The organism is Mycobacterium sp. 852014-52144_SCH5372336, from assembly GCF_001665615.1.
Classification (GTDB): Bacteria; Actinomycetota; Actinomycetes; order Mycobacteriales; family Mycobacteriaceae; genus Mycobacterium; species Mycobacterium neumannii_A.
In genome coordinates this window covers 57,672-115,342 of record NZ_LZSW01000019.1, presented here as the reverse complement: position 1 = coordinate 115,342, position 57,671 = coordinate 57,672, and the positions used below count along the sequence as shown (strand labels likewise).

Below are 57,671 nucleotides of genomic sequence, written 5' to 3'. Positions count from 1 at the left end.
AGTCTAGGCACGGGCCCTCGCCGAGGATGAACTGCAATTCGTCGTATCTGCGCGCAGAGGCGCCGCTTGACCCCAGCGTCGCGCTGCTGACGCCGTCGAAGACCAGGGAGATGGCCACCGCGTCGACGCCTAACAGCATTACGCACGCCTCGCAGAGCCGGTCGGCGGCATCTACTCCGCGTCGACCGGTGACGGCGGCGAGCAACTGGTCGTGCATCCATCCATCACCCCGGTCGGTTACGGATCCGGCAGACGGTCATACCGGCACCCGTTCGGGGGTCAGGAGACTTCGGGCAAGCCGCATGTAGGCACCTGCTACGGCCTGCCATGCCATGTCCGGAGCCATGCGCCGCGCCTCGGCGGCCATCGCGCCCGAGAGCCGGGGCTGGGTGACGATCTGGCGCAACGCCGCCGCAAGTCCGGCGGAGTCGTCGTGGTCGACGACCGCGCCGGCCCCGCCTGTGAGTAGTTCAGAGGCGTGCGGAAAGGCGGTGGCCACCACCGGTCTACCGTGCGCGATCGCCTCGACCAGCACGCTGGAGGCTACTTGCTCCGTGGAGTCGTAGGGCAGTACGACAACCGAGGACTGCTGGAACAGCGTGGCCAGCATGGTTCCGTCGTAGTGGCCGGGGTCGAACGACACCGAACCAGCGACGCCGCATTCATGCACCTGTTCGATCCTGGCTTCCCGGTAAGCCTCGCCCTCGACGGCCAGGACCTGCGGATGCGTCGGGCCGGCGACGAGATACCGCGGCCGACCGGGAACGTCGTTCAGCGAGGCCATCACGTCGATGACGCGCTCGACACCGTCTCCGGGCGCCAACCAACCCCAGGTCAGGATGGTGGGCCTGCTGGGACGCTTCAGGCGGACGGCAGAGGGAACCGTCACGCCGTGCGGGATCATCCTGACTTTAAGACGGTCGACGTCATAGTCGCGGCACAGCCGCTGCCGTGCCGCTTCGGACATCACGACTACGTGGCCCGCGGACGCAGCGATCGCCTCTAGCACCGAATGCTGCTGTTCTGTCGGTCTTTTCGGGATGTGCCCGAGGATGACGATCGCTGGGATCGACAACCCGTCGACGATCTCGAGTACATCGTCGGCGCCGCCGCAGAAGTCGTGCTGGACGATCGCGACGTCGGCCTGATCGAGCGCGTGATCGCTCGAATGCGGGCTCGCGGAATCCCCCACGACGCTGACCTCGACCCCCTGGCCGCTCAGCGCACGCGACAGACCCGCGGTGAACCGGGCCAGCGCGCAGGATTCCGGCGCGGGTGTGCCAAGGATGCTGATGCGTGTGCGGTGTGGATTACGTTGGTGCTGAGTGGAATTCGATCCGAAGAAGACAGATGTGGGCGATGCGTTCAAGGCCGTCCCAACTGAAGGATTGGTACCGGCGTGTCCGGCATGAGCGGTTGCTCGGCGCGATCAGCGGAAGTCGGCTGACACGTTCCGGAATGGCTGGGTTCCCAACTCCTTGAGGCTACACCCGCATAAACGCTCGACTCCTGCGGGTACAGCTACGCGGTCGACACCTGGAGTAGTGTCGTGGCATCGGGACCATCCAGGCCCCCGCGATCAAGGGGCCAGCAATGTCTGACAAGTCTCCTCGGCAGTCGATGTCCAAGAAGTCCGGTAAGTCTCTGAAGGAGAAACGGGCCGACAAGCACGCCAAGTCCGCCGCTAAATCCGCTTCCGCCGATGTGGTCGGCGATCTCAAGAAGCGCTGAAGGCTACTCGGTGTAGCCGCCTAACCCCAGAACCGCCGCTTCTTCCAGCGGCTTTCGTCGCCTTCGACGTCGGTCCACTCCCCCACCGCGTATCTGTGGGACTGCGTGGCGCCACCGCGGACGACGTCGAGCGTGCCGTCGCCGTGCTTGATGTAAGCGTCGCCGAACCGCATGTATTTGTCTGTTTTTCCGTTGGGGCGCGTGACGGTGACGGTCATATTCGCTTGGTCCTTTTCAACCGGACATCTCGGCTTGCGGAGCAAGCGGCCCGATGATCACCACAGTACGCCGGTCACGCATACTTTCGCTCCGAAGCGGTCTCGGGGGCGTCGTCGCTCGTCGCCGTGAGAAAGCGGTCCGGCAGCGCCAGCTTGTGGATCGTTCGCAACGTCAGAAAGTATTGGCGCACAAGCGAACCACTTGTGTAGGGCAGGTCGTACTTGTCGCAGACGGCACGCACCCGCACGGAGATCTCACCAAGGCGGTTGCTCGGTAGGTCGGGAAACAGGTGGTGTTCGATCTGGTAGCACAGGTTGCCGGTCGAGAACGCCAGCAACGGGCCGGCGTCGATGTTGGCGGCGCCCAGCATCTGCCGCAGATACCAGTCGGCGCGGCTCTCCTCGTTGATGGCGTCGGCGGTGAATTTCTCGGCACCGTCGGGGAAATGGCCACAGAAGATCACCACATATGTCCAGAGGTTGCGTATGAGGTTCGCCAACGCGTTCGCGGACAGCGCGCGACGCCACCGCCGTCCACTCAGCGCCGGGAAGACCACGTAGTCCTTGACACCCTGTCGGGCGATCTTGCGGAGAAGCTTCCTTCTCTCCCGCGTGACCCGCACGGTGTCACCCTCGGCGCGGTCGCGTTCGGAATGGACGCCGTGCAGCGCGATACCCCACTCGAAGATGGCCGCCAGCAGCAGGTTTCGCAGAGGCTGCAACAGATGCACTGGTTGCCAGGGCTCGTCGCGCGTGATCCGCATGATGCCGAACCCGAGGTCGTCGTCCACACCGACCACGTTGCTGAACACGTGGTGGCGGTAGTTGTGCGAGTACCTCCATTGCGCCGAGACAGCGACCATGTCCCATTCCCAGGTGGTGGAATGGATTTCCGGATCGTTCATCCAATCCCATTGCCCATGGGACACGTTGTGGCCGATCTCCATGTTCTCGACGCACTTGGCGAACGCCAACGACGCCGTACCGAAGAGCCAGCCGGTGCGCGACCGGCTGACGCCGATGAGCAACCGCCCCGCCACTTCCAGCGCCCGTTGGAACAAGATCGTGCGCCGGATGTAGGCAGCGTCGCGTTCGCCGAGCGACTCCTCGATATCGCTGCGTATAGCGTCCAACTCGACACCGAGGGCCTCAATGTCTGCTTCGGTCAGGTGGGTGTACGCACCGATGTCGGTGATTGCCAAGATTCGTCCTGTGTTCGTACGGGCGGTGGAGCGGGCTCGTGTTCGAGCCATTGGTGACAGCGGACCACCGGCCGGAATCGAACGACGAAAGACAACGGCAGCACGTCGGCTGCGACCAGTCTAGAGAAAAATCCTGGGGGCCGACGGCGGTGGTGTCAGCCGATCGATACCAGTTGGTCGACCGAGTCGGTGGGCAGCTCGCCGTCGACGACCGCCGTCACCAGCAACTTGTCCAGCGTGATAGCGCCGTTGTGGTTGGTCAGGAAGGCGATGTCGGCGGCATCGCGTCCGGCGGCGATACGCACCAACGACTGGCGCGGTGCCAGCAGCGTCGCGTCGACCACGCGCCAGGCGTCGTCGACGAGCGCCTCGGCGACCGCATGAAAGTCCATCGGGTACAGCCCGGGGGCATACACCGATACCACCCGGGCCGGCACGTTCACCGCCCGCAGCAGAGCCACGACAAGGTGCGCGAAATCGCGACACACTCCCTCGCCGGCCAGCAGTGTGTCGGCCGCACCGTCGATCGGGTCGCTTGAGCCGGGGACATACTTCAGGCGGGTGCCGACCCAGGAGGACACGTTCTCGAGCAGGGTCGTCGAGTTGAGGTAACTACCGAACTCGGTCGCGGCGAAACCGTAGAACTTGTCGGCCTCCGCGTAGCGACTGGGACGCAGGTACATCAACCGGTCGTAGGGGGTGACGGGCGCGGGATCCGTCCGGCCGACGATCGTCGCGGCGTACTCCACCGTCAGCGTGCCTGTGGGCACGGACAGGGTGTGCATGCGGTTTCCATGTGCGCCGCTGATCTCGGTCGGTTCGACGGGTTTGCCGTCGAGAAGAATTGAAAGCTGCTCGTGTACTTCGGCATCCGGATGCGGCGCGACGGCAATCTGGAACTCCAACTCGGTCGGATCGGTGATCTCGACCTGGAGTTCGACTCCTACCTGCCGCCTCATGAAGGCATCGATTCTGCCTGTCGAGACCGGTGCGACTTCAGCTCGGTCACCACAGACCTCCCCTCACCGCGCGGTGAGTCTTCGGCGGCGGCAAGTAGCACGCCGATCGCCTCGGCGACACCGCTGGCGATGTCATCGACGCGCGGCACATTGTCGGGACACGCGGAAACGCACAGGCTCATCGCCTCACCATGTGTGATGACGCAGATGTTCAGTCCACAGCCCTCGGTAAGCGGCTCAGATGAATACATGGCGACCACCCTGGCGCCAGCGCAGTATGCGCGGCCGGGATCCTCCGATGAGAATGAAACCGTTGCTTGTGAGCTTGACGCGCGTCGCCTGAGTCCGACACCGCTGAACATCTGTAGGCCTGCACGAGCCAGCCAGGGTGGGAGCAACGATGCCACAGTCGCGAGATCGACTGGGGAATCTATCGATTCGTCGCCATAGAGGTGCGCGATGTTCAACCGCTCGGTCGAGGTATGGAGGTCGGTCAGTACTTGCACCGGGTCATCGACTTGAACCGGGAGCCGCACGTGTCCGACACCCAGCGGATGCGCGTCCTCCGCGGCGTCGCCCGCCGGTCTCGATAGCGGGACGGTCACCAGTAGCGGGTCGTCGGGTACCGCTTCGTGTCGCTGTAGCCATGACCTCAGCGACATCGCACAGGCGGCGAGCAGGACATTCGCGGTGGACCCGCCGAAAGCGTCGCTGATCGTTCGCACGTCGGCCAACGGAATCGATGTCAGTCCCATCGACCGCCGCTTCGTCAGCGCCGCATTAAACACCGTGTCCGGCACGGCGGCGTGCATCGGTGAGACGGTCTCGGATTCCATCCGCGAGTCGACGACATCACGCAGCCGACGACGCACCGCCAGCAGTCCGCTGGTCGCGGCCTCGGCGACCATCCAGACTCCGGTCACCTGAGCCTCGATGACCTCGGCCAGCCAGTCTGCCAGCAATTCTCCTGTTGACGGTGCGGGGCCTGGACCAGCCTCGGCCGGCAAACGGTTGTCACCGTTCGGCTCGGCGGTCGTCAGGCGCCGCCAGATCGATTCGAGCCCGTGGCCCCCATCGGCGAGCACCGGCGATATCTTCACCGCCAATGCCCAACGGCCAGAGGCTAATCCGTCGATTGTCCAAGCCTCCCAGAGCGGTCCTCGAGAGGTTTGCCGCTTGGCGCTCAGCTCCGCCACGAGATCGGCCAGCTCGCGGCGGCCGCCGGGTGCTGGAACTGTTGCGGTGTCAATCTGAGGTGTCGGGTCGTAGTCGGCGATCTCGGCCCATACGGGCTGCCCGATCCGCATCGGCTTACTCACCAGCTCGCTTCGGAAGCGCGCCACCTGTGGCAGGGCCGCCGAAACCAGCTTGTTGAGGCGCTCGTGGCTCAGTCGATCCGACGCCTCGATGACGAGCAGCGCAACGGTGTGCGCGGGTGTCGTCGAGGTTTGCGTATGCAACGCGAAGGCGTCGTTGACAGACAGGCGGGAGGTGCCCATCAGCGCTGTTCCGATCCCCGTCGAGGCTTCAGCGACGTCACGTGCCGGACGTGAGTAGAGACCTCACCGTCGACTCGTTGCCGGTCGTGGCGGCGGCCATCGCGATGGTGTGTGCGAAATCGGCTTCGGTGGCGGCGGGAACCACCATCAGGGTAATGCGGCTACCGTTGCCGTCCAGCACCGCGATCGTATTGGCCGGTTGGCGGTTGTATCCGTCAAGGCGGACGACTCGTCCGTCCACGACCGTCTTCCGCGGCGCCTCCGCCCACTCGGCGATGTTGTACATCACCCGCGACACGGGTCCGAGACGGACCGACAGAACGCTCAGCAGATCGGGAAGTTCCTGCTCAAGATCCTCGCTGTGCGGCCACCAGGCGCCGTCTACGTAGCCACTCGTCGGCCCCTTACGCTTCAAACGCAATCGCGGGGTGTTCTCGGGTCCGTCGTGTCGTCGACCGGAAACTGATGGGGCTTCTTGTACCGCCATGGGATAGTCCCGTCTGAGCCGTCGAACGGCTCAATCACTCAGATCGGTGACGACACGATCTCAAATGGTCGCGTGCGAGATATCGCCGATAGACCTTCAGCGTACGCCACTCGGCCCGAGATCACCGTCCTGAACTCAAACCCTTTGGGCAGCAGTGTATTTCACTATTTCCGCTTCGGACCCACATACGAAAAGTGGGCTGGTGGGAATTCCCACCAGCCCACAGTCGTCGTGCAAGCTAGACGGCGGTTACGCCGATTGCCTGAGGCCCTTTGGCGCCCTGCTCGATGTCGAACTGAACGCGTTGGTTCTCCTCCAGCGACCGGAATCCATTTCCCTGGATCTCCGAATAATGAACGAAGACATCCTTCGCGCCGCCGTCGGGAGCGATGAAGCCGAAGCCCTTATCGCCGTCGAACCATTTCACAGTTCCCTGTGTCATACTTTTCAACTTCTCTCATTCTGAACGGATGTAGATAAACATCCACGTGAGACGCTATCACGCCCACCCCTCACCTCGTTCCGCGAGCGTGCGGGTCTGCACCCGACACGCCGCGGAATTTCGACAGTCTGCGCACGCTCGAAGCGGCGCGAGCGTGCGCATAAGGCGGTTGATTGGATACAACACGCCGTAATGAATGCTCGCGGGCGAGTGTTCAGACGACGGCGATAATCGCCAACTCTTCTACAGCGAACGATGGCCGAAAACCGTACTCGCCAACGCGAATCAATGCGTACGTATATCGACAGGCACTGAGCGCACGCTCGTCGCATCGCGACGGTGCGCAGACCGCCGAGAATCCACGGTGTGTCGACTGCAAGCACGCGCGCTCGCGCCAGAGGACAAAGGAAGGCGCTACTCCGACGAGTAGTCGAAGCTCAGCCAGCGCTGCGGGCGCATCCGGATGATGACCGACGTCGACGTGAGGTTCTGGTCGGTGAAGGTGTTGCCTTCCTCTTCACCGAGGTAGCGGATAGCGATCTCGCGGACGATCGAGTCCTCGGCGGGTTCGATGCCGGTCACGTCGCCCTCGGCGGTGACGTACCGATACGGCGGCGCCTCGTCCTGCGCGGTGATCGAGAACCGGCCGGCGTCCTTGATCAGCCGGTGCTTGAGCGACTCCGACTCCGTCCACAGCAGCACCTCACCGCCGGGCTGATAGCCGTACCAGATCGGAACGCTCAGCGGCGCCCGGTCGCGGCGCTCGACGGCGATGACGCCCACGTGGACGTCGGACAGAAACTTCTCGCGCTCATCGGTCGTCATCTTGGCCATAGCTCAGGCAACCGCTGCGACCACGATCACATTCCCGCAGAGGTTCGCGTCGCGGCATCCGCCGCAGCGCCTAGCCTGGACGTGATGCTGACCGACCTGATCGAGCTGCCCGCGGGCACCTTCGCGATGGGATCGGCCGACTTTTACCCGGAGGAGGCGCCCGTCCACGAGGCGACGGTCGAAGCGTTCTCGATCGAGCGCCACCCCGTCACCAACGCGCAGTTCGCCGAGTTCGTCGCCGACACGGGGTACGTCACCCTCGCCGAACAGGAGCTCGACCCCGCCGCCTATCCGGGCGCCTCGCCCGATGACCTGGTTCCCGGTGCACTCGTCTTCCGCCGGACCCGCGGTCCGGTCAACCTGCGTGACTGGCGGCAGTGGTGGACCTGGATGCCGGGTGCCAGCTGGCGCCACCCGTTCGGACCGCAATCCTCGATCGACGATCGCCCTGAACACCCCGTGGTGCAGGTCGCCTATCCGGACGCGTCGGCATACGCCGCCTGGGCGGGCCGCCGCCTGCCGACCGAAGCGCAGTGGGAGTACGCGGCGCGAGCCGGATCCCGATCCCGGTACGCCTGGGGCGACGAGGTGCAACCCGACGGACGCTTGATGGCCAACGTCTGGCAGGGCCGTTTTCCGTACCGCAACGACGGCGCGCTCGGCTGGGTAGGTACCTCGCCGGTGGCCACCTTCCCGCCCAACGCATTCGGTCTCGTCGACATGATCGGCAACGTCTGGGAATGGACGACGACGCCGTACGCGCCACGCCACCGTCCCGAGGCCCAGAAGTCGGGCTGCTGCGCACCGCCCACCGGCGACCCGTCGAAATTCCAGACGCTCAAGGGCGGCTCACACCTGTGCGCACCCGAGTACTGCCATCGCTACCGGCCGGCCGCTCGGTCCTCTCAGTCGCAGGACAGCGCCACCACGCACATCGGATTCCGCTGTGTCGCCGCGTGACGTTGTGCGACAACATCTTCGCGGCGCCTCGACGCACACGCGGACCTGACTTGTCGGACCCCGCGCATACAGTGCGGGCATGATCACATCGGTCGCCATCGCACTGGCCCGTCCGCGCGGGCCCTTGCTCCGCTATTCGGCCTGCTCGCAAGACCGATGTTGGACTGGAACCGTGCGTGCGGACTCGGTTGACACGGCGATCCTCGACGCCGTACGCCGGGTCCGCGACGAGGCGGGGTGTGAGCGGATCCGGTTCGTGGTTCACCTGCCCCCGCGGAGCACGCTGTGGGCGCTGCGCGACGAGATCGCCTTGTTGATTCCCGGTGCCTACTTGGAGCGGCCGCGGCTTGCCGACGAGGAACTGGTGCGCGCGGCGTACGAAGGACTGCGGTTCGAAGCTTCGACCGCATGAGTCGCGACTCTCGCCCGCCTGAATCAACGGCACCCACAAGACCTTTGCCGACGCAACAGTTTATTGACACAGACGCCAATCGGGCGTTGAGTCTAAATGCCTTCGCGCCTGCTTGAGGGCGCGCCGAGGCTTGCACCCGGCCGTCCGGCCCCGCGCAAATCGATCGAAGGGGCTGTCATGGCAGACGTGGATTATTGCGTCGTGGGTGCCGGGTTCGCCGGTCTGACCGCGGCATTGCGCTTGAAGCAGGCCGGCCATTCGGTGGCGCTGCTGGAAGCCCGCGACCGCGTCGGTGGTCGCACCTTCACCGAGGTCCGCGACGACGGGGCCTGGATCGACCGCGGCGGCGCGTGGATCGGTCCCGGACAGGATGCGATCTATGCGCTCATGAAGGAATTCGGGGTGCCGAGCTACAAGCAGTACACCGACGGTGACGCAATGATGTTCGTCGACGGCAAGAAGTACCGTTACACCGGAACCATTCCGCTGTCGATGAGTCCGTGGGCGGTCGCCAACATCGGCACGGTTTTTCTCGAGCTCACGCAGATGTGCAAGGCCATCCCGGTGGAGGCGCCGTGGACGGCACGCAAGGCGCAGAAGTGGGACCAGACCAGCTGGGCGGCGTGGCTGGACAGGAACACGCTGTCCAAGCCCGCCCGCGAACTGTTGGAAAGCGCCGTCGCGGGACTGTATACGTCTGCGGCATCAGAGATCTCGCTGCTGTTCGTGCTGTACCAGATGGCGTCGGCCGGCGGACCGAGCTTCGTGCTGGGCGTCAAGGACGCGGCCGAGGACGCGCGGCCGGTCGGCGGCATGGGCGCCATCCATCGTGCGGTCGCAGCCGAGCTCGGTGACGTCATCCACCTGTCGCAGCCGGTGCGCAGCGTCGAGCAGAATGCCGACAGGGTGATCGTGCGCTCCGACGACATGGTGGTCAACGCACGTCGCGCGATCATCGCGGTGCCGATCTCGATAGCAAGCCAGATCGCTTATGAGCCAATGCTTCCCGCCGACCGATCGTTCCTCCACCAACGCATGCCGAGCGGGGCGGTTTACAAGATCGCGCTGGTGTTCGACGAGCCGTTCTGGCGGGCCGACGGCCTGTCGGGGCAGTCGTTCGGCCCCGGATCGCCGGCGAGCCTGACCATCGACTCGTGCACCGACACCGGGACTCCCGGGATGCTCACGGTGATCACCGAGGGTCCCGAAGCGCGCCGGTTGACCAACCTCGGCGATGACGAACGCAAGAGCGCGGTGCTGGCTGCTGTCGCAGAACGGCTTGGAAACAAAGCACTTTCACCGGTGGACTATGTCGAACAGAACTGGACCATCGAACGATACTCCGGTGGCGGGATGATCGCGCACGCCCCGCCGGGTGTGCTCACCGAGTTCGGGCCCGCGCTGCGTGAGCCGTGCGGACGGATCCACTGGGCAGGCACCGAGACTTCAGCGGTGATGTACGGGTTCATCGACGGCGCCGTGCGTTCCGGCGAGCGCGCCGCGGCCGAGGTCATGGCCCGCGAGGCGATGGCGATGGCTTGACCGCGGACTGACGAGGCTCAAGAGCGGACCTCCATAGTGTCGGGTCCCTAGCTTCCGCGCGCGCGGGTACTGTGCCACCCGTGAGCGGGGAACTGATCCTCACCGACGAGTTCCGCGAGGCGTTGGCGCTCCTTTCCGGTGGCAAGCACCTGTTCCTCACGGGTAAGGCCGGGACCGGCAAGTCGACGTTGATCCGTCGGTTCATGGCGGAGACGGACCGCAACGTCGTGGTGGTCGCGCCGACGGGTATCGCGGCGCTCAACGTCGACGGTTACACCATCCACCGGCTTTTCGGGTTCCGGACCACGACGACGCTTCACGACGTCACCGGCGGCCAGTACCGGCCGGGCCGATTCGCCAAGACCCTGGCGTCATTGCAGACGTTGATCATCGACGAGGCGTCCATGGTCCGCGCCGACGTCTTCGACATGGTCGCCACCGCACTCGAACGCTACGGCCCCGAACCGGGAGCGCCGTTCGGCGGCGTGCAGATCGTCCTCGTCGGCGACCTATATCAACTCCCACCGGTCGTGGGCGACGGCGAGGAAAGCTACTTCACCACCGTCTACGACACCCCGTACTTCTTCTCGTCCCGCAAGTTCGACCGCGACGACTTCCCCACCATCTCGTTGACGACGGTGTTCCGCCAACTGGGTGATGACCGAATGACGGCCATCCTCAACGAAATCCGTGAGGGCGTGCTCTTGGGCCACGCCCAGGAACAGCTCAACGCCCGCGCCGACAAGGACTTCGTACCACCCGACGACGAGTTCTGGCTGACGCTGGCGCCGACGAACCGGCTGGTGACCGCCCGCAACCGTCAACACCTGGAGCGGTTGCCCGGCGACGAAATGCGGCACCGCGCCAGCGAGTCGGGCGACCTTTCGCTGTTCGACAAGCCGATCGAGGACGAGCTGCGGTTCAAGGTCGGCGCGCAGGTGATGATGCTCAACAACGACCAGGGCGACCGGTGGGTCAACGGCTCGATCGGACGCGTCGTCGGCGTCGGTTACGACCGCTACGGCGCGGTCGTCGAGGTCGAGTTCGCCGACGGATCGTGCGCGGAGGTCACGCCGTTCACATGGGAGGCCACCCGTCCGGTGGTCGACGGCGGGACGCTGCGGCGTGAGGTGATCGGGACGTTCACGCAGTTGCCGTTCAAGCTGGCGTGGGCGATCACGATCCACAAGAGTCAGGGCCAGACGCTGGAACGGGTGGTCGTCGACCTCACCGGTGGCATGTTCTCGACGGGACAGTTGTATGTGGCGTTGAGCCGCTGCACGTCGTTGGCCGGCCTGGTGCTCAAACGCCCTGTGTTGCCCAAAGACTTGAAGACCGATCGGCGGATCGCCCGGTTCCTCCGCAGTTCGGTCAGCGGCGCCACGGCGCGCAAGTATTGCGGGATCGGCATGTTGACCGTCGGCGACGAGGGCCGGATGTCTCGACCCCGGCCGGTGGAACTGGCAGTGGCCTTCGACGACGGCACCGCGGTCTCGACGCTGATCAACCCGCAGCGTGACCTCGCCGATGCGCGAAGTGCTTACGGCATCGGCGTTTCCGACGTGCTGCTGGCACCGACCCTGCGCGAAGCCTGGGCGGTGATCGCGCCGATGCTGGCGGGCTGCACGCCCGTAGGACCGGAGGTGGACGAGACGCTGGGGCTGATTGACTTCGAGCTCAAACGCCTCGGGCATGTGGCGCCGATGCCGTTGGGCATCGAGCTGCGTAAAGCCCGCGTGTCAGGGCGGAGTGCGTTGGAGCGTGCGCAGTCGGCGCTGGCGGCACACGCGGACGCCGACGTCGACACCGGCTCGACGACGTTCGAGGACCCCGAACCGGCGGAATCGGTTTCGGGCCTGTTAGTCAGCCGCGACCCGAACGTACCGACGCCGAAAGCCGATCATCTGCCCGGGTTGTCCGCCCTGTTGCGGATCAGCCGCGACGTGGGGGCCGTGATGCTCGGTGCGTCGGTGCACCGAGACCTCGACTCGTCGTGGGACGCGGCGGCGCGGTCTGCAGTGGCTGATCAACTGCGGGCGGCCGCTTCCCGCGCGCTGCTGCCTGACGAGGTTGTCGCCCGGCTGCACAACGCGTCAGCGCTGCTGGGCATCGACGTGGCGAGCGACGCATCGTTAGTGGCGCGGCATGATATCGAAGACGCAATGGTGCCAGGGGCGCGGATCTGTTTCACCGGAACGGCTTTGGATCCCTCCGGTCGCGTGGTGGAGCGCGAGGAGATCGAGCGGATGGCCGAGAGGGCCGGCCTGAAGCCGGTGCGATCGGTGACCAAGATGCGGTGCGAAGTGCTGGTGACGGCCGAGGCGGGCACACAATCGGGCAAGGCGCGCAAAGCACAGGAGTACGGCAAGCCGGTGTTCACCGCCGAGGAGTTCTTCGCCTGGCTGGCGGATCGTACGCCTTAGTCGCACCGTGCTCGGAGCGGCGCAGCGATTTCGTGCACGTCGCCAATCGCACCCGAGGCGATGGTGTGGATATCGGGATAGGCGTCGTGTCGGACCATCAACGTACGGTCGGCGCATGGTGGGTGTAGACGTACGAGTCAGGCATGCCGAGCAGGTACCGGATGCGACGGCGTGTGCCAAATGTGCCGGCGCGTCTGACGTGTTGCTCAGAACCAAGTCCGGCGCGGTGTGCCTCGACTGCGCCGGGCTCGCCCATCTGGAGTTCCTCCCCGCAGGCAGCGCCGCGCTCACCAGGCGAGCTGTGAAGCTCAGCCGGTCGCCGGTCGTCGTGATGCAGAAGAGCCTTCGGCGCTTCCGCTATCGGGGGCAGAGCATGTACGAGCGGCAGGGCATCCTGGCCGAGCCGGCGGCGATCGAGGCGGCGGCGTTGGCCAGCCTGGCAGACGCCGGTGTACGCGGCAGCGACGGCATCGCTGAGCTGATCCGGGAACTGTTCCCCGGGTGTCCGACCAATCGCGCCGACGCAATAGCGCTGCACACCGCCGCCAGTTTGTGTGGTCGAGGCCGCCAACGGTTGACGGTGCCCGAGATCGGACCCGATGCGGTCCGCGAGGCGGTCACGGCCTCGGTGCTCCACGTCGACACCGACTACGACCAGCTGGTGGCGTCGGGCCTCGACCGCGAGACCGCGCGGGCGCGAGTGTTCAACCGTGTCGAGGAGGTGCTTCGCGCTTGGCGCGACGGCGTCTCACTGCTCGACTCCTGATCATGACCGTCGACTCTGCGCTGAGGGCGCTCGAAACCGCGAATTCCGCGTCCTGACCGCAGGATCAACCGGCGTTAGGAGCCCAGGGTTCGACGGCGTCCTTGCGGTGAAAGTGCCGCCACAGCCGTGCGCCGCCCGAAAGCGCCACCAGCACCCCGATGCCGCCGACGACGATGCCGGCGAACAGCGACACGAACAAGGGATCGACCGCCTCCCCCACCGCACCGGCTCCGATCATGCCGCCGATCAAGAACCCGAACAGCGGCGCCAGCACGGCGACCGCCCCTCCCAGCAGCGCCCGCCACAGGCCCGGCGGGGTGGGCTCGAGAACCACCGGACGACCGTCGTCGACGGCGTCACCGGTCTCATCGACGGTCACGGGTTCGGGCGTGTTGCTACTCATCGGATTTGACCCTCCTGATGTGCGGAATCGCGCCGCCGGGAGCCGCCGGATCGTTCCGAGAACCTTCGAGGAACGGGCGCACGATGTCCATGGGAATCGGGAACACGACGGTCGAGTTCTGGTCGGCGCCCAGTTCGAGCAGCGTCTGCAGATAGCGCAATTGCAGCGACGCAGGGCTCTCGCTGAGCGTGATCGCCGCGTCGCGCAGCTCCGTCGACGCCTGCAGTTCGCCGCGGGCGCTGATGACCTTGGCGCGTCGCTCCCGTTCCGCCTCGGCCTCGCGGGCCATCGCACGCTGCATCATCTCGGGGATCTCGACATCCTTGATCTCGACGACTTCGACGACGATCCCCCACGGCTCGGTCTGCTTGGCGATCGATGCCGCGAGATCCTCGTTGAGATCGGCGCGGTGCGCGAGCAGCGTGTCGAGGTCGGCCCGCCCGACGACCGAACGCAGCGTGGTCTGCGCGATCTGCGACGTCGCGATCGCGAAGTTCTCCACGGCCATCACCGATTTCGTCGGATCGGTCACCCGGAACAGCACCACGGCGTTGACCCGCGCGGTCACGTTGTCGCGGGTGATGACCTCCTGGGGCGGGATCGTCAGGGTCACGGTTCGCAGGTCCACTCGCACGAGCTTGTCGATGCCGGGCACCACGACGACGATGCCGGGCCCCAGCGGTCCGCGCAGCCGGCCGAGGCGGAACGCCACCCCACGCTCGTACTCCTTGACAACGCGTATCGACGCGGCCGCGACGGCCAGCAGCACGACCGCGAAGAACACGACGACCACCAACCAACCCTCCATCAGAGCACCTCCCCCGGCTCCGCCCGCCGGTCGGACGCATACGAGCTACGACGACGGACCTCGGCTTCAGCCAGACGCTTTCGTTCCTCGAGGTTCTCGTCGAGCGACTGGAACACCACCCCGTCAGGGACGGCCGGTGTGCGGCGCAGGTGCGACCACAACGGCAGACTCATCACCCCGACCACGACGGCGGATCCCAACAGCAGCAACGCCTCCGGCGCGGTGTCGGCCGCCAGGGCCGTCGCCGAGGGCAGGATCACTGCGATGGCACTGACGGCGCAGGCGATTCCGCGATGGAACCGCGCCGCCTCCGACGCCGGCCAACTATCGATCGCCCGGCTCACTTCGCGGCCGTCGTGCGACGAGGTACAGGTGTGCTTGACCGGGCAGGCGTTGCAGATCGACGGGGTGCCCCGGTACCGCATGACCCGGTTATCGGGGTCAAAGGACGTGGGCCACAACCACTGATCCTCCGGACACTGCCAGGCGTCGTGGTCCTCGTGGTAGACGAACGCCCCCGTCCGGTGCCCCTCGACCTTGGCTGCGGCGCGGCGGGCGAACGTGTCGATGCCGTACGCGATGGCGACGAGAACCACCGCGTAGCCGATCGTCAGCCACGCCGCGATCCCGATTCCGGCGATCATGGACCCTCACCGCTTTCGTCGGGCGTCACCCGCCGGTCGGAGGCGTAGCGGCTGCGTCCCGGTACCGCCACACCGGTGCGGTCCTCCTCGGCGTGGGCGTGCTCCTCGACGAACAACGTCTCGGCGGGCAGCGTGTGCGTGGTCGCCTTGATGCCGTAACGCACACCGACCCAGGCGATCCAGAGGAACGGCAGCACGCCGCCGAGGATGAACAGGAAGTCGCCCGGCATGCGCAACCACTCCAGCACCACGTTGCCAGACTGGGTGATGTAGTTCAGGGCGCGGGCCTCGTAATACCCGTCGTTGACCGAGTGCCACAGTTGCAGGACGCCGAGAGGCAGGAGCGTGGCGAACACCATCCACGCCAACCCGATGTTGAGCGACCAGAACGACAGCTTCGCGAGCTTCTCGGGCCAGCGTTGCGGCGGGATGATGTAGCGCAGCGCGAACAGCGCCAACCCGACGGCGAGCATGCCGTAGACGCCCATCATTGCGCCGTGTGCGTGGTTGGCCGTGAGCGCGGTGCCGATCTGGTAGTAAGACACGATCGGCAGGTTGATCAGGAAGCCGAATATTCCTGCGCCGACGAAGTTCCAGAAGCCCACGGCGACTAGGAACATCACTGCCCACCGGTGCGGGAACGGTGCGCTGCTACGTGATTGCTGCCGCGAGCCCAGCTGCAGGAAGGTCCACGCTTCGACGGTCAGGAACGTCAGCGGGATCACCTCGAGTGCGGAGAAGAACGCGCCGAGTGCCATGTGCTCCACCGGTGTTCCGGAGAAGTACAGGTGGTGCATCGTGCCGATCACGCCACCCATCGAGTAGAGGATGACGTCGAGGAAGATCAGCTGGATCGCGATCTTGCGTCGCACCACGCCCAGCATCACGAAGATGTAGGCGACCATGACGGTGGTGAACAGCTCGAGGAAGTCCTCGACCCACAGGTGCACCACCCAGAACCGCCAGAATTCGGCGACGGTCAAATGGGTTTCGGTGCCGGCGAGCATGCCGACGGCGTAGAACGCGGGGATGGCCAGGCCGGCGTAGAAGAACAGCCACGGCATGTTCAGCTTGCTCTCGGTCTTCAGCCGGGACCGGATCGCGCGGAAGATGATCGCCATCCACAGGAACAAACCGATCACCAGCAGCGCCTGCCAGAACCGCGGCAGGTCGAGGTATTCCCACTGCTGGTCGAAGAAGATGGAGCCCTTGGCCCAGTCGACGCCGAACGTGCTCAGCGCCGTGCCGACCAGCGTCCCGACGACGACGACGAACAACGCGCCGAGCAGCCCGTAGGTCAGCCAGGACTGCCGGCGTGGTTCGCGCCCGGAGATGATCGGCGCCAGGAAGATTCCGGCGGCAAGGAACGACGCCGCGGTCCACAGCAGCGACAACTGCACGTGCCAGGTCCTCGCCAGGTTGAACGGCAGGATCTGCGCCAGGTCGAGGCCGAAGAAGTTGCTCAATTCGGCACGGTAGTGCTCGATCGCGCCGCCCAGTATCGCCTGGGCGAGGAAGAGCACCGCGACGACGAGGAAGAACCAGGCTGTCGCCTTCTGCGACGGGGTGATCGCCACCTCACCGGGTTGGCGGAACTTCAGCGACGGCGTTTCGGTTGCGTGCCAACCGATTTTGCGGCTCCATCGGCCGTAGAGGGCGAACAGCGCACCGAGCCCGGCGAGCAGCGCGATGAGCGACATCGCCGACCAGACCAGGATGTCGGCGGTGGGCGTGTTGTTGACGCGCTGTTCCGGTGGCCAGTTGTTGGTGTAGGAGTAGGAGTGGCCGTCACGTTGCGCCGCACTGGCCCAGGCGGTCCAGCTGAAAAACGCTGTCAGCTCCTTGATTTCCTGCGGGTCGGTGATGACCTGCGGGATGAGGCCGTATTCGGTGGAGTCGGTGCCGAACAGGTCGGCGTAGTAGTTACGGATCTCTTCGAATGCGCTTACCTGCTCGGCAGTGAACTGCAGCGTTCCGGTGGCCTCGTCGTAGCGGTTGGTCCGCATCATCTCCACGACGGCGGCGGTCGGATCCTGCACTCCGGCGTCGCGCAGCTCCTGTCCGACATGGTCGGCGGACAGGCGAAGGTATTCGGCGGTGTAGTCCGGTCCGAGATAGCCGCCGTGGCCCATCACCGACCCGTACTGCTGCAGCCCGCGCCGCAGGAAGATCTGCTGTCCGGCGGTGATGTCCTGCGCGGTGAAGAGTGTCTGGCCGTCGGGGCCGACGACGCGCTGCGGCTGCGGCATCGAGTCGGAGTAGGTTCGGGCGGCCAGCATGCCCATGATCAGGAAACCGAAGACCATGACCAGGGCGACGCCCTGGACCCAGCCTTTGGAAATGGCGAGTTCCGCCTTGCTCGGAGCGGGCTCCAAGAACTGGTCTGTCACGGCCATCCCTTCCGGCGACATTTTTCACGATCGCAGCGTCTAGCCAAAGTAACGAAAGGCGTCGCGAAAGTGGTGGAGGTTCTGAAAGTTCGCGTCGGCCTTGGCAGTTGTTAAGTAAAGGCTAGCCAAAGTCGCGGGGCAACTCGGGGCCCGGCGTAGGGTGCGACTGTGCACGTCGACGTGATGACCACCCCACGACCGCTCCTGGACATCGGCGAGCTGGCCCGACGGACGCAGACGGCCGGCTTCTCCGGCTTGCTGTTCACCGAGACCGGCCGCACGCCGTACATGAACGCGGCGGTGGCGGCGCAGGCCGCGCCGGGGCTGGAGTTGTCGACGGGTGTGGCGGTGGCGTTTCCGCGCAGCCCGTTCGTGACGGCGGCGACGGCGTGGGAGTTGCAGGAGGCCTCGGGCGGGCGATTTCGTCTGGGCCTGGGTACGCAGGTACGCACGCATGTGGTGCGCCGCTACGGGATGGAGTTCGAGCGTCCGGGTCCGCGGTTGCGCGATTATGTGCTGGCGGTGAAGGCGTGCTTCCATGCGTTCCGGACGGGCAAGCTCGAGCATCGCGGTGACTTCTACAGCCTGGACTTCATCACGCCGCAGTGGAGCGCGGGCCCGATCGATGCACCGGATCCGAAGGTCGATGTGGCGGCGGTGAACCCGTGGATGCTGCGAATGGCGGGCGAGGTGGCCGACGGGATCCACGTGCATCCGCTCGGTGAGCCGGGGTACATCGGTCGGCATGTTGTGCCGAACCTGGCTGAGGGCGCGGCGAAGTCAGGGCGTTCGGTCGACGACATCGCCGTGATTGTGCCGGTGATGACGGTCGTCGGCGACACCGACGAGGAACGCGAACGCGAGCGGGAGTTGGTGCGCGCGAGCATGGGCTTCTACGGCAGCACACCGAACTACGCGTTCATCTGGGACGAGGCGGGGTTCGAGGGCACGACGGCGCGGATCAGGGAGAAGCAGAAGGCCGGCGACTACCAAGGCATGGCGGCTTGTATCACCGACGAGCACATTGCAACGTTCGCCACGGAGTCGACGTGGGAGGGGCTGGCGGACGCGTTGATGTCGCGGTACGGCGAGGTGGCGTCACGCGTGGTGCTGTACAACGCGCTGGCCGATCCGGAGCGGTTCGAGCGTTACGGCGAGGTGGCGCAGCGCATTCGGGCTCGATAGAGGGTCCCCGCCAGCGGACTCGCCTCGACTGGGTCACCATTGGCTGCCACATACGGTGCAGGTCCAGTCGTCGTTTTGACGGACACAGCCTCGGTAGTCGTCCCACGGCGGGAAGTCCAGATGGAAGACGTGCCCGAACTGCGCGCTCTGCGTCCGTTGGGCGCCGCAGTACGGACACCGCGGATGCTGCGAGAACAGATAGTCGATCAGGCTCGTGAAGCCGCCGTCACGCATGGCGGTGTCGCAGCGCAGGCACAGCACGCCGGGCCAATCGGCTGGAAGCTCGGGCAGCCAACACTTGTCGGGTATCGGTCCGTAGAAGTAGCTCGGCACGTTGGTGGCCTCCATGATGACCGGCTGTGGTTGCGGTCGCTCAGGAAAGTCGACCGTGCGGATGCGGAACGCGTCGCGGGCACGCTCGCCGAGCAGGTCGAGCACGGCTCCGCATCCGGAGCACTGCCCGCGGGAGTGAAGGAGGGTGGCCGCCGCGGCCATCGTCGAATGGCCGAACCGGGTCGAACGCTTGCCGTCGGCGTCGCAATCGGTCAGCGCGAGAGTCATGCGAGCGGCCGCGTCGCCGCGGAGCTGCCACACCGTGCGGGGGTCTTCGTCGCCGGCGAACCTCACGAGCCGTGCCAGCGTGCCGAGGTCCACCAAGCCGGGGCTCGGCAGGCCCCAGGTGATCTCGGCGCGGTCGAAGCGGCCATCGGGACCGATGCGGCCGAGTTGTGTCATGACCGACGGCGGATCGGTGTTCAAAACGATGGCCACCGGGTCGCCGATGTGGGCTTCGCCGAAGCCGTAGCGCCAGGGCCGATACGTCGAGCGATCCTCCAGCAGAGTGATCGCCGCGTCCTTCCAGTCGGCTCCCTCGACGATGTGAAGGCGTTCGGTTGCAGTTTGCGTCACTACACCATTATTCCAGGTGGGTATGACAATTCAGCGATCCACGCGTTTGCTGATCGGGCCAGGTCACCACAGGACGGCAATCGCCGCGGCCGCCAACGACAGCACGCCGATCGACCAGAACATCGGTCGCGGGATCGGGTTGCCGGTGCGCTTCTGACGGGCGCTGCCCATGCCGAGGAAGCCGCCGAGGACGACGAGGATCACCAGCTTGATGCCGATCTTCGGGTAGTTGAGTTCGATGCCGGCGGGCCACGGCGCGGCGAGGGTGAGTCCGGTGAGCAGTGAGAGCAGAAGGCCGTAGTCCATGGCGCGGGTGGTTCGGAAGCGCTGGGCGAGGGCTTCGGCGGCCCACCCGCCGAACGTGATCGCGAAGCCGACGATGTGCAGCAGTACAACTACGTTGCGTAGTAGCTCCATGCGGAGAGCTTAGCGCTCGTCGTTCAGGACTTCAGGGGCGAACGTCTCGAAGCGGCGCGTGCTGCGACCCGCAGGACGTACGGACATCGCTGAGACAGTGCGCGGAGGCTGAGCAGCATCAGTCGCCAATCTCTGCTCTCGAGAAGGTAATCGACGGCCCGGCGGGGTTGATGACGATGCCACCATGGCCGCCCTTGCGAACCATATCGAGCACCTCGAGCGTGGTGAAGGCGCCGACGGTATCCGACACGTTGTGCGCGACGACCTCTGGCGCACTGGTGAATCCGACCAGAGCCGTCGAGCCGTCGCTCAGAGCCATCGATCGAATCGCCACTTTTCCGGGGACGGAGTTTTTGTCTGCGCCGAGCAGCAACGGTCCCTCCGTCAGCAGGACCTGCAGGACTTCCTGCCTGTCGGCGTCACCAGAATCAAGGGCGGCGAGCATCGTCTTCAACGGCTCGTTGTTCGGGTTCCGCAGCGCGAAATCGATGTCCGTCGCCGACAATGCGCAGGTCGGACCCGCAGGGTCGACGTAGAGCCAGGCATCCTGACGGTCCCGTGCGAAACTCAGCGCACCAGTCGCGGACGTGACCATCGACTGGGTGCGCGTGTCTGGAGAGTAGAGGCGGGCGACCTCCTCCTGTCGGGTGAAGACATAAAGTGCCCGGCCGCCGTCCGGTCCTGTGCCACCGCGGATCTGTAGCTGTGATCCGGCAGCGAAAGAACCGCCCTCAGGCTCGTCGGACCCAGTGATGTCGAAGAGCAACTCGCCATACATGCACGACCGAAGCACATCGAGGGCGGTCCGCTGGTTCGGTTGAGCCGCAAACTCGCCAACCGCTCGACGGACGGTCTCATTGTCGACAAGAGTCACGCGCGGCTTCCCATCACCATCAGGAACCTCATGCCATGCATGAAACCACTCGCGGCGGGGCGAAGACTTCGCCCCTTCGCCTCACGCGTCCCGTCCGCCGGTCCTTCGGGGCGGTCTCTCCTCCGAGAATTGCCGCGTAGGACAGCACCGCAGCGCTGTTAGTGTGCGGTTAGAGCCATGAAGGGGAGATGGTGTCGGACTCGAGTGAGCCGCTGAAGGTCGATCCGATCGAGTTGCGCATGACCGCAAACCAACTCGACGGCCAGGCCGGTGGGTTTCGGAGCGCACATCAGGCGGCGGAGGCACGGGCGGGCAACGCCGTTCTTGGATCGGGGGCTTCAGCTGCGGCGTTGCCGAAGATGGTGGCGTCGTGGGAAGCCGACGGTTCACGCTTCGTCGAGGAGTTCACCAAGCACGCTCGGGCACACCGCACGGCCGCCGACAGCTACGTGCGCACCGATGCAGCGGGCGCCGAGGGCATCGAGGATGCGGGCTCTGCGCTGTGAGATGACACCGTGGCGCTGACCCTGGCCGAGCTCAAACAGTGGCCACCCGAGATCGCCGACCTGGCCGGATCCGCGCGCGCCGCCGCCGACAACCACACCAACTCTGCTGAGTTCTATCGCTCGTTGATCACGGTGTCGGCCTGGGAAGGCCACGGCGCACAAGCCGCCAAGTCGGCGATGACGGCCACGGCTGTCGACCACGAGACGGTGGCCGACAATCTCGGTAAGGTCGCGAGCCGGATGCAGCGCATCCAGCACGATTCCGAGGGCCTGGCCCAGACCATCAAGGCCATCCTCGACGATGCCGCCGCCGCGCCGGCGGTGCTCATCGACGAATACACCAACCAGGTGATCGTCCCGGACACCAGCCACATGACCGAGGAATACGCCGCGCAAGTGGCGGGCAAGGTCGCCGACCTTGAGCAGCGCATCGGCGCCGCGCTCGCCGACGGGCAGCGCATCGACGCCGAACTGGCGGGTGCGATCACCGCCGCCAGTGGGGCCACCGAGCCGGTGCCGAAGACAGCAGGCGATCTGCTGCTGCCCGCAACCGGTGATCGCCGCACAGATCCCAAGCCGAGCGAACCAGCATCCCCACCCGACAGCCTCGCCAGTGCACTGGATCAGCTCGCCAGGGCCCCTGTCGGCCGACCCGACGCTTCACCGGCGCAGCCGGTGGCACTGGACCCGGCCAAGGTCGAGCAGTTCAAGAAGCTGGCCCGCGAGACGATGCTGCGTGACGGGGTGCCGCCCGGGCAGATCGAGCAGCGACTCGACGCGATCGTCGCCGCAGCACACAAGCCGCTACCGGCGTCCAAGCCCTCCGAGGATGCCCCGATGCCCAAGCCCGGCTTCACCGAGGGTTTCGCCGACGGTTGGTTCAACACCGAAGAGAGCATCAAAAACCTGATCGGAGCCAACGGATGGGAGGACTTGAAGGACTCCTGGACCGACATGGCCAAAGGCACCTGGCAACGAGTGACCAATCCGATCGACTCGATACAAGAAGACCTCGCGCACCTCACGGAGTATCCCGGTCCCTACCTGGGCGAGGTGGCCGGCGGAACCGCTCTCACCGCGCCCAGCGCCCTTCTCGGCGGTGAAGGCGCACTCCTCGCCCACGGCGCAAGAGCAGCCATACCCGACGACGTCATCGACTTACCAACTCCCCCAAGCACAGTCGATCACTCGATCCTGCCCGAATCTATGCACGAGCCACCAGCGGGCAATGTCCAGCCCCTACTACCAGTTGGCGATGCTGGCTACTCACCTGACGCACCTCTCATTGCGTCCACTTTGAACGAAGCATTTGTGAACGGAAGCCCAGTAACGGACCTTGCCCGCGAGCTCGCAGAGCTTTCCACGCATCAGTTCGGAAATGCCGATCGCGTAGTTCTCGGCAAGTGGGATGGATTAGACGGCGGATACATCGGCGAGGCGCGAGCCAATGGCGGAATCTACTACGACACAGGGCCAGACGCCTGGAACGCAATTGGCGACGGCCTCAGCAAGCCGGAGGCAAACGCGCTCGGCTGGTTTGTCAACGAGCAGTTCCTACAAGCTCAGATGGAAAGGGGAGTTCCTCGCATCGACTACGTCGTCGAAGGCACGCGATTCTCGTCGATAGAAGACGTGATCCGCACCGACCCAAATTCGTTCTCAGCAAGGGAGATAAAGTTCCTAGTGCAGAACGCAGCAACATATGGATATGAGCGAGTTGGCAATTCGTGGGTGAAGAAAGAAGGTTGATGTAAATGGATGACTTCTTGAACCAAGTGCAGTCCATCGTCGGTCCTCTGTTGTTCGAACTCGGCTTTGAGCTAGAAGACGTCGACCTCAGCGTGGACGAGGGAGGCAGGTCGGGCGGTGTTGTCTACTATCGATCCAGAGACTCCAAGATCCAAGTCTACGAATCCTCGCGCGAGGCCAGCATCAATTGCATGATCGCTCCACTCAATGCACCCAACGAATTCGGGCCTCATGACAGGTCGCATCGCTGGCAGTACTTGACGGAATTCACTCCCATGCCCAATACGCGCCTCGAAGAGTTGGTCGAATCCGTCAGCTTCAAACCGAAGACGACAGCTGAGCAACTACATTGGGTCCGAGACATCATTGGCGAACACTTCGAAGCAGCGCATGCTGGGATCCTCAAAGCGAACGGACACCGCTGACTTCCCTGTTCGGCTGGCTCGAATCTCCGCGTTAGCAATATCTGGGGGAATGCCGACTCCTGATGTCGAAATCCGTTGAACAGATCGAAGAGTTGGTGAGAGAAGGCGCTTAGCTTCAAGCTGGTTTGGTGCGCCTATCGCTTAACCTGGCCGATAGGTGGCTGCGGCGAAAGTGAAATATCTGAGTCGCCATCAGGTCGCGATCCGCCCAGGATCGGCAGATCTCGAGACAGAACGCTGCTGCAGGACGGCACGGCAACCACCACGCCTGTCGCTGCGGGATTAGGGCGTCAGGCGAGTACGGGCTTTCTTGCCAGCAGCCACGCTTCGCCGTCACCTTCGCCCTCGGCGATGACCCCGAGTCCAGCGAACGCGGTGGCCAACTCCCCAGGCGCGACTCGGAAGCGGCCCGGCCCCGCACCGACAACGCTCAGCGCCGAGATCGCCAGCAGACCACCGGGCGCCAGCCGCTTGATGATCGATTGGTCAAGATGAGGAGCGCGGAATCGGTGGCAGACAATGGTATCGACGTGCGGACCCGCGGGCAGGCCCAGGTCGAGATCGACAACGTCGAACCGGCATCGATCGCTGACTCCGCTACGCGTAGCGAGGTCCCGCGCTCGGCGAATAGCTGTCGCCGAGATGTCTACTCCCCAGACATCCATGCCGCGACGCGCGAGCCACACGCTCGCTGACCCCAACCCGCACGCCAGTTCCAGTGCTCTTCCCTCGGTCGGGAACTCGTTCTCAAACGGGGCGAACACAGCAGGAAGCTCGGCCGCGACCAGTTGCGCCGCCTCGCGGCTCTGATACCGCTCCTCCCAGTGGACGCGGTCCTGCCCGCTCACAGAGCTCAGCGTACGCAGCGTCCCCGCTTGAGGATGTGAAGCCCAGTCGCCAATCCTCGAAAGCTTGACTGCGTCATCCGATATTCAACCGCCGCGCCAGATCTGGTCCGCCCACCTCGCGGACGAATTCCGGGTCGCCGCACACCACGAGGCGGTCACGAGCCCGTGACAAACCGACATACAACCGTTCGCGAGAGCGCTCGAACTGGCCAGAATCATTGATCACCAGCACAACTGCGCGCCGCTCGAGACCCTTGAACCCGAGTACATGGCCGTAGAACACTTGGTCTGCATCCCAGAAGCTGTCCCAGTACGTCCTGTGGCCGGCCTTCTGTCGTTCCGCCTGTTCGGGATGCCGGCTGCCGGTCGTCAGCAGCGCGAGATCCTCTGGCCGCCAACCCTCCTCGAGGAGCGCCTCGACCTGATCGTCGCCGACGCTCATCGCGTCCTCCCGGCTACAGGCGACGAACTCGACGGCAGGCCCCTCTCCACCGAGGAACCGCATCGGGTGATCGACCAGCGGTTGGAACGCCTTGGCGATCTGGCGGGTGTTGCGCAAATTGTGGTCGAGGATCAGCGGCACCAACGGCACCGGAGGTGACCCGTACCGGTTGAAGACTCGCTGACCCTCGTCGGTGAACACGTACAAGCCACCCTCGTCCGGATCTTTCAGCGCGATCAGCAGCGGTTCCCACCATGAGTCCGCGAAGTCCTGCGCCTCATCGACGACGATGGAATCGAATCGATGTCCAGCTTCGAGTTGCATTGCCAGCTCGGCCATTTGCACTGGGAGATCGTGTTCCCAGAACTTGACGGTTTCCTCGGTGCGCAACGACTCGTCGGGGCCCTCGGGTGCACCCCACAGCACGCCGAGGGCGTGGAACTCGCCGACATAACCGGGCCGCTGGCGCCGCGGCCAAGTGGCAGTGATGCGCTCGAGGTACGAGGCTAGCCCGTGCGAGTAACAAACGAGGGCTACGCGCTGGCCTCGTTGTGCCAGTCGGCGAGCCTGTTCCATCGCGAGGAACGTCTTGCCGCTGCCGGCGCCTCCGCGCACCTCGATGCGGTGGAGTAGCCGTGTGGCGTCGAGGATGACCGCCTGGTGCTCGGTGAGCGCATCGGCGGCGTCCTCGTTGGCCAGCGCTCGGGCAACGACGTCGCGCTGGGGCAGTCCCCGTCCGCTGAGCGCGGTGATGATCTGTTCGATGCCGTCTTGGTTGAGCAGCGGACGGTCGAGTTCCTGGCTGATCAACACGTGCCGCAGTTTGCCGTCGATGTCTTTGAGGTCGTTGCGGTCGATCACCTTCCAGCGCGGACAATCTGACAGCGCGAAGTCGTGAGGCAGTTCGGTGTTGGGCAGCACGACGACGTGATCCCAGCGCAGTCGGCCCTGTGTCCAGCGAGGGTCCTTCTCGATGTAGTCGCGCAGGGCGTAGCAGGCTTCGCGGGCCTGGCGGACGGGCTCGACGGTGTATTCGCGCCCACCGCGTTTCTGGCGCCACTGCTCCCCGTCGTGCCAGACTTCACCGCCCTTGACCTCCAGGCAGACGATGCCGGCGCCCTCGATGGCGACGACGAAGTCGACCTCGTGGTCCTTGAGGTGGTCGGTGACGCGTTGGCCGGCGACGACGAGGTCGTTGGGCTGGAGCTGTTCGACGAGGGCCTGGTAGACGCGGCGCTCGGCGCGGTTGGCCAGCCGCGGGGTGTCGGTCGGCGTGATGGTCATCGGGCCATCAGCTCCACACTTCGATGCAACCACCGCATGTCATGCCCTCCCCCAGGAACCTCGTCTCGATGTTAGCCACAGGCTCCGTCACTCCGGTCAGACCCGTGCGGCGGATTTGTCGGTGGGGAGGTTTAGCGTCAACTTCGAGCGCTAATTGAGGGGGAATCATGAGCGCACGTGGGGGAATTGCAGCCGCGATCGCGGTGTGCGGGGCGGTGGCGTTGTCGAGTCCGGCACGCGCCGATCAGTACGACTTCATCGCACAGCTCGACAACAGGGGCGTCTACTACAGCTCGATGCTCGACATGATCGACATCGGCAAGGAGTTGTGCCACGAACTGCGGTTCGGCGTGCCGCCGCCGGCGGTGCTCGGCAAGCTCCAACGCACGGGGTTCGCGCCCGCGGAGTCGGCGATCGTCCTGTTGTCGGCGGTCAACACGATGTGCCTGGACGCCAAGCCGGCGGTCGTCGAATGGGCACGGGGCATCGGCTACACCCAGCCGCTGTAGGGGCACGAGATGTCCGTCATTGAACAACGGCGGCTGTGATGGCAAGTCGCGGCTCGGATTCCGGAGGCGCGGCCGCCGTCTTCGGCCTCTTGATACTGATCTCGGTGGTCATCACCTACTACTGGGTCTTCATCGGGATAGGTGTGGCGATCGGATTGTTTTTCGCGGTGCGGGGCCTCGTGCGTCGAGAACAAGAACGTCGGCTCGCCGCGGCCCGTGAAGCAGAGATCCTGGCGTACCGCGCCGAACGGCAGCATCGATGGGCTCGACGCGGCGACAACCGAGGAATCTACGGCGTCGAAGGGGCCGACCTGATGCGGTCGATCTCAGTTCCACCCGCGGCACCACCGACCGAGACCCCCGACGAAGGACGCGTCGCTGCAATCGCCTACACCGCAGAGGACCTCGACATTCTGCTGAGGGATAGGCCTACGGAGTGGCAGTTGGCGGCTTTCGTGTCGGTGTTGGTTCAACGTCTCGAAGAGGTGACACCGCCGCGCATCCGCGATTGTCAGCTGCACTACCCGACCGCGCGGGGGCACTATGCGCGAAATGGTAGGGAAGTAGCTTCTTTCGTCGAGGACTGTCTCGACGACTTGTCCGAACTCGGTGCCCGGTTGGGCGCTTTCATGGGGGCACCGGCCCTCATGGACGTGCTCGACGACAGCAATGCCGACGCCAACGCCGTCGTGCACGTGGCCAACCGACTGATGGACTTCCACGAGCGGTTCCTCGAACTGGCCGAGCGTTGTCGGGATGCCAGCGTGCCCTCGGCGTATACCGGGCTGCTCAAGGATTGCGCTCAGCTGTTGGCCATTCCGCTGGAGGGCTACCGGGTGTTCATCGACGAACTGGTGGAAATAGTCGACGAAATGCCTGCGGTAGTTCGTTATGCACCGGGGGATGTCGATTGGGGAACGGTCACACTCGAGATCGTCACCGAAAACGCGCTTTTCAAGCGAATCGAGAAGCAGGTGCGCGCGGCCGCGAAAAGCTAACGCCCGGGCGGAAGTTCCCGAGGACCGCGATGTCCGCGCAGCTCACGAGCACCCCCGCCGGCGAGTTCGCCGCGCCCCTTGCCTCTCGTCACTGCGGATGCGTGTTCCGCACCGCGGCCGATCCGGCCATAGCCGTGCTCGCGATCGTCGTCTTGGGCGGTCGTCGCCCGCGCGGCGCCTGCCGCATCGGAATCACCTTCATCCACAACTTCTGCACCCTCCTCCATGTGGGTGCTCACCTTGCGGGTGCGGCGCATCGAGAAGTGAATCTCCTCGGTCTCCTCGAGGATCTGCCGCACACCCCGCAGCGGCTTGGTGGTGGCGTCGATCGCGTTGGCGATGATCGGCGGCACGAGCGGACGAATCCAGCGCGCCGCGGCGCGGGTGACATCTGGGATACCGGGAATCAGCGAGCGCCCGGCCTCACCCACCGGTTCCACCGAGCGGTCGTCGTCGGCCGGCGCGGGCAGGTTCTGGGGTGTGACAACCTCAGGCGTCTCGACGGAAGGCGCCTCGGCCGCAACGAGACTGGCCGCTTCGGCCTCCGCGGCGATCGGCAAGTACACATCCTGAGGCTCAATGATGCGCTCGGCGCGTGCGGAAACAGCCGGCTCAATCGCCTCGATCACCCGTCGGCGCTGCTGCTCCCGGTCGATCTCCAGTTGCGCCTCGACGGCCATCCGGGCACTGGCCAGCTGCTGCTCGGCCCACAAGTTCTCGATGGTGGCACGCACCTCGGCCCGTTTCACCGCGACTGACGTGTCGGCCTGCAGTTCGGCTCGATCGCGCTCGACATCGGCGGCGATCCCGCGATCCTGCGACGTCTCCCCCCGCCACAGCCGCAGGATCAGCGGCAGCAGGGCGAGCAAGACGAAGAACCCGTCGACGAGCAGGCGCAGCATCAGCGCACCAGCCTCGCCCAGTGTGTGGTCGTTCATGGCGACCCACCGCGCGCCCAACCCCCGATCCGCTTGGCCCGCGGCGGCCTGCCGGGCCTGCGACAAAGCCTGCTCACTGTCGGCGACCTGGGCGTCGAGCTCGGGCGCGCGACGGTCCCGCTCGGCCAGCGCGGCGTCGAGCGCGCGCTGAGCGTCGGAAAGGAAGTCGTTGGCCGTCCGGTTCTCGGGCCCGGCGCCGGGCACGCCGGTGATGAATGTCTGGGGGCAGTCGGGCCTCGGGTTGAACTCACACCGCGCGACGACGAGCGCGTCCTTGCGGCGTTGCACCGCCTGCTCCACAGCCGCATCGAGCCCATCGCGCGCCGCACGACTTCGGTCCAGCTCGGCCGCGGCCCGCGTGACCGCGGGCGTTCCGTCGGCAGCCATCGCCGCGCGCTCGTCCAGCAGCCGATCGACCGATCCGGAGAACACGACGACGGCGGCGAGCTCACCGACGACGAGCCCGATAGCCACCGCGACGGCCGCACGTCCCACCACGCCGGCGCCTCGCACCGCCCCGGCTGCAAGCACACGGCTCACCGCGCCTACCAGCAGGCCGAACGTCGACGTCACCGCGATGACGGCCATCAGCGGCCAGGTGGTCGACGAATCCAGTGCGGCAGCCGCCACGAGCCACGCCAGCAGCGCGACGACCAGCACCACCACACCTGCGCTGACCAGCGTCGACTGCTCATGGCGGGCGCTAAGGTCACGCTGATCGCCGCCGCCGAGCCATATGAGCGCAGACGCGACCGGTGAGACATCATGGTTCTGCTGAGATGCTCTGTGGGCGGACATGGAAACTCCAACATCTTCCGTGCTCTACCAGGCGTGACGAGGCGCAGACCGACGACCATGTCGGTGCTGTTCACCAGGCGGAACCCCCCGCGGATCGCACCATCACGCCGATGCGAATGCCGAAAGTCTCCCATACGCCGACGGTGCCTGTCCGTTCCGGACGACGCCGCGGCGGCGTCGCCTCGTATCGTGACCGAATGCGCAAGGATCGATTCCTCCACATCGCCCGGCAGGTCGCGGCGCTATTGGTGACGGCGGTGACCGCGGCCTCGACCCTCAACGGCTACCGACCATTGGCGCGTAAGGGCTACCCGTCGATCTTCTCGTTCGGCTTCGGTTTGGTGGTCAGCGAGTTCCCGCTGCAGACGCTGGTGAGCCAGCTTGGCGGGCTGGCGCTGACGGCTCGCCGGCTGACCCGTCCGGTGCGGATCATCGCCTGGGTGACGGCCGCCATCTCGGCGGCTGGACTGCTGAACTTCTCCCGCGCGGGTCATAAGGCCGCCGCCGCGCTGACCGCCGCGCTCGACAAGGGCTTGGGGACGCGTCGGCGCACCGACTCAACGGGCCTGTGGCGCCGGCCGGCCGGTGGCGGCACCGCCAAGACTCCGGGCGCTGTGCGGATGATGCGGATCTACCGCGACTACGCCCACGACGGCGACATCAGCTACGGCGAATACGGCGGCGCCAACCAGCTCGACATCTGGCGGCGGTCCGATCTCGACCGAGACGGCAAGGCGCCGGTGCTGTTTCAGATCCCGGGCGGCGCGTGGGTGACGGGAAACAAACGCGGGCAAGCACATCCGCTGATGAGCCATCTCGCCGAGCTCGGCTGGATCTGCGTGGCGATCAATTACCGCCACAGCCCGCGCAACACGTGGCCCGACCACATCGTCGACGTCAAACGTGCGCTGGCGTGGGTCAAGACGCATATCGCCGAGTACGGGGGTGACCCCGATTTCATCGCGATCACCGGCGGTTCGGCGGGCGGGCATCTGTCGTCGCTGGCGGCGCTGACGCCCAACGACCCGCGGTATCAGCCGGGCTTCGAAGACGTCGACACGCGGGTGCAGGCCGCGGTTCCGTTCTACGGCGTGTATGACTTCACCCGCTTCGAGGACGCGATGCATCCGTCGATGCCGGAGCTGCTCGAGCAGATGGTGATCAAACAACCGCAGAAGTCGAGCTTGGAGACGTATGCCGACGCCTCGCCGGTGAACCACGTGGCCGCCGACGCTCCGCCGTTCTTCATCCTGCACGGCACCAACGACTCGCTGGTTCCCGTCGAGCAGGCGCGGGCGTTCGTGTCGAAGCTGCGCGACGTCAGCGCCCAGCCGGTCGTCTACGCCGAATTACCGTTCGCGCAGCACGCTTTCGACATGTTCGGCTCGGCGCGCGCCGCTCACGCCGCGGTGGCCGTCGAGCATTTCCTGGCCGAGATTTACGCGAACCGGCAGCAGGCGACGGAAACGAGCATCCGCTCGTCGTGAGTCAGGTGCCACTGCTGCCAGTACCCATCGGAATGGGACGCGTACCGCAAGGGCCGCGCGACGGCCACCATTTGTGCGTTGGACAGGGCGGCGACGGCGGTAGGCTCGCGAGCGTGGAGCCCGACAACCTCGAAGCCCGCGTGGAGGCGCTGGAAACCCAAGTCCGTGGGCTTGCGCAGCGGGTACAGGTCAGTGAGCAGGACGCCGCAGCCGCCCGTGTCCTCGCCGGCGCGGCCGACCGCGACGTCACCGAATTCCACAACGAGCTTCGCGACTTTCGTCGGGCCACTGCCTCCGGCTTCAACGCCTTGCGCGACGACATGACAGATTTGCGTAGCGAAATGCGCGGAAAGCTCGATGTCGCGGCCGCAGGCCAAAAGCACATCGTTGCCCTGCTGGAAAGGCTCATCGCCGATCAGGGCTGAAACTCGGCGAGCCGGCCAACATGGCGTTTGCCGTGCAGCGTCCGATTACTGGTTTGCACCGTCGAGCCAATACCATCGCTACCGCTATGACCGACACTGCTCTGACGGCTGCGCCGAGCCCCGATGCCTCCCCACCTGGCCGTATCTCCGCCGAGGCGGGCCGGCGCAGGACCTTCGCCGTCATCAGCCACCCCGACGCCGGCAAGTCCACGCTGACCGAGGCGCTGGCGCTGCACGCCCGGGTCATCACCGAAGCGGGTGCGGTGCACGGCAAAGCGGGCCGTCGCGCGACGGTGTCGGACTGGATGGAGATGGAGAAGGCCAGGGGCATCTCGATCACGTCGACGGTGCTGCAGTTCCCCTACCGCGACTGCGTCATCAACCTGCTCGATACCCCCGGCCACGCCGACTTCTCCGAAGACACCTACCGGGTGCTGACGGCCGTCGACTGCGCGGTGATGCTCATCGACGCCGCCAAAGGCCTTGAGCCGCAAACACTGAAGCTGTTCCAGGTGTGTAAGCACCGCGGCATCCCGATCATCACGGTCATCAACAAGTGGGACCGCCCCGGCAGGCACGCCCTCGAGCTCGTCGACGAGATCCAAACCCGCATCGGGTTGCGTCCCACACCCCTGACCTGGCCGGTCGGTATAGCCGGCGACTTCAAGGGCGTGCTGGATCGCCGCGGCGGCCAGTTCATCCGGTTCACCCGCACCGCGGGCGGTGCGACCGCTGCGCCCGAGGAACACATCGCAGCCGACGACGCGCACGCGGCCGCCGGCGACGACTGGGACACCGCGGTCGAGGAGTCCGAGCTGCTGAGCGCCGACGGCGGCGACTACGACCGCGAGGAGTTCCTCGCTGGGACCGCCTCGCCGACGCTGTTCACCTCGGCGGCGTTGAACTTCGGGGTGAACCAACTCCTCGATGTGCTGGTCGAACTCGCGCCGTCGCCGAGCGGAGCGGTCGATGTCAACGGGACTCATCGTGCAGTCGAATCACCTTTCAGCGCTTTTGTTTTCAAGGTGCAGGCCGGCATGGACTCCGCGCACCGCGACCGCATCGCCTACGCGCGCGTCGTCTCGGGAACATTCGAGCGCGGCGACGTGCTCACACACGCCGCCACCGGCAAGCCGTTCGTCACCAAGTACGCGCAGTCGGTGTTCGGCCAGCAGCGCGCCACGCTCGACGATGCCTGGCCCGGCGATGTGATCGGGTTGGCCAACGCCGCCGCACTGCGACCCGGCGACACGCTGTATCGCGATGTGCCCGTGCAGTTCCCGCCGATCCCGAGCTTCTCCCCCGAGCACTTCGCGGTCGCGCGCGGCACCGATCCGAGCAAGCACAAGCAGTTCCGGCGCGGTATCGAGCAGCTCGAGCAGGAGGGCGTGGTGCAGGTGCTGCGCTCGGACAAGCGCGGCGAGCAGGCGCCGGTGTTCGCGGCAGTGGGCCCGATGCAGTTCGAGGTGGCCGTGCACCGGATGGCCGCCGAGTTCAGCACGCCGATCGCGTTGGAGCCGCTGCCGTATCAGGTGGCGCGCGTCGTCGACCCTGCCGATGCGGAGTTCATGGACAAGCAGGTCTCGGCCGAAGTGCTCACCCGCAGTGACGGAGTCATGCTGGTGTTGTTCTCCACCCCGTGGCGGCTGGAGGGTTTTCAGCGAGACAACCCCGACGTCAAGCTCGGGTCCTTGGTGGCGGCATAGGGAGTCGGAGGGTCGCCTACGGGCTAGGGGTCAGACGCGGATTATCACGAGGCCGGCGATGCCCTCGAGGGCATCAAAGTCGCTGTCCTGCGTGACGACCGGCAAGTGCTTGGCAGCTGCGATGGCAGCGATCCATAGATCATTGACTCGGACGCGTCGCCCCGCCTCGGCCAAGCGGACACGTAGCAGCGCCCAAAGTTGGGCCGCCTCCTCGTCGACCGGCAACGCGGTCATATCAGCGATCGCATCCAACGTTCGGAGGCGACGCGCCCGGATCTCAGAGGTCTTCGCCGCGAGCACGCCTGCATTCAGTTCGGCTAGTGTCACGACAGTCGTGGCGAGTTCATCCGGAATCAGCGACGTCTTCAGTTGACGCCCGCTCTCGTCGGCGATGAAGACCGAGGTGTCGAGGATGCCGGCCGGCGTCCGATCTGTTGTCACAACTCGTCGAGTTCGTCGGTCGTTTCGCCGGCGAGCTCCGCGAGGTCGTCACGCAAACCGGGGTCCGCCTGGCTGGCCTCGAGCCGTTTGACCAACTCTGTCTTTGATATCCAACGTCGACGCATCGGCTGCACTGCGGCGATCACCGCGACGGCTCGCCCGTTCACCGTGATGGTCACCTCCTCGCCCCCCTGGACTCGACGAAGCACGCCTGCTGTGTCGTTTCGCAGTTCGCGGGACGCAACCGTGGACATGCTACGACCGTAGCACGGATGTAGCACATCGTCCGCCGCGTAATTTCGGTGCGCTGAACGGGTCACTCCGGCCGGAGTTATGCCGCTGAGCGGTCGTAACGGCCTTCGGGCACCCGGTTGTTTAGCAGCCGCTTGGGAGTTGGCCCGTCGCTGTTCATGAGACCGCTGCACCGAGCTCGGCGTAGACCGCGGCTTCGAAGCCCAGGATCGTCTTGACCATCGTGTCGTCGAAGAACGGGAGCAACTGCGTGGCGATGACAGCGCCGACCCCTGCCGCGCGGTCGATCCAGAAGAAGCTGTTGAACAGACCCGACCAGTCGGCGGAGCCGGCGCTGCGCATGCCCGGCAGGTCGACGAAGTACAAGTGGAATCCGAGGCCCCATCCCTGCGGTACGTCGAGCAGCTCGACGGGGTTGGACAGCTCGGGGACGGTCGGCTCCATCTTCTTCGGCAGCGGCGCCCCGTCGAGATGGTCCTGCAGTGCGAGCTGCACCGTCTCTTCCTTGAGGATGCGCGCACCGTCGAGCTCGCCGCCGTTGAGCCAGGCGCGCACGAAGCGGCCGTAATCGGCGATCGTCCCGTAGGACCCGTGGCCCGCGGCGTCCCACTCCGGTTCGGCCGGCAGGTCGAGCTCGGTCTCCAGAAGGCTGCCGTCCGGCGCGCGGAAACGGACAGGCAGCAATCGCGCGCGCTGCTCGTCGCTGGGAGCAAAGGTCGAATCCTGCATCCCGAGCGGACCGTAGACGTGCTCGGCCAGGTAGTCGGCCAGGGTCTGGCCGCTGACTGCCTCGACGACCAGACCGAGCCAGTCGGTGCTCACGCCGTACTCCCAGACCGTGCCCGGATCGTTGACCAGCGGGACGCGCAGGCCCTGCTTAATTCCGTCGAGCGGGGTGGGGAGGCCTTGCTCGGTGCAGTAGGTGAAGAGCTTGTCGTTGAGGAAGTGGTAGCCGCAGCCTGCTGTGTGGTTCATCAGCTGGCGGATGGTCGCCTGCGCCTTGGGTGCGCGCAGGACCGGCTCGCGGCCGTCGAAGCTGTCGAGCACCTGGAGTTCTCCGAACTCGGGCAGGATCGAGGCGACGGGCGCGTCGAGCTGAATACGATCTTGTTCGATGAGCTGTAGCGCCGCGGTGGTGGCGACGGCCTTGGTCATGGAAGCGTTGCGGAACATGCTGTCTGGCTTGGCATCTCCGGCTGCACCCTGGTACAGGACACCGTCGCGGCCAACCACGGTGGCGGCGACGCCGTGCAGTGACCCATCGGCGGTCACACCGTTCAGCAGGTCATCGATGCGCTCGAACCCCATCTCAAGCTCCTTTGCTTTGGGATATGCGAGCCATCATTGCACGCGGCTCGGGGTATCACGACGGAGCTCAACTGCCGCAGTCACTCCGAGGAAAAGGCTCGCAGCTCCGGTGCGAGTTCTGAAAGCTGCGAATCCCCCTCGGTCACAACCGAATTTATGAAGTTCTCCGCATCGTCGACGTCGACGTCAGGGTCCAACTCGACGCCATTGAGGTACAGGAACGTCCATGCAGCGGCCCATGCCGTGCGCTTGTTGCCATCGACCAGCGCATGGTTGCGCACGAGGAACTGCAGCAGCGCCGCCGCCTTGGTGAAGAGGTCGGGATACGCATCAACGCCGAAGGCGGTGGCTTGGGGTCGGGCCACCGCCGCGTCGAGCAGACCGTAGTCGGCGACCCTGAACTCCACTCCTACGCCCGCAGCACCGGCGACGAGAACATCGTCGCGGTCGAGGTATTCGGTCACGCCAGACGGCGATTGAGCTCTGCGCTGCGTTCGGCGACGATCCGCGCGCCTTCACGCACGCGGCGCTTGTGATCGCTCGCGGCATCAAGGGCGGCACGGTGCACGAACGCGCGCAGCGACAGCTCGCCCGCCGACGCCGCGGTACGTAGCTGCTCCATCTCCTCGTCACTGAAGTTGACGTTCAATGCAGGCATCGGCCGAAGGTACCAGCATCAGTACCGAGTTTGGTACCAAAATTGTCTTCGCCCTGCGTGACGAGCTGGAATCGGGCACCGGCTCAACGCGGCGGATCGAAAGTGACGACCTCGCCGCGGTTGATCGAGACCCAGTCCCGAGCCTCGAGGTAGGGGCGGAAGGTCTCGGTGATCGCCTGCTGATCGGCGGGTGTCTTGGGGCGTTGCAGTTCGTAGAGGTGCGGGAACTCCGTCCAGGCGACGACGGCGTCCCACAGCCGCAGCGCCGCCTCGCCGACCGGCGGGTCGATGAGTACGGGCCCGAACAGGCACTGCCCGTCGGGGAAGAACAGGGTCGGCACGCCGTAGCCGCCTGCATCGACGACGCGCTGGTGGTCGGCCATCACTTCGTCGTTGGTGGTCGGGTCGGCGATGGCTTGGTCGACGAGTCCGGGGTTGAAGCCGAGCTCCTCCAAAAGTGCTCGGGCGACGGCCTTTTCGTGCGGCTTATGGCCTTCGACGTGCAGGGCCCGCGCTGCTCGTTCGTACCAGGCGTCGATGTCGGCCATCGACTGTCGGCGCAGCAGCGCACCGATACGCATCATCGACCAGCCGTAAGACCACTCCCGCTCCCACGGGTGCTTCTTGCCGTCCTGACGGTTGATCTCCTCGAGGCTGAAGAAGCGCCAGTTCACCTCGAGGCCAGTCAGGTCGCGGACCTCGCGGATCCATCGCGACGTCTGATACGCGAAAGGGCACATGACGTCAAAGTGGAAGTCAACGGCGACAGGGCGATTGGTCACATCGGAACCTCAGAATCGGTGCAGTGCCAGTTGAGCGTCATCCTGCCAGTTGATCGGGCCGGAGTCGATGGCCGACCATCACCAATCCGGAACGAAAATTGCCGCGCGGCCGCGACCCACAGCGGCGTTAGGGTTGATTCGCGACGCTCGGCGACGTTCAAGCCATCAAAGGGGGACTCTTGCTTGTCGATCCGGAAGTACTTCGCGCCTTTGCAGGAGAGGTAAGTACAGCGTCTGAGGCCATCAACGGCGCCGGCGTGGGCTCGCACGCGATGACATCAGCCGACGGTCTTGCCGGGTCCACTACACAGTGGGCAATGCGCCTCGTGGGCGAGCACTTGACGAAGAAGGCAGATGCGATCGCCAAGAATGTCGAGGACATGGGGGGCGCGGTTCGTGGCGCAGGAGACCGATACGAGGTGACCGACAGCTCCCTTGCGGGGACGTTCGACGGGCTCTTTTGATCCGTGCTGCCCTCACGCCCCCGCTTACAAGGGTGGGATCCCGATTCACTGAATCCCGCCGCGTCGGCTCTAGCGACGGCGGGTCAATCCGTTTACACATCGGTGCGCGATCTTGACGATGGAATCGACCGGATGTCAGCGGAGCAGACATGGTCGGGTCAGGCGCATGACGCGGCTACGGCGATGTTTCGCCGCGCCACCGATACGACTTCCGAGTTCGCTCATTACACCGAAGCGGTCGCGACAGCGCTGAGTAAGGGCAGCGGATCGATTGGAGGTGCCCGGGCAGCCTTGCTGGATCACGCGGAAGCAGTAGATGCCGGTGAGCTCCAAGTCACGGATATGTGGGTGGTGCTCATCAAGCCTGCCCGCGTCTCGGGCGAGAAGGCAGCCAGCCTATTGGCACAGGCACAAGCAGAGCAGAAGGAGATCAACCGCCTTCTGACCGCAGTCGGCGACGCGGACAACGCGACCGCAGAGTCGGTGCAGGCTGCTGCTCAGAATCTCGGTTTCACTCTGCCCGGGCCGAATGACTTTCCACTTCTGAATCCTGCAACGGGAGCCGCCCGACCCGCTGACGAAGTCCCGGATCCAATGACGCTCAACGGGCTCATCCAACAGGGAGTCGTTCGAGACAACGATATGGCGCAGACGGTTCGTGAGAGCCGCGAGTGGGTGACAGAAGACGGCCAGGTGCGAAAGACGCTAACGATGATGGACGGTAGCCGGCACGAGATATATGAGTGGAACGATTTCGCCCCGTGCGTCGAGGACACCTACTACGACAAGCACGGCAACGAAGTGTCCAGCACGTTCTCACAGGACAAGACGAACTACGACGGCACGAAGTACACATCCATTAGGTTCGCCGACGGCACCGAAGTCACGATGACGCAAACCGCGGATGGCAAGACCACGGGAGGCGTGACGGCGGCCGACGGTCGCCATGGCGTCCTACCCGACGAATTCTTCACCCACCCGACGCTCACGACTGTTGGAGGCGCACTCACCGGCCTAGAAGAACAAGCCAAGCGCGGAATCCCCATGCTTTCACCGCAGTCCGTCGAAAACCTCGGGAAGGCGGCCAAGTACGGCGGACCGACGCTGGGTATAGCCACAGCTCTTTACGACACGGTGACGGCGAAGACGTTTCATGACGGCTGTGTGGCTGCGATCTCCGGCGGGGCAGGGGTTGGTGGGGGCTATGCGGGTGGCACCTTGGCCGCGGCCGGAGCCTCGGCTTTCGGCGCTCCGCAATTGGCACCGGGCGCCGCCGCGATCGGAAGCATCGCCGGCACTTGGACGTTCGGCTATGTTGGCGGAATCATCGGCAATATCGTGTGTCCCAAATGAAGGTTCTCCCCATCGCGTTGCTCTGCACGCTGTTCTTCGGGCCGCTGGGCATTCTGGCGCTGGTTTGGATGATTATCTGCATCGGGCGCGGCGACTTCCTGACGGCGGTGGTGTCGCTGGGGTTCGCGATGTTCTTCCTGGGTTTCATCGTCCCGTTCGCACGGGTCGTCCCGGGGAAGCTCGTCCCGAGGGGCGATTTCGACGACGAGGGGACGACCATCCGGCCGGATCGAGGCGTCGACATACCTCTCCAGGTCGCACTCATCGGATCAACGGTGGCTTGTGGTTTGTTCGCGATATTCGGACCGCTCGGGATGGTTGATATCCCGGTGCCCGAGCACACGCGCATGTACTTTCCCCTCGCCAGCGCTCTCGCTGCGATCGTAGGCGCGCCAATTCTGTGGCGAATGCTGCGCCGCGGCGGCGTGCATTATCTGCGCTTGACGCCCAACGGATTCACGTTCGTGCAAGGGCCGCGACCGCACGACGGTGACTGGGGGCAGGTCGTAGACGTCACTGATGCCTCACCGAAACAGTTCGCACCGACACCCAACTCGGTAGTTGTAGTGATGTCCGACGACGAGGTGTATACATTGGCAGCGGCCTCGTTCACGCCGGAGGGGCGAGCTCTGCGCGAGCTGGTCCGGTTCTATTGGCAGAATCCGGATCGCCGCGACGAACTGACCGATGGCCGGGCGCTGAAGCGCCTCGCGGAAAGCTCGCGGCGGCACTGAGCTTGAGCAGTCTCACCGTCACACGGTCGGCGGTGTACGGATCCCCAGCCAACTGGGCGTGACTCAGCGATTCACTTCTCGATAGCGCTTGGGGCGGGGCCATCAGGCCACGACGACGCAGCGACGGGGCTCACGCCCGCACGGTCGGCCAGAAGAGGTCGAACAATCGCGCTTCCCAGTCTTTGGCGACGCGGCCGGTGCGTGCGCGCTCGGCGATGATCGTTCCGACCACGGCGTCGATGAGGGCGGCGTCGTTGATGTCGGCGCGAAACGATCCGTCGGCCTTAGCCGCGTCGATCACCGATTCCAGTTCGGTCCGCTGCTTGGCGAGGATGCGTCGGAAGAGCTTGGTGAAGTCGGGGTCCTCGTCGGTCAGCATGGCAGCGAGGCCGCCGAAGCCGATGCCGACGTCGATGGCCTTGACCGCTTCTCCGATGAGCCAGCGCAGCCGGTCCGGCGCTGGGGCATGCGCACCGAGAGGTTCAGGAGAGGTCACCCGCGACAGCGCGGCGGAGAGCATGTCGCGACGGTCGCGGTGACGGCGGTAGATGGTGGTCTTCGCGATCCCCGAACGGGCCGCCACCGCCTCGACAGTCACTGACCTGGGCCCTCCAGTGCGCAGGAGCGCCAGGGTGGCGTCCGTGATGGCGTCATCGACGTCGCTTCGCTGTGCCATCGCACCTCCTATGACCGGGAATATCCCCGGCCCAGAAAACGCTACACTAGACGTAGCGCTACGCTACGCGTATCGTTGTACCCGAGCTTACGAGAGGTGGTAGCTATGTTGAAGGCATTAGGACGGATCCCGCCGACGTTGGTTGCGTACATCTGTCTGCTGTTGAGTTTCGCGGCATTGGGAACGTTCGTGTACGCGCTGGCCGCCCAGAATGCGGTGGCCGGAATCATCGGAGCCAGCCTGGTCGTCTTGATGGTGACAGCGGTGATGGGCTTCCGCGTTGGCGCTCGAAAGCGCGCAGAGTCCAACGACAGTGGGATCGAGATCCCCAGCGAGAACATCTGGGCGCGACCGCTGCGCCGCGAGCAGATCGACCACTATCTGTCGACGTACCGCGGTGTGCGTGACAATCACGGGCAGTTGCTGGACGCCGCCACAGAGGTGCCCGCCGAGGCGAGGGAGATGGAGCGCCAAGCCGCGTGACGCCCGGCTTGCGCCTCACCGGTGCTGGCATACCGAGCAGATCCTCAAGGCGTGACCCAGCAGTGAAGCAGCGGCACGCCCTCCCAAGCGCCACCGCGGGCGACCGCGACGACGGCATGGGGCCGGTCGAAGGTGACCTCTACGCGGTGGATGGTGCGCTCGACGAGCTGCGGGGCGCCTGTCGCCATCGCGAGGGCTGTGACGGCGGCGGCCTCGAACCCGTTCTCGTTGTAGGCGGCCGTGGCCGCCTGCACGCATTCCAGTGACCCGTCGAGATTGGGAACCGCCTCTCGCAGTGACGCGACGAGCTCCGCAACGCCGGGGGCGGCGGTGAGTGCGCTTTTCGCGGAGGCGTTCCAACGCGGGAGATGGCTGCGCCAGAGGTAGTCGCCGTCGTCGGGCGCATCCCACTCGATAAAAGTCTCGGTTGTTTCGCGAACGGTCCAAGAGTGACCGCTGGCGGGGACCCCACCGGGTAATTCACCGTGCCACAGTGCGCCCTCATTGAGCTTGGCGACGACCTCGTCGACAGCCCGCCACACATCGGTCGGCGGAACTTCAGGTGCAGCAATGACACTGACGATGTCGACACCGTCCTCGCTGAACGGTTTGGCGACGGCGACGAGTCCCGCGGCACTGGTGTCGACGATGGTCTGCAGCCCCCCGTCGAGGACGAGGAACCCGTTATCGTCGGTGCCCAGTTCTGTGGTCCACCGCGGCTGGAGAACCAGCGCGGTAGCCAGGACGAGCGCGGTCAACGGGTCCACCTGTAGCGGGAACTGCTCGATGAGGCCGCGGGTGTGCTCAGATGCCCAATGGTCGAGCCCTTCCTGATCGGGCAGCTCGTCGAGCGTGACAGGCGGCGTCGCCGTCGCCGGGGAGCGCGACCACGCGCCGAGCGCTGCGGCGACGGTCGGGTGCGGCGCGTCGAGCAGGTCGGCGGCCAGCGCGGCGGCTTCATCGCAAGACACGCCGAGCACCTCGGGCAGTCGCGCGCGGTGTGCACCGGTCGCGACCGGCGCGAAGCGGGCGACCAACAGCCACAACCCAAGATAGGAGATGGCCGACGTCTGCGCCGTGCCCAGCGCCTGCCGCGCCGACGCCGCGTACGCGGTGACGAGGCGAGCGGCGACGCCCGGCTGGGTCGCCGTCGTCCATGCGGAATCGCCGCCTCGGCCAATGATTTTGCGCTGACCGCAGGTCACACACTCGGTACTCCAGTCACCCGGCATCAGGCAGCACCCGGCCAGCGCAAGATCCGGCCGGCGCTCCGCCTCTTCGAACAATTCGTGGGTCGGCATGCCGTGAACCTTGTGGTGCAGCGCGGTCGATCCGCATCGGCCGCAGGCAGGGCTCAAGTTCGTCATGGCGAGCAAAGTACCTTGACGCCCCGACAAGCCGATCGCAGAACAACCGAGTACGCAGTTATTGCGTAGGCATCGCGGTGGTGGCGCAACGCCTACGTCCTCGCGCGGACCCGCTACGGCCAGGACACCGGAACCGCACCACCGCCATGCGGGTGTTCGCCCGCGTCGCCACCACAGCGGCGGCACAGTCCATTGATGACATAAGCGGGCGGGTGCGGGCAGCGATCCGGCGAGGTGCATTCGCACACCACCGGGTACTGCTTGTACCGGGTGGCGTAGCCGCACCGATCGCACGGGCGGCGCATATGGGGAATGGAACCGACCTGGTACGGCATCACAACGTTCTTCCCTCGACAGGCCAAGTCCGTAACCAATAGCCGTCGTGGTTCATGCAGCCAGGACGACCGTCGCGGTCGTCTCGTCGTTCAGTGGTCGCGGTCATTGCCCGTCCTCGTTCGGGCCTCCACTCAGGAGGCGCTCTTACCGGCACCGATTGGCGTCGGCCGCTTCGTCATCCGAGCCACCCACGAGCGTGGGGTTGGCGTGCCGTCCAGTCGGAGCTTGGCGACGGCATCTCGTGAAGCTGCGGCCACTATACCTCGGCCGGTCGATAAGCTCGGTAAACCGATTGCGTTGACGTACCGCAACGAACCGGTCTGCATGGGCGCTCAAGAGGTCTGGGTTGCGGCACCGTCCGCGTGGAGTACCTTCAGGACCCGCGGCGACGCTTCGACTCAGTCTCACGACGCCGAAACAACTCTGCAGGACGACCCCTCGTACCAACCGTGGTACTGCCTGTGGGGACGAGGTGCGATTCCATTGCCCGACGAAAGGTGTCGCGCTGAAGGGTGTATCCCAGTACAGCCTCGTGTGCGATGCGTAACTGGCGGAGCGTGAACTCCTCGTCGAGCAGACCGTCCGGGTCCGGCCTGTCGGCATAGCGTGAACGTACGTCCTCCACCGCGCGCTCGATGATTTCGTCGTGGTCGAAAGCCAAACGACCGGTCTTGGACACCGGAACGATTCGTGTCGTAGCCGGAAAGCGCGAATCGAGTCGACCTGTCTGCACCACGTCCACGTGAGCGACTGATAGCACCCATCCGCGGTCGTCCCGCTTCGGGTCATCGAAGACATGCAGCTGTCTCGGGCGCAGGCCGCGCACGTTGGCCTTATCGCGCAGCGAGCGGTCGACGGCGTCGGTCAGCGTCTCTCCCTCATGCAGGAAAGTTCCCGGAAGTGCCCAACCCGACTTGCTTCCGCGACGCACCTGAAGGACGGCCAACCCGTGCTTGGGATCGAGCGTCAACACGGCGGTGTCGACGGCGACCGAGGGCCGCGGGTAGTCCTCGAGGGTTCTCCCGCTGCTATCTCGGAATACGTTCCGGCTCATGTCGGTCACTCAGAGTACAGTGTTGTCATTAGCGCATAATTGCGCAAAAGTATCTGCTTGGGAGGAGGCGGACGAATGACTTCATTCAATGATCGTGTCGAGGGTGTGCTTCTCGCGACTGCGGCAGGAGACGCACTGGGGGCGCCGTACGAGTTCAAACCACCGCGAGGGCCTGACCTCGAGGTGGAGATGGTCGGCGGAGGCGGGTGGCGTCCGGGTGAATGGACCGACGACACGTCGATGGCGATCGCGATCGCCGAGGTGGCCGCGACGGGCGCCGACTTGCGTGACGAAACCGCCCAGGATGCGATCGTGCGGCGTTGGCTCGGTTGGTCCAGGTCCGCCAAAGACATTGGCATTCAGACCAGTTCGGTGTTGAGGGCAGCAGCGCGCGATGGTGTTATCACTGCGGCCAGCGCCCGCGCGGAGTCAGAGAAATATCACCGTCGCAGCGGGCGGTCGGCCGGCAACGGGTCGCTGATGCGGACCGCGCCGGTAGCGCTGGCATATCTCGACGATGAGGGCGCGATGGTGGAGGCGGCACGCACCGTCAGCGAGCTCACGCACTTCGATCCCGATGCGGGCGACGCGTGTGCGTTGTGGGTCTGCGCGATCAGGCACACCGTTCTGACAGGAAAACTCGACGTTCGGGTCGGTTTGCGGCATTTGAACGCGCGTCGGCGCGAGCTGTGGGCGAAACGTCTGGATGAAGCGGAAGCAGCTCCCCCAGCAGCGTTTCCGAACAACGGCTGGGTGGTGACCGCCCTGCAGGCGGCATGGTCGGCGATCTCGACAACGCCTGTGCTCGAGGATGATCCGGTCAACGGTGTGTTCCGTGCGGACTACCTTCGGTTGGCACTGGATGCCGCCGTCCGAGCGGGATACGACACCGATACGGTCGCGGCGATTGCCGGCGGTCTATTGGGGGCGGCTTGCGGCGCATCGGCGGTGCCCGCGGCGTGGCGCGTGCAGCTGCACGGGTGGCCGGGGATCACCGCGCACGGCCTTGTGTCGCTGGCGTCAGCGATCGGGCGCAAGGGCGAGCCGGACGAGTTCGACTTCTCCTATCCGAACTCTTCGGTCGACACCTGCGTTCGGCATCCGTACGACGACGGCGTTCTCCTCGGCGGCGTCGGTGTGCTTCGGCGACTTCCGGCCGAGGTCGACGCGGTCGTCTCAATGTGCCGACTGGCGGACGAGGATATGCGCGCCGACATGCCGCATCTCGAAGTGCGGCTGATCGATCGGCCCGAGCGCGACGAGAATCCTCACCTGGACTTCGTCCTGCTCGACACCGTGCGCGTCATTGAGCAGTTCCGGCGCGAGGGACGCACGGTGTTGGTGCACTGCGTCGGGGCGTACAGCCGGACGCCGACGATGGGCGCCCTGTACGGGGCGAGGTTGCGTGGGATCAGCGGTGACGAAGCGTTGCGCGATGTACTGCAAGTGCTGCCGAATGCCCACCCGAATACCGCTTTCCGATCGGCTCTGCGTCGGCTCCAGACGCAGCAGGCCGCCGATGGACAGCGGGAGCGAAGCTCATGACGTTCGGACGACTCGAGTTCCTGAATTGGTCGCCTTGGCGCGCTTTCACAGTACTTTCTCTGACGGGTTTCCGAACTTTCGTCCAGCTTCTGCACTACACATAAACTATTTCTGCACATAAACTATTTCTGTCGCAATTGACGGGTCGCCACGTCGCGCACCCCGCCACAATCAAAACGGCGCTGTATTCGCCTTAAGCCGATTCTCGGGGGCATCCCGCCGCATCGAATCGACCGTTTGCCCCACCCTTGCTCGACCGTCACTAGGTCTGCCTACACTCAAAAGAGCAGCCTAGATAGGGGGAAGTACGTGACTAACGAGGAAGGCAGCCGGCTTCCGGCCCGACCAGACGACGGCGAGATCGAGATCGCGGTCCAACCGGAGGGCCTGCTCGTCGGAGGAGACCCTGAGGCGGTCAAAGCCTACCTGGAACGTCTGCGCGTCGCTGCTGGCAAGACGATGCGAGTCGTAGATATCGACAAGTCGTCTATCAGCAATGCGGCCGGATTGCTTGCAGGGGCCGCAGCCTTCTTGGCGGACTCGGGTAAGTTCGTGCAGCTTCATCCCGAAAGCCTCACCGCTCTGAAGACCGGCAACTGGATTCCGGGGACGGACGGCTTCTACCGGATGATGACGCGCGGCAACGACGGACTGTTTCTGCAGCAACTCCAGTGGGCGCCCGCGCAAATCGCTCCGCCTCAGATGATGGCCGTCCAATTGGTGGCAACACAGATTGCGCTGAAGACCGCCATTGCAGAGGTCGAGCAGGCGATACGCCGGGTCGAAGGCAAAGTGGAGTCTGTGCTTCAACTCGCCGATGCGTCGCGGGCAGGAGACGTACTCGGCAACCACCTCTCGATCCGACGTGCGGTCGAATTCCTCGAGAAGCACGACGTGCTCCCCAACGCGGACTGGGATGCTCTCGCAAGCCTGGGGCCGGCACTCAACGTCGCGGTCGAACAACTGCGGAACCACGCGACGCGGCTGCTGGAATCGTTCGATTCTGAGCTTCCTGTGCAAGATCGAGCAGAGAAACTTCGCTGTGCCGTCGAGGACAACCGGCTCGGAGAGACGCTCAGCCTCTTGGTGGTAGCGGAGGAATCGCTGTACCAGTGGCAACGCCTACGGCTAGCGCGAGTCGAGGCTACTCAACCTGAACACTTGCAACGAGTGGTCGACGACACACGTGACCTGCTGACGCTACAACTTGCCGAGGATGGCAAGTTGTATCGCAGCGCGGAGGAGCTGCTTGATGACTTTGCGAAGCCCGACGCAATCGAGGGATTCCGCTTCTTTTCGGTTCGGGAACTGGTCAAACAGCGAGCGAACCTTCGCGATGAACTCGATCGATTTGCAGAGGCGCGGCGCCATCAGGTGGAAGAGTGGGAAGCCGTCGAAACGCCCGGCGTATTGGACGCTGCCGCGGCTGTCGTCGATGCAATTTCCGAATCCGCTCTCAAGGCCGTCGGCGCTGCAGGCCAGGGAATGGTCCGATTTGGCGAGTACCTGACGGAGAAAGGCCGCACGGAAAAGTCCGAACTTCAAAAGCCGGTTTCCGACGAATCTTCTTAGCTCGGAAGCCCCAAACAAATGACGAGCCTCGCGGCAAAAGAAGGGATTGTGAATGGCACGCATCCGGTCACTGAAACGCGACACGCAACCTGCCCGACCACCCCGAACTGAGGTCGACTGCCTCTATACCACCGTCCGGACGGATCGAGGAGACAAGTTACTCCGGCTAGCGACGCTCGGATCAGATCACCGCAAATGGGAACCGAAACCAAGTCAAATCATCGAAGTAGACGAGACGATCGCGAAGCAGCTAATCGAAGTGATTTTCGACGTGTACCCCGGCATACGGGGACCAGAAACCAACTAGTCCACTCCGGCGGAAGCGAAAACACCAAGCACGCACACGCTGCGCAGTTTGCGACGTCGAGGGAGAGACTACGACCAAAGGTTTGTGCAGGCCAAGGGGGCCAAAGCGGCGGAGGCTCGTGCCACACGAAAGCTTGTACAGCCCTAGTGATGACCGCGAGCGTTAGGAACTGATGGGGGAGATTAGTGAAGGAAATTCTCGGCAAAGCCAAGACCGTCCGAGAACTACTCAAGGGCGTGAAGTACTCAATCGATTACTACCAGCGTGAGTACAAGTGGCATGACAAGCAGATTCGCGAACTCGTTGATGACCTAACGGGGAAGTTTCTCGAGGAGTACGACCCGACCCACTCACGTAGCCGAGTAGCTGGATACCCCCACTACTTCCTCGGATCGATCATCGTCAGCAGCAAGGGCAGTGGCAATTTCGTCGTTGACGGGCAACAGCGTCTGACCAGTTTGACGCTGCTGCTCGTTTTGATGCGTTCGTTACAAGCTGACCGCGACGATGCCGTGAATGTGGACGAACTGATCGTCTCTGAAAAGTACGGCCAGAAATCGTTCAATCTCGATGTCGACGAACGCATCCCGTGCTTGGAGGCTCTCTTCAATGGGGAGTCGTTCGATGTCAGCGGCCGCTCAGAATCTGTTCAGAACCTCTACCGCCGCTACATCGATCTCAGCGAGGCATTCCCAGAGGAACTGCGCGGCCACGCGCTTCCATACTTCGTTGACTGGCTTCTTGAAAACGTCCACCTTGTGGAAATCACCGCGTATTCCGACGAGGATGCGTACACGATCTTCGAGACGATGAATGATCGCGGCCTATCCTTGACGCCCACCGACATGCTCAAGGGCTACCTACTCGCCAACATCGATGAAGCCAAGCGCGAAGGAGTTAACAATCGCTGGCGTGACCGTATTCTCGCGCTCAATGCTGCCGGTAAGGAAGTAGAACCCGACTTCTTCAAAGCCTGGTTACGAAGCCAATATTCGACCAAGATCCGAGAACGACGCAAGGGCGCCAAGCAGGAGGACTTCGACAGAATCGCCACCGAGTACCACCGCTGGCTGCGTGACGCCAGCGAGTCGATCGGCCTCAAGACTGACGCGGACTACTACCGGTTCGTAGATACGGACTTCGACTTCTACAGCCGCCACTATTTGACTCTGATAGATGCGTCTCACGGGTTAGTCGAAGGACTGGAGCGAGTTCATTACAACGCGCAGCAAGGTTTCACCTTGCAATTCATGTTGCTGCTAGCGCCGTTAGCACCCGACGACCACGATGACATCGCCCGTCAAAAGGTTCGCCTCGTCGCTCATTACGTCGACATCATGCTGGCGCGCCGAATCTGGAACTTCCGCAGCATCGCGTACTCGACAATGCAGTACGCCATGTTTCTGGTGATGCGAGACATACGACGTCTTGACCCCGTTCCGCTCTCTGAGAAGCTCCATGCCCTACTCGCTCAAGAAACTGAAACCTTCTCTAACAATGAACGATTGCGCGTCCACCAACAGAACCGCTACGCCCTACACCGCATTCTCGCTCGATTGACCGACTACGTAGAGACTCAGTCTGGGCAGCAGTCGCGCTACAACGAATTCGTGCGAGAGGGCGTCAACCGGTACGAAATTGAGCACATATGGGCCGACCATCCAAGACGCCACAGCGACGAGTTCAACCATCAGGCCGACTTCGATGAGTACCGTAATCGAATCGGCGGTCTTCTACTTCTGCCCAAGAAGTTCAACGCGAGTTATGGCGACTTGCCTTACGAGAAGAAGCTGCCTCACTACAACACCCAGAACCTCCTCGCCCGCTCGCTGCATCCGCAGGCATACGACCACAATCCGGGGTTCCTGCAGTTTGTCCAGCGATCGGGCCTGAAGTTTCGCGCGCATGAAGAGTTCAAGAAGGCGGACCTAGATGAGCGCGGTGAGCTGTATCGCGAACTCGCGCAGCGGGTGTGGAATCCCGATGATCTGTTGCCGAACGCCGAATAGCAGGTTCCACCTGATCTCGAACTTCCGCGTTTCAGCTGGCGGACGGCAGTAGTTCGCTCGGCTTGCCGACATACATCACGATCAACTCGTCGCGCGCGCGTGTCGCAGCCACATACAACAACGACCGCTCGCGGCGCCGGAGGTCCTCACGTTCTTCCTCTGGGGCCGAATCGAGAAGATAGCCGCGCGGAAGAGACTTCTCCCCTACACCAGCCAGTATGACTTTCGCGAACTCCATTCCCTTGGCGCGGTGCATCGTCATGACGACAGGTGTTTTCGGCGGCCCCGACTTATCGCGGTCCACGAACGCCACCGTTACGTCACGGTCGCCGAGGGCCCGGGGCAGGCTCTCGGCATCCTTTCGAGTCGGCACCAGTAGGCCGATGCTCTCCGGTGCCGTGCCGGCGTTGAGCCACCCTCGAACCAGGTCGCGTATCTTGTCGTACTGATCGGTCAACGACTCCGCGGCTACGACCACTGGTTTTGGGCCGCGCCGCGCAGACCGATAACCCGCCGTAGTCTCCGCTTCCTCGTCCAGGTTTGTGTACTCCTCCCCGGACAAGATGTCCAACGCGTAGCGCAGGTTCTCCTGGGTAGTGCGGTAATTCAAGGTCAGCCGTCGCGACCGTCCCACGATGTTGATCCCATAGCGGCTCAACGTGATCCGCTGACCGTAAATACGTTGATGCGAATCCTCGGCAAGGAACAAGTCATTCGGTCCGGGCGCTGCCAGCGCACGCACCAGTAGCAGCCGCGCTGGGCTTAAGTCCTGCGCTTCGTCGACGAGGACGTGGTCGGCCGGTCGCTCACCAGAGTCGTCCAGGACCTGAGCTGCGATGAGCGCTTTCTCGTCGAAATCGGTTGACCCCTCGGCCGCCGCGCTGGCGCGGTAACTCTCAATGATGTCCCACACGGCGTTGCGACGTGACCGGTTGAGCGCCACACCACGTCCGGGCCGGCGCACCTTGAGGTATTCGTCACGCGTGATTACCCGGTTCGGTAGGACGACGGTGGCGTACTCAGCCTCGAGAAACGACGACGACCGAAGTGTTTCGGGAAGCACACCGGCATGCTGGTCTGCGGCGGCTTTCCACGCATGACCCGGTGTCACCTTCAAAACCTCGGCGGTTCGCGGACCGAGAATGCGTGCGACGGGACCCGGTTCGCCGCTTCCACCGCCCAACATGGTGTCAAGTGCCAATACCCTGCGGGCGATGCTGTCGATGCCGGCCACGTAGATTCCGGGGTTTCCGAAGTCGCTCGTCAAAACAATCGAGGAGTCAAGGATTTTCAGTTGCTCTGTTAGCCCCTCGGCGAGCGTGTGATTGAAGGTTGTGAGCACAATGCGTGCGGCAGGGTTACGGCGCTGCAGCTCCCGCGCTCGGTGCAGCAGCACCACGGTCTTACCGGTGCCGGCGCCTCCTGTGAGGCGGAAAGCCCCATTAGTATCGCGGGTGGTGTAGTTGCGTTGTTCGGGGTGCAGGAAAATACGCCAGGCCGTGAAGTCAGGGTTCTCAATGGCCGCCCTTAACTCCGCACTATCCTCGATGAATGCGAATTCCATTCTGGCGGCCGGATGCTGCATCGCCTTGAGCACTGCATCGTCGTCTGCGGTGTCAACTGAAACTGGTTCTTCTAGTTGGTATTTCGCCTTGATGTCTGAGAACGATTCGCCGGTATAAAGGTCGATGAGCGCATGGCCCTGCCATAAGGCGGGGGCCGACTCTGCGTATTCGAGCACAGTGTCGGCGCCGACGAGATCCATGGCGCCTTCAGCGAAGGACGCGTCGATACCGAGATCGGTCAGATCGTCGACGGTGTATTCGCGTTCGCGCAGGCTTTTTTCCGTGCGCTCCGCAACGGGTGGCGGGGCAGTTGTTTGCTGTGAGAGCGGAGGCGGTGCGACGACGTCGTCAACAGGGATAAGCTCGGCCACACCGTTGCGCGGGTTGATGTTGATTCTCGACTTCTGAGCAACCTCGATCGCCTCGTCGTGCGGATAGGTTCCTGCGAAGACATAGGACGCTTCGTCTTGGCTTCCCTGGAGTTTGAACAAGACCGCGCGGTAGGAGATATCGACGCGCCCGGTACGAGCTCGTGGATCAACGGAGTTGTTGATCGGTTCGATGTGCAGACCCGGGGTGGTGTCATCGGCGGCGAGCTTGGTTAGGAAGCCGTAAGTGGCTTTCTGCAAGCTACCATCGAGTTTCTTCAATCCCGGACCGAGGATGATCTGGGGCACTACGAACCTCCGTTCTGCAGGGCAGCTTTCAGCGTGTCTATATCGGGCGGACATACCGTCCAACCGGCTGCCGCCAAGTCTTGCCGTTCGCTGTCGTCAAGGCCGATGTCGACTGCGATACGCCAAGTTGGCCAGGTTAATTCGACCGGTATACCGTCGACCTCTTCGCCTACATCCGGCGCGGGCACATCGGCGTCGGCGAGCTTGATGATCAACTCTTGACCGCCGGTGTCCGCCTCCTCATAGGCCGCGAGCCAGGCGCCCGTCAGGCCCGTCGGCTCCATGGTCTCCTTGGGTACCGGGGTGATCGGCTGTTCGGGGGTCGCGTACATCAACTGTCGGCGTGTGGTGATCACAGCCGGCACCGTGCGGAAGTTCAGCAGATTCGACCACTTCAGCCACTCCTGCCAGCTGTCACGGGAGTCTGTGTGCAATGCGTCATCGTTGTCGTCGATGAAGATCGCGGTTTCCGCCGAGAATGGCTGACCCGTCATTCGCACGGCGAACGCAAAGCCGCCAAAGGACCACACGAAAGTATTGCCAGACGGTTCTTCGACCGTCGCGGCGTCGACGGCCTCCAATGCAAGCTGTGCAAGGGCTTCCGCGTCGCCAGTACGCTTGCCCGACTGGTTCGTGCCCATCAATGCCATCGCGGGCAGCCAGTTGGCCAGCCTCTCCCGCGCGTCCCGAAACGGCTGCTGGATCCAGGCCACCAACAGGTCGAGTGCGGTGCCGAACACCAGTCCGACCATCGCCTTGGAGAGTTGATCTCCAGCCGTCGAAAGCAACGCCGCTTCCACTTCGGGGCGCAGCGCGGGCGACGAAAGCGGCGTTTCATTCACATCGTCGTTGGTTACGGCGATGACCTGATAACCCGCGTCACGCAAATTACGTCGCTTGTCGGCGTCGTCGGCGAGCCGGTTATGGGCGGGCGACGCGTGATACAGCCATCCGTCGGTAAAGATCGCGGTGGGCGCAATGCCGCCGCCGGCATAGGTGAGGATGAAGTCGGGTTGGCAGCCGAGGACGTATTCCTGTGGGCGCAGCGTCCACCGGTGCGTCGATCCCAGCGCGATGTCCCACGCCACGCCGCTGGCGGTGGGTTTCTCGGTGATCGCCGCGCCCAGAGCCTTCAGTCGTTTGGCCAACACAACCCGAAAGCGCTTCTCCAGGTTCGACTCCGGATCGTTTATGCCGGGTTCGGTGTCGGTGATCGTCCATGATATCGATGCGGGGACGACCGCGTCTTCACCGGCCTTGATCTCTCTGCCCAGAAGCAGACTTGCGAGATGGCGCTCGGCGACCGACCGTGACGTATACCTGACGTCGGGTGGGGCTACGAATGGCAGGAGACAGCGCTCGCACGCCAGCCGACCATCTTCCCGGCAACCGCAGTCGCGCACCACCCGCCAGGCGCGATGGAGCAAATCCCACACCGTCGCCGGATCGGTGAAGTCGCTGAGGTAGCCCGTTCCGCCCGGGACAATGTCGTGGAGCAGCAGCGCCTGCTCGGTGTGCCCGCGCGGCGAGGGATCGACAACGGTGGCGATCTGTAAGTGGTCGGGATCGCCGCCGATCTGCTCGCGCAACCCGAGCAGAACTGCCGCCGACAACGAAGGTATGGCGAACCCGTCGCCCAACGTGATGGACTGCGGCAGCCTCAACACCAGCCCCTCGGTGACAAGCGTACGGGCGAGAGCCACTTCGGTCGCGGACTCCTCGTAAGCGTCCCGCCGGGAGCACCATGGACGATGCTCACTGCGGCGATTCGCCCCGCTGGTGGTATCAAGCTTGCCGCATTCCGAACACACCCGGAACAAGGTGGCGTCAATCTCGTTGCCCGCGACCAACCGTTTGGCGCCACCGACGCCACTGCGGCCCAGATTGACCCAGCGGATCGTCAGATTCCGCAGATGTTTAGCGCCGAAGCCAGAGGGCTGTACGAACCAGTGCTTGGTTATATTGGCGTGGTCGATGTCGGCCAGCGGCTGCACCGTGAATCGTTCTCGGGTGCGCTCGTCGTTGACGTCGTCGATTGTGGCCTCTTCGCGGCGGATGATCGCTGACACGCTAGTCAGCTCGGCGACGGGAAGACGCTGACTGACATCGGCGATGCCATGCGATCCGCAGCGCGGACATTGTGATGGCGCCGGGGCCCCCTGCCGGTCGAGTTCCCGCGCGAACCCGCAACGCGGACAGCAGGCCCAGTCGCGGACGTGTTCGCCTTCGGGCCCCAGGTCTATCGCGTCGATCGCGATCGCGAAACCTCGGGAGTAGAAGGTGGATCCGGGGGCGAAGTCGCGCAGCGCCTGCGCTGAGCCACGTGTAAGTTCAAACTCGGAGTGCTCATACTCCTGCGTTTCGGGGTTCTGCCAATTCACCGACACCGACAACGTGACCGAGTCGTCGAGCAGCGTGTAGTTCGGTAGCAGGCCCAGCGATTCCATTGCGCTGATCCAGTACTCCGAGCGCAGGTTGGCTAGTTGCTTAGCGATCAGCCGCACCGAGGCTTGGGCAGTGCGCAGTTCACGCTTGTCGTCGTCGGTGGCGGCGGGCGAGGTCGCGCGCTCCAGAAGCGACGGCAGGGCTTTCTCGGCGGCAGTCTTCCGATGCGACAGCGTCTCCACCCGGCGGGTCCACGCCTGGCTGGCGACAAGGCAACGATGGGCGAACTCGCTTGTCCCGCTTCCGCTCTGATTCGGCTTGGGAAAGTGCCGAAGTCGCGCGACCACGTCGTCGTCCAGCGGCGGGAATCCGGCCAGGAAGCTGTCCACCAGCTCGTCGGCTACGGACTCGGCCTCCGCGATCAACGCGCCGAGATAGCTCCCAGAGCCGCTGGATTGCAATGCTTCCGGCGTATTGCGCGGGTGTGGCGCATTCGGCCGCCGGGCCAGCACATCGGCAACCGACGCGGTGAACTGCCGACGGAGGATCTCCTCGGCATCGAGGTAGGTGGCCGGCGGGCGGACAGCACCGTTGATGGTGCGCTCGGGGTGGCTGAACCGCGGCAGCTGATCGCCTCGGCCGGTCACATAGGCCAGTGCGAGAGCGTTGCCGGTGAGTCGACCCGCCCGGCCCACGCGCTGCAGGTATGACGCGACCGTGCGCGGCAGCGACGAGAGCAGCACCGCCGACAGATCACCGATGTCGATCCCCATCTCCAAAGTCGGCGTCGCGACTAGGACATTCGGCGCGTCAGGCGGCGGATCGGTTTGTTTGAATTGAGACTCGTAGAGCAACCGCGTCTCGGCGGGCAACAGGCTGGTGTGCTCACGCGACACGACACGCCGTACGTCGGTAGCTGCGTACATCTGCCGGTAAAAGTTGTCCTCCACCTGATTTCGCCGCATCACACCCACACATCGGGCAACCAAACACGGCGCCCCATCGAGTTGTTCGACGGTGGCTGGATAACTGTGCACGGTGTTGCGGCAGGTATCGCAGATCAGGGAAATCGACCCCGACGCGAGTTCGGTCTCATCCACTATGCGGGCGACGACCGCGGTGGCAGGCAGGTGAAAAGTCTGGCCCCCGCTGGAAGTAACAACCTCGCCGATGACATCGCGATGTCGTAGCCGAGTGAACAACAGTCGGGCGAGCACCGCTGCTTCCGACGCAGCGAGCCCGAGCACCTTGGCCGTCCACATCGGATACCAACCCCGCGCCGCGCTGACTGGTTCCAGGTCGGTGTCGCGGACGCTGCCCCCCAGTACGGGAAAGCCCGGCGCGGAGTTGCCCTTGCCGAAGCCTGGCATGCCCTGGTCGCGCCGTCGTCCGCCGGTGACCCACCATCGATTGCCGTCCTCACGGCGGAACTTGTCGAACCACTCGTGCTCGATAGCGCCGCGGCTGCGCATCCGCTCCAAGACGCCACGGACCCACGCGAGTTGCCGGGCGTCGTCGGCTCTGCCGAAGGTTAGCTGTGCCCCGGCCGCTTCGAGTGCCTCAGTAGCGCACGACCGTAAGACCGATTCGGCGACCTCGATGTGGGCGACGGCGCTGCCGGTTGTTTCCAGCGTACGACCGACGCTGGAGCGCAATCCGAATTCGAGTTGCAGGTCGAGCAGTAGACGACGGCGGACCAAGTTTCGCGTCTTGGCGGAGACGGCGCGGGGCCGCCAGAACGCGGTAAAGGCTTCGCGTTCAGCAAGTTCGGGTGGCAGCAGACGGTAACGGGCGCCGGGGTCGTTGCCGGCGAGGTCGATCATCCGGTGGGCCAGCGACGCGATGTCGGTCTCGCCGCCGTCGAGTGCTTGGCGGGCCAGGGTGCGCAGGGTCAGGGCATGAGAGCGGGCCTGGACGAACCCGGCGCGGTGGGCGGCGTCCTGGACACTGTCGGTGAATACGAGTGCGCGCTTTTCGGCGCTGTCGAGTTCGGGGGTGCCGAACAGGGTGGACAGCGACACCGACAGCATGGTGGCGATAGCCGAACCTAGGAACCGAATTCCGTCGGGTTGACGACACGACGGGCAGGTGTCGTTGACCGAGTCCTGTCCGGCGGTGTCCGAGCAGTGCACGAGTACGGGCAGGGCGTTGCCCTCAGCGAGTTTATCTTCGGGCGGCGTGGTGAACTCGAGGCGCCGCTCGGGCATCATCAGCCATGCCAGCCGTGAGGGTGCGCTCTTCTGCTCTTCGTCGGCGGGATCGTATTTGTCGGCTTCGACGGGGGCGTGGATGAGGGCACGGAATCGGTCGTCGTTACGGAGTCTGCGGCGCCGGATGGTGGTGTCATCGGCGTCGAGATCCCACCCGGTAGGCGCCAGTGTGACGCCCCAGCCCGAGCGGTTGCAGTGCCGGCAGTACAGCGCGGGTAGGAATGTCGTTGCACCGGTGTCGTCTGCGCCGAGCTGCACGCCGTCGTCCTCCCAAAGGAAGTGAGGCGAGCCAGTTGCGGCGCGGGCGAGGCGGGTGAGTTCACGCACCCATAGGTGGACGTCGATGGACAGGGCTCCGCGGCCGTGACGGGCGCGGACATGACTAAGGGTGTCGACGAGCGCGTTGGTCACCGCGTGGCGGTGCGCCGCGTCGTCGACGTCATCGCGGGCGGCGTAGTCGAACAGGTGGCGGCTAAGGATGTCGATGGTGGCGGCGGCACCTGGGTTGGCCGCGAGTTCGGCGAAGACGGGATGGACTTTGACGAGGTCGAGCACGAGTTGGTCATCATTGGTGATCGCCGTCGCCAGAGTCGTGTCGTCCCCACCGTCGTACAGGCCGCGCAATACGGCGAGGGCGCGTGCCGACGGATCCGGTTGTTCCGCTGCGGAATTGGCGATGTCGGCAACGCGGGCTTCGTCGAGCACCGCAGGCTGCCACCCGTCGGCCTGAATGTGCTGGCGGGCGTCAGCGGCCCATTCTTCGAAGGTGAGTCGGGATTCGGTGATCACCGCATCGGGATCGAATGTCTCGCCGAATACGGTTTCGGCGAATTGCAGCATGGCCGTGGGGTCCCCGCCGTCGCCGAGGGTGGCCGACGTGGCGACCGGTGTGATCCGGCCCAGCGGGCGCTGCCAGTCCGCATCGGTGAGCGTCGAATCACTTGGCTGCCAGTGACTTTTGAGGGTGAGTCCCAACCGGCGCAGGAGCATGGAGACGTCAGTGCCCTGGGCGCCGTCGTAGGTGTGGAACTCGTCAAGAACCAGGTACTGCAGGCTGTGGGTGCTTTGGCGCCATATATCGGCGTCGGCCGGGCGCAGCAGCAGCTGGTCGAGCATCTTGTAGTTGGTGAGCAGGATATCGGGTGCAAGGTCTCTGATGACGGCGCGATCGGTGATGAGCCCGTCAGCGGTAACCTTCGTGCGCTGCGCGCCACCTTCGCCGGTGTAGAGGGCTGCGGTGACGCCGGCGAGGGCGGCATTCTCGGTGAGCAAGCTCGTGAGGCGCAGCGCCTGGTCGTTGGCCAGAGCATTCATCGGGTAGAGGATGAGAGCCTTCATCCCTGTGACGCCTTGGCGTTTGGCGCGCTGGACATGGTCGAGGATCGGGTACAGGAACGCCTCGGTCTTGCCCGACCCGGTGCCCGTGGTGACCAAAGTGGGTTGCGGGCGCGGCCGCTCTGCGGAAAGTCGGTAGCTGCTCAGCCGCGCGAAGGCTGCAGCCTGGTGTCCGTAGGGCGGGAAGCCTTCGTACCACTCGAGATGTTTCCGCCAGCCGTCGGCAGCAGGCCGGAACGGAAGCCGCGCGCGCACGTAGGGTCCGCGAAACATGCCGGTCTGCGGATGCGACAGGAACTCGGCGAGGACACGGCGGGCGTCGGGATCGGCGAGGGCGAAGGTTGTGCCGAGATAGTCGAGCAGGCTGTGAGTGATCCTGTTGGCCTGGGCGAGGGGGAGTAGTTCGGCCATGGTCAGCCGGATCCCGTTATCTGCAAGCGCTTTTCGAACTCAGCGTAGGCTTCGCGCATGTCGGCCTCGCGGTCGAGGAACTGGAACGGCGGCTCGTAGGTGTGGGTATTGCCGGCCTGGTTGGTCGCGGTGCGCTCCTCGACGGTCAGGTTGTCACCCTTCGTGCGCCACACCTTGAGGACTTCCTGCGGCACGACTCGGCCGTTGGTGTCGTATAGATAGGTGTTGCGATCGTAGCCGTAGAGCACCGGGAACTGCGTGCGGTAGACGGTGCACAATTCTTCGGCGGTCAACCCGAGGCCGAGGGCGACGAGCGCATCGATCTCAATGAGCGCTTGGCGGCGGTCTGCGGCGGTACGCAACGGACTGTCATGTGTCCACGCGGGGCCGACATCTGCGAGGGGTCGTCGGCGAGTGTGGGCCAACCCGCCGGCCCAAGCGTCGGATTGCATTGTTGCGTTGAAGCATTCGCGCCAAAGATCTGCGTACGCAAATGTCAAGCAGTTCAGCCGCACCGCACGATGTGC

General features: G+C 64.7%; 53 protein-coding genes and 1 riboswitch (2 of these 54 cut by a window edge). Of the genes, 22 read left to right on the top strand and 31 right to left on the bottom strand.

Annotated elements, in window-relative coordinates:
• Both A5759_RS04210 and A5759_RS04205 read right to left on the bottom strand, forming a co-directional pair.
• Positions 1-217 carry the start of a GAF and ANTAR domain-containing protein gene (locus A5759_RS04210; protein ID WP_082961966.1) on the bottom strand. The gene continues 485 nt to the left of window position 1, outside the view, so 217 of the gene's 702 nt are visible here — the first part of the coding sequence; it begins with the start codon at positions 215-217; its stop codon lies beyond the left edge, outside the window.
• 39 nt (positions 218-256) lie between these two features.
• Positions 257-1,369, bottom strand: coding sequence for a glycosyltransferase (locus tag A5759_RS04205; RefSeq protein ID WP_231984539.1), 1,113 nt, complete (start codon positions 1,367-1,369; stop codon positions 257-259).
• Positions 1,370-1,593: 224 nt separating this feature from the next.
• Between A5759_RS04205 and A5759_RS26060 the strand changes: the two genes are divergently transcribed.
• Positions 1,594-1,731 (top strand): hypothetical protein, encoded by a 138-nt coding sequence (locus A5759_RS26060; RefSeq protein WP_197505949.1) that lies wholly within the window; start codon positions 1,594-1,596, stop codon positions 1,729-1,731.
• Between the two features lie 20 nt (positions 1,732-1,751).
• Here A5759_RS26060 and A5759_RS04200 read toward each other — a convergent pair whose 3' ends face one another.
• From A5759_RS04200 to A5759_RS04170, 7 genes are all read right to left on the bottom strand, one after another.
• A complete protein-coding gene (locus A5759_RS04200) occupies positions 1,752-1,949 on the bottom strand; it encodes a hypothetical protein (RefSeq protein ID WP_068194213.1) in 198 nt (65 codons plus the stop codon).
• Between the two features lie 74 nt (positions 1,950-2,023).
• On the bottom strand, positions 2,024-3,151 hold the full coding sequence (locus A5759_RS04195) for a fatty acid desaturase (protein ID WP_068194208.1): 1,128 nt from the start codon (positions 3,149-3,151) through the stop codon (positions 2,024-2,026).
• A gap of 155 nt (positions 3,152-3,306) precedes the next feature.
• Positions 3,307-4,110, bottom strand: a complete 804-nt coding sequence (locus A5759_RS04190) for a transglutaminase family protein (RefSeq protein ID WP_068194205.1) — start codon at positions 4,108-4,110, stop codon at positions 3,307-3,309.
• Positions 4,107-5,609 (bottom strand): wax ester/triacylglycerol synthase domain-containing protein, encoded by a 1,503-nt coding sequence (locus A5759_RS04185; RefSeq protein ID WP_068194199.1) that lies wholly within the window; start codon positions 5,607-5,609, stop codon positions 4,107-4,109. The genes A5759_RS04190 and A5759_RS04185 overlap by 4 nt, the downstream gene beginning before the upstream one ends.
• 37 nt (positions 5,610-5,646) lie before the next feature.
• The gene (locus A5759_RS04180; RefSeq protein ID WP_068194196.1) at positions 5,647-6,096 is read right to left on the bottom strand and encodes a DUF5994 family protein; all 450 of its coding nucleotides are present in this window, start codon (positions 6,094-6,096) and stop codon (positions 5,647-5,649) included.
• A 238-nt stretch (positions 6,097-6,334) separates the two neighbouring features.
• Complete coding sequence (locus A5759_RS04175) at positions 6,335-6,538, bottom strand: cold-shock protein (protein WP_066849749.1); 204 nt, start codon at positions 6,536-6,538, stop codon at positions 6,335-6,337.
• Between the two features lie 414 nt (positions 6,539-6,952).
• Complete coding sequence (locus tag A5759_RS04170; protein ID WP_197505948.1) at positions 6,953-7,372, bottom strand: pyridoxamine 5'-phosphate oxidase family protein; 420 nt, start codon at positions 7,370-7,372, stop codon at positions 6,953-6,955.
• 84 nt (positions 7,373-7,456) lie between these two features.
• On the opposite strand from A5759_RS04170, the gene A5759_RS04165 reads away from it, so the two are divergent.
• From A5759_RS04165 to A5759_RS04145, 5 genes are all read left to right on the top strand, one after another.
• The gene (locus A5759_RS04165) at positions 7,457-8,332 is read left to right on the top strand and encodes an SUMF1/EgtB/PvdO family nonheme iron enzyme (RefSeq protein ID WP_068194194.1); all 876 of its coding nucleotides are present in this window, start codon (positions 7,457-7,459) and stop codon (positions 8,330-8,332) included.
• Positions 8,333-8,504: 172 nt separating this feature from the next.
• Complete coding sequence (locus A5759_RS04160) at positions 8,505-8,744, top strand: hypothetical protein (RefSeq protein ID WP_197505947.1); 240 nt, start codon at positions 8,505-8,507, stop codon at positions 8,742-8,744.
• Positions 8,745-8,921: 177 nt separating this feature from the next.
• Positions 8,922-10,286 (top strand): flavin monoamine oxidase family protein, encoded by a 1,365-nt coding sequence (locus tag A5759_RS04155; protein WP_068194188.1) that lies wholly within the window; start codon positions 8,922-8,924, stop codon positions 10,284-10,286.
• Positions 10,287-10,366: 80 nt separating this feature from the next.
• A complete protein-coding gene (locus tag A5759_RS04150; RefSeq protein WP_082961965.1) occupies positions 10,367-12,709 on the top strand; it encodes an AAA family ATPase in 2,343 nt (780 codons plus the stop codon).
• Between the two features lie 115 nt (positions 12,710-12,824).
• Positions 12,825-13,475 (top strand): DUF2293 domain-containing protein, encoded by a 651-nt coding sequence (locus A5759_RS04145; RefSeq protein WP_068194185.1) that lies wholly within the window; start codon positions 12,825-12,827, stop codon positions 13,473-13,475.
• 64 nt (positions 13,476-13,539) lie between these two features.
• On the opposite strand, the gene A5759_RS04140 is transcribed toward A5759_RS04145, so the two are convergent.
• From A5759_RS04140 to A5759_RS04125, 4 genes are read right to left on the bottom strand one after another with little or no spacing between them, the layout of a single operon-like run.
• On the bottom strand, positions 13,540-13,878 hold the full coding sequence (locus A5759_RS04140) for a hypothetical protein (protein WP_068194182.1): 339 nt from the start codon (positions 13,876-13,878) through the stop codon (positions 13,540-13,542).
• A complete protein-coding gene (locus tag A5759_RS04135) occupies positions 13,871-14,686 on the bottom strand; it encodes an SPFH domain-containing protein (RefSeq protein WP_068194179.1) in 816 nt (271 codons plus the stop codon). The genes A5759_RS04140 and A5759_RS04135 overlap by 8 nt, the downstream gene beginning before the upstream one ends.
• Entirely contained in the window at positions 14,686-15,330 is a 645-nt protein-coding gene (locus tag A5759_RS04130) for a hypothetical protein (RefSeq protein ID WP_068194177.1), read from the bottom strand. Before A5759_RS04130 ends, A5759_RS04135 begins: the two co-directional genes overlap by 1 nt.
• Positions 15,327-17,720: a nitric-oxide reductase large subunit gene (locus A5759_RS04125; RefSeq protein WP_231984538.1), complete on the bottom strand. Its 2,394-nt coding sequence runs from the start codon at positions 17,718-17,720 to the stop codon at positions 15,327-15,329. Before A5759_RS04125 ends, A5759_RS04130 begins: the two co-directional genes overlap by 4 nt.
• A gap of 168 nt (positions 17,721-17,888) precedes the next feature.
• Here A5759_RS04125 and A5759_RS04120 point away from each other — a divergent pair, with 168 nt between their 5' ends.
• On the top strand, positions 17,889-18,905 hold the full coding sequence (locus A5759_RS04120) for a TIGR03617 family F420-dependent LLM class oxidoreductase (protein ID WP_068194159.1): 1,017 nt from the start codon (positions 17,889-17,891) through the stop codon (positions 18,903-18,905).
• Positions 18,906-18,938: 33 nt separating this feature from the next.
• Here A5759_RS04120 and A5759_RS04115 read toward each other — a convergent pair whose 3' ends face one another.
• From A5759_RS04115 to A5759_RS04105, 3 genes are all read right to left on the bottom strand, one after another.
• Complete coding sequence (locus tag A5759_RS04115; protein WP_068194156.1) at positions 18,939-19,814, bottom strand: hypothetical protein; 876 nt, start codon at positions 19,812-19,814, stop codon at positions 18,939-18,941.
• Between the two features lie 63 nt (positions 19,815-19,877).
• Positions 19,878-20,231 (bottom strand): Fe-S protein, encoded by a 354-nt coding sequence (locus tag A5759_RS04110; protein ID WP_068194153.1) that lies wholly within the window; start codon positions 20,229-20,231, stop codon positions 19,878-19,880.
• Between the two features lie 118 nt (positions 20,232-20,349).
• Positions 20,350-21,105, bottom strand: coding sequence for an SseB family protein (locus A5759_RS04105; protein ID WP_068194150.1), 756 nt, complete (start codon positions 21,103-21,105; stop codon positions 20,350-20,352).
• Between the two features lie 188 nt (positions 21,106-21,293).
• Here A5759_RS04105 and A5759_RS04100 point away from each other — a divergent pair, with 188 nt between their 5' ends.
• From A5759_RS04100 to A5759_RS04090, 3 genes are all read left to right on the top strand, one after another.
• A complete protein-coding gene (locus A5759_RS04100) occupies positions 21,294-21,611 on the top strand; it encodes a type VII secretion target (RefSeq protein ID WP_068194148.1) in 318 nt (105 codons plus the stop codon).
• 123 nt (positions 21,612-21,734) lie between these two features.
• Positions 21,735-23,360: a hypothetical protein gene (locus tag A5759_RS25830; protein WP_156616806.1), complete on the top strand. Its 1,626-nt coding sequence runs from the start codon at positions 21,735-21,737 to the stop codon at positions 23,358-23,360.
• Positions 23,361-23,365: 5 nt separating this feature from the next.
• Complete coding sequence (locus A5759_RS04090; RefSeq protein ID WP_068194142.1) at positions 23,366-23,785, top strand: hypothetical protein; 420 nt, start codon at positions 23,366-23,368, stop codon at positions 23,783-23,785.
• A gap of 290 nt (positions 23,786-24,075) precedes the next feature.
• Here A5759_RS04090 and A5759_RS04085 read toward each other — a convergent pair whose 3' ends face one another.
• Together A5759_RS04085 and A5759_RS04080 are read right to left on the bottom strand one after the other, a co-directional pair.
• Positions 24,076-24,633, bottom strand: coding sequence for a bifunctional 2-polyprenyl-6-hydroxyphenol methylase/3-demethylubiquinol 3-O-methyltransferase UbiG (locus tag A5759_RS04085; protein ID WP_068194140.1), 558 nt, complete (start codon positions 24,631-24,633; stop codon positions 24,076-24,078).
• A gap of 73 nt (positions 24,634-24,706) precedes the next feature.
• Entirely contained in the window at positions 24,707-26,359 is a 1,653-nt protein-coding gene (locus A5759_RS04080; protein WP_068194138.1) for an NERD domain-containing protein, read from the bottom strand.
• A gap of 167 nt (positions 26,360-26,526) precedes the next feature.
• Between A5759_RS04080 and A5759_RS04075 the strand changes: the two genes are divergently transcribed.
• Entirely contained in the window at positions 26,527-26,868 is a 342-nt protein-coding gene (locus tag A5759_RS04075; protein WP_068194133.1) for a DUF732 domain-containing protein, read from the top strand.
• Positions 26,869-26,906: 38 nt separating this feature from the next.
• Positions 26,907-27,866, top strand: a complete 960-nt coding sequence (locus tag A5759_RS04070) for a hypothetical protein (protein ID WP_068194131.1) — start codon at positions 26,907-26,909, stop codon at positions 27,864-27,866.
• Here A5759_RS04070 and A5759_RS04065 read toward each other — a convergent pair.
• Positions 27,863-29,602, bottom strand: a complete 1,740-nt coding sequence (locus A5759_RS04065; protein WP_068194128.1) for a DUF4407 domain-containing protein — start codon at positions 29,600-29,602, stop codon at positions 27,863-27,865. The two genes, A5759_RS04070 and A5759_RS04065, sit on opposite strands and share 4 nt — an antisense overlap.
• Positions 29,603-29,799: 197 nt before the next feature.
• Here A5759_RS04065 and A5759_RS04060 point away from each other — a divergent pair, with 197 nt between their 5' ends.
• The 3 genes from A5759_RS04060 (at position 29,800) to A5759_RS04050 (ending at position 33,220) form a co-directional block, all read left to right on the top strand.
• A complete protein-coding gene (locus A5759_RS04060; protein WP_068194126.1) occupies positions 29,800-31,089 on the top strand; it encodes an alpha/beta hydrolase in 1,290 nt (429 codons plus the stop codon).
• Positions 31,090-31,202: 113 nt separating this feature from the next.
• Positions 31,203-31,514 carry a hypothetical protein gene (locus A5759_RS04055; RefSeq protein ID WP_068194279.1) on the top strand — a complete coding sequence of 104 codons (312 nt, stop codon included), beginning with the start codon at positions 31,203-31,205 and terminating at the stop codon, positions 31,512-31,514.
• Positions 31,515-31,600: 86 nt separating this feature from the next.
• Positions 31,601-33,220: a peptide chain release factor 3 gene (locus A5759_RS04050; protein WP_068194124.1), complete on the top strand. Its 1,620-nt coding sequence runs from the start codon at positions 31,601-31,603 to the stop codon at positions 33,218-33,220.
• A gap of 30 nt (positions 33,221-33,250) precedes the next feature.
• Here A5759_RS04050 and A5759_RS04045 read toward each other — a convergent pair whose 3' ends face one another.
• The 6 genes from A5759_RS04045 to A5759_RS04020 form a co-directional block, all read right to left on the bottom strand.
• A complete protein-coding gene (locus A5759_RS04045) occupies positions 33,251-33,661 on the bottom strand; it encodes a type II toxin-antitoxin system VapC family toxin (protein WP_156616805.1) in 411 nt (136 codons plus the stop codon).
• Positions 33,658-33,915, bottom strand: a complete 258-nt coding sequence (locus A5759_RS04040; protein WP_064418051.1) for a type II toxin-antitoxin system Phd/YefM family antitoxin — start codon at positions 33,913-33,915, stop codon at positions 33,658-33,660. The genes A5759_RS04045 and A5759_RS04040 overlap by 4 nt, the downstream gene beginning before the upstream one ends.
• A 154-nt stretch (positions 33,916-34,069) precedes the next feature.
• The gene (locus A5759_RS04035; RefSeq protein ID WP_068194119.1) at positions 34,070-35,221 is read right to left on the bottom strand and encodes a serine hydrolase; all 1,152 of its coding nucleotides are present in this window, start codon (positions 35,219-35,221) and stop codon (positions 34,070-34,072) included.
• A gap of 80 nt (positions 35,222-35,301) precedes the next feature.
• Positions 35,302-35,685 (bottom strand): type II toxin-antitoxin system death-on-curing family toxin, encoded by a 384-nt coding sequence (locus A5759_RS04030; RefSeq protein ID WP_068194116.1) that lies wholly within the window; start codon positions 35,683-35,685, stop codon positions 35,302-35,304.
• Complete coding sequence (locus tag A5759_RS04025; RefSeq protein WP_068194113.1) at positions 35,682-35,879, bottom strand: antitoxin Phd; 198 nt, start codon at positions 35,877-35,879, stop codon at positions 35,682-35,684. Before A5759_RS04025 ends, A5759_RS04030 begins: the two co-directional genes overlap by 4 nt.
• An 83-nt stretch (positions 35,880-35,962) precedes the next feature.
• Positions 35,963-36,661, bottom strand: coding sequence for a DsbA family protein (locus tag A5759_RS04020; protein WP_068194109.1), 699 nt, complete (start codon positions 36,659-36,661; stop codon positions 35,963-35,965).
• Between the two features lie 179 nt (positions 36,662-36,840).
• On the opposite strand from A5759_RS04020, the gene A5759_RS04015 reads away from it, so the two are divergent.
• From A5759_RS04015 to A5759_RS04005, 3 genes are all read left to right on the top strand, one after another.
• Positions 36,841-37,125, top strand: coding sequence for a WXG100 family type VII secretion target (locus A5759_RS04015; RefSeq protein ID WP_068194105.1), 285 nt, complete (start codon positions 36,841-36,843; stop codon positions 37,123-37,125).
• 132 nt (positions 37,126-37,257) lie between these two features.
• Complete coding sequence (locus tag A5759_RS04010) at positions 37,258-38,478, top strand: hypothetical protein (RefSeq protein ID WP_231984537.1); 1,221 nt, start codon at positions 37,258-37,260, stop codon at positions 38,476-38,478.
• A 17-nt stretch (positions 38,479-38,495) separates the two neighbouring features.
• Positions 38,496-39,212, top strand: coding sequence for a hypothetical protein (locus A5759_RS04005; RefSeq protein ID WP_156616804.1), 717 nt, complete (start codon positions 38,496-38,498; stop codon positions 39,210-39,212).
• A 130-nt stretch (positions 39,213-39,342) separates the two neighbouring features.
• Here A5759_RS04005 and A5759_RS04000 read toward each other — a convergent pair whose 3' ends face one another.
• Entirely contained in the window at positions 39,343-39,888 is a 546-nt protein-coding gene (locus tag A5759_RS04000) for a TetR/AcrR family transcriptional regulator (RefSeq protein ID WP_068194096.1), read from the bottom strand.
• A gap of 105 nt (positions 39,889-39,993) precedes the next feature.
• Here A5759_RS04000 and A5759_RS03995 point away from each other — a divergent pair, with 105 nt between their 5' ends.
• A complete protein-coding gene (locus A5759_RS03995) occupies positions 39,994-40,371 on the top strand; it encodes a hypothetical protein (RefSeq protein WP_068194093.1) in 378 nt (125 codons plus the stop codon).
• Positions 40,372-40,415: 44 nt separating this feature from the next.
• Here the strand turns inward: A5759_RS03995 and A5759_RS03990 are convergent, their stop codons facing one another.
• A complete protein-coding gene (locus A5759_RS03990) occupies positions 40,416-41,738 on the bottom strand; it encodes a hypothetical protein (protein ID WP_156616803.1) in 1,323 nt (440 codons plus the stop codon).
• Positions 41,739-42,209: 471 nt separating this feature from the next.
• A riboswitch (SAM riboswitch) is annotated at positions 42,210-42,321 on the bottom strand.
• 126 nt (positions 42,322-42,447) lie between these two features.
• Positions 42,448-43,128, bottom strand: coding sequence for an NUDIX domain-containing protein (locus tag A5759_RS03985; protein ID WP_068194086.1), 681 nt, complete (start codon positions 43,126-43,128; stop codon positions 42,448-42,450).
• Positions 43,129-43,203: 75 nt separating this feature from the next.
• On the opposite strand from A5759_RS03985, the gene A5759_RS03980 reads away from it, so the two are divergent.
• The 3 genes from A5759_RS03980 to A5759_RS03970 all read left to right on the top strand — a co-directional run bounded on the left by A5759_RS03980 (position 43,204) and on the right by A5759_RS03970 (position 48,561).
• Positions 43,204-44,673 (top strand): ADP-ribosylglycohydrolase family protein, encoded by a 1,470-nt coding sequence (locus A5759_RS03980; protein WP_068194083.1) that lies wholly within the window; start codon positions 43,204-43,206, stop codon positions 44,671-44,673.
• Positions 44,674-44,982: 309 nt separating this feature from the next.
• Positions 44,983-46,245, top strand: coding sequence for a hypothetical protein (locus tag A5759_RS03975; RefSeq protein ID WP_068194080.1), 1,263 nt, complete (start codon positions 44,983-44,985; stop codon positions 46,243-46,245).
• A gap of 492 nt (positions 46,246-46,737) precedes the next feature.
• Entirely contained in the window at positions 46,738-48,561 is a 1,824-nt protein-coding gene (locus A5759_RS03970) for a DUF262 domain-containing protein (protein WP_068194077.1), read from the top strand.
• A 31-nt stretch (positions 48,562-48,592) separates the two neighbouring features.
• Here the strand turns inward: A5759_RS03970 and A5759_RS03965 are convergent, their stop codons facing one another.
• The 3 genes in view from A5759_RS03965 to A5759_RS03955 are tightly spaced (at most 2 nt apart) and all read right to left on the bottom strand, a layout consistent with a single transcriptional unit that may run on beyond the window.
• Complete coding sequence (locus A5759_RS03965) at positions 48,593-50,803, bottom strand: 3'-5' exonuclease (RefSeq protein WP_068194073.1); 2,211 nt, start codon at positions 50,801-50,803, stop codon at positions 48,593-48,595.
• Positions 50,803-57,144 (bottom strand): DEAD/DEAH box helicase, encoded by a 6,342-nt coding sequence (locus tag A5759_RS03960; RefSeq protein ID WP_068194070.1) that lies wholly within the window; start codon positions 57,142-57,144, stop codon positions 50,803-50,805. The genes A5759_RS03965 and A5759_RS03960 overlap by 1 nt, the downstream gene beginning before the upstream one ends.
• Before the next feature lie 2 nt (positions 57,145-57,146).
• Positions 57,147-57,671, bottom strand: the end of a protein-coding gene (locus tag A5759_RS03955; RefSeq protein ID WP_068194067.1) for a DNA methyltransferase. 4,143 nt of this gene lie beyond the right edge of the window; only the last 525 of its 4,668 coding nucleotides appear in the window; its start codon lies off the right edge, out of view; the stop codon is at positions 57,147-57,149.

What these genes read in the sequence shown, in the direction of transcription:
- A5759_RS26060 (WP_197505949.1), top strand. Translation starts at nt 1,594, where the DNA reads ATGTCTGACAAGTCTCCTCGGCAGTCGATGTCCAAGAAGTCCGGTAAG.
- A5759_RS04200 (WP_068194213.1), bottom strand. Translation starts at nt 1,949, where the DNA reads ATGACCGTCACCGTCACGCGCCCCAACGGAAAAACAGACAAATACATG.
- A5759_RS04190 (WP_068194205.1), bottom strand. Translation starts at nt 4,110, where the DNA reads ATGAGGCGGCAGGTAGGAGTCGAACTCCAGGTCGAGATCACCGATCCG.
- A5759_RS04185 (WP_068194199.1), bottom strand. Translation starts at nt 5,609, where the DNA reads ATGGGCACCTCCCGCCTGTCTGTCAACGACGCCTTCGCGTTGCATACG.
- A5759_RS04180 (WP_068194196.1), bottom strand. Translation starts at nt 6,096, where the DNA reads ATGGCGGTACAAGAAGCCCCATCAGTTTCCGGTCGACGACACGACGGA.
- A5759_RS04175 (WP_066849749.1), bottom strand. Translation starts at nt 6,538, where the DNA reads ATGACACAGGGAACTGTGAAATGGTTCGACGGCGATAAGGGCTTCGGC.
- A5759_RS04170 (WP_197505948.1), bottom strand. Translation starts at nt 7,372, where the DNA reads ATGGCCAAGATGACGACCGATGAGCGCGAGAAGTTTCTGTCCGACGTC.
- A5759_RS04165 (WP_068194194.1), top strand. Translation starts at nt 7,457, where the DNA reads ATGCTGACCGACCTGATCGAGCTGCCCGCGGGCACCTTCGCGATGGGA.
- A5759_RS04155 (WP_068194188.1), top strand. Translation starts at nt 8,922, where the DNA reads ATGGCAGACGTGGATTATTGCGTCGTGGGTGCCGGGTTCGCCGGTCTG.
- A5759_RS04145 (WP_068194185.1), top strand. Translation starts at nt 12,825, where the DNA reads ATGGTGGGTGTAGACGTACGAGTCAGGCATGCCGAGCAGGTACCGGAT.
- A5759_RS04140 (WP_068194182.1), bottom strand. Translation starts at nt 13,878, where the DNA reads ATGAGTAGCAACACGCCCGAACCCGTGACCGTCGATGAGACCGGTGAC.
- A5759_RS04135 (WP_068194179.1), bottom strand. Translation starts at nt 14,686, where the DNA reads ATGGAGGGTTGGTTGGTGGTCGTCGTGTTCTTCGCGGTCGTGCTGCTG.
- A5759_RS04130 (WP_068194177.1), bottom strand. Translation starts at nt 15,330, where the DNA reads ATGATCGCCGGAATCGGGATCGCGGCGTGGCTGACGATCGGCTACGCG.
- A5759_RS04110 (WP_068194153.1), bottom strand. Translation starts at nt 20,231, where the DNA reads ATGGAGCTACTACGCAACGTAGTTGTACTGCTGCACATCGTCGGCTTC.
- A5759_RS04100 (WP_068194148.1), top strand. Translation starts at nt 21,294, where the DNA reads ATGGTGTCGGACTCGAGTGAGCCGCTGAAGGTCGATCCGATCGAGTTG.
- A5759_RS04090 (WP_068194142.1), top strand. Translation starts at nt 23,366, where the DNA reads ATGGATGACTTCTTGAACCAAGTGCAGTCCATCGTCGGTCCTCTGTTG.
- A5759_RS04080 (WP_068194138.1), bottom strand. Translation starts at nt 26,359, where the DNA reads ATGACCATCACGCCGACCGACACCCCGCGGCTGGCCAACCGCGCCGAG.
- A5759_RS04075 (WP_068194133.1), top strand. Translation starts at nt 26,527, where the DNA reads ATGAGCGCACGTGGGGGAATTGCAGCCGCGATCGCGGTGTGCGGGGCG.
- A5759_RS04070 (WP_068194131.1), top strand. Translation starts at nt 26,907, where the DNA reads ATGGCAAGTCGCGGCTCGGATTCCGGAGGCGCGGCCGCCGTCTTCGGC.
- A5759_RS04065 (WP_068194128.1), bottom strand. Translation starts at nt 29,602, where the DNA reads ATGTCCGCCCACAGAGCATCTCAGCAGAACCATGATGTCTCACCGGTC.
- A5759_RS04060 (WP_068194126.1), top strand. Translation starts at nt 29,800, where the DNA reads ATGCGCAAGGATCGATTCCTCCACATCGCCCGGCAGGTCGCGGCGCTA.
- A5759_RS04050 (WP_068194124.1), top strand. Translation starts at nt 31,601, where the DNA reads ATGACCGACACTGCTCTGACGGCTGCGCCGAGCCCCGATGCCTCCCCA.
- A5759_RS04040 (WP_064418051.1), bottom strand. Translation starts at nt 33,915, where the DNA reads ATGTCCACGGTTGCGTCCCGCGAACTGCGAAACGACACAGCAGGCGTG.
- A5759_RS04035 (WP_068194119.1), bottom strand. Translation starts at nt 35,221, where the DNA reads ATGGGGTTCGAGCGCATCGATGACCTGCTGAACGGTGTGACCGCCGAT.
- A5759_RS04025 (WP_068194113.1), bottom strand. Translation starts at nt 35,879, where the DNA reads ATGCCTGCATTGAACGTCAACTTCAGTGACGAGGAGATGGAGCAGCTA.
- A5759_RS04010 (WP_231984537.1), top strand. Translation starts at nt 37,258, where the DNA reads ATGTCAGCGGAGCAGACATGGTCGGGTCAGGCGCATGACGCGGCTACG.
- A5759_RS04000 (WP_068194096.1), bottom strand. Translation starts at nt 39,888, where the DNA reads ATGGCACAGCGAAGCGACGTCGATGACGCCATCACGGACGCCACCCTG.
- A5759_RS03995 (WP_068194093.1), top strand. Translation starts at nt 39,994, where the DNA reads ATGTTGAAGGCATTAGGACGGATCCCGCCGACGTTGGTTGCGTACATC.
- A5759_RS03990 (WP_156616803.1), bottom strand. Translation starts at nt 41,738, where the DNA reads ATGACGAACTTGAGCCCTGCCTGCGGCCGATGCGGATCGACCGCGCTG.
- A5759_RS03985 (WP_068194086.1), bottom strand. Translation starts at nt 43,128, where the DNA reads ATGAGCCGGAACGTATTCCGAGATAGCAGCGGGAGAACCCTCGAGGAC.
- A5759_RS03980 (WP_068194083.1), top strand. Translation starts at nt 43,204, where the DNA reads ATGACTTCATTCAATGATCGTGTCGAGGGTGTGCTTCTCGCGACTGCG.
- A5759_RS03960 (WP_068194070.1), bottom strand. Translation starts at nt 57,144, where the DNA reads ATGGCCGAACTACTCCCCCTCGCCCAGGCCAACAGGATCACTCACAGC.